54 protein-coding genes (2 of these 54 running past the window's edge) are annotated in these 54,845 nt (G+C 74.7%); 19 read left to right on the forward strand and 35 right to left on the reverse strand.

Translation table 11 applies throughout. The features are described 5' to 3' along the window. Positions 1-356, reverse strand: the beginning of a protein-coding gene (locus ACY34I_RS01870) for a glycosyltransferase family 4 protein (RefSeq protein ID WP_462751809.1). The gene continues 871 nt to the left of window position 1, outside the view; the window shows 356 of its 1,227 coding nt (coding positions 1-356); it begins with the start codon at positions 354-356; its stop codon lies beyond the left edge, outside the window. 144 nt (positions 357-500) lie between these two features. On the opposite strand from ACY34I_RS01870, the gene ACY34I_RS01875 reads away from it, so the two are divergent. Further along, positions 501-1,055, forward strand: a complete 555-nt coding sequence (locus ACY34I_RS01875; protein WP_462751811.1) for an arsenate reductase/protein-tyrosine-phosphatase family protein — start codon at positions 501-503, stop codon at positions 1,053-1,055. Here the strand turns inward: ACY34I_RS01875 and ACY34I_RS01880 are convergent. Continuing rightward, positions 1,036-2,493 carry a tyrosine-protein kinase domain-containing protein gene (locus tag ACY34I_RS01880; protein ID WP_462751813.1) on the reverse strand — a complete coding sequence of 486 codons (1,458 nt, stop codon included), beginning with the start codon at positions 2,491-2,493 and terminating at the stop codon, positions 1,036-1,038. The genes ACY34I_RS01875 and ACY34I_RS01880 overlap by 20 nt on opposite strands. 187 nt (positions 2,494-2,680) lie before the next feature. On the opposite strand from ACY34I_RS01880, the gene ACY34I_RS01885 reads away from it, so the two are divergent. Both ACY34I_RS01885 and nhaA read left to right on the forward strand, forming a co-directional pair. After that, positions 2,681-4,543 (forward strand): polysaccharide biosynthesis protein, encoded by a 1,863-nt coding sequence (locus ACY34I_RS01885; protein ID WP_462751815.1) that lies wholly within the window; start codon positions 2,681-2,683, stop codon positions 4,541-4,543. Between the two features lie 154 nt (positions 4,544-4,697). Continuing rightward, positions 4,698-6,008, forward strand: a complete 1,311-nt coding sequence (gene nhaA / locus ACY34I_RS01890; protein ID WP_462751817.1) for a Na+/H+ antiporter NhaA — start codon at positions 4,698-4,700, stop codon at positions 6,006-6,008. A 26-nt stretch (positions 6,009-6,034) separates the two neighbouring features. On the opposite strand, the gene ACY34I_RS01895 is transcribed toward nhaA, so the two are convergent. The 8 genes from ACY34I_RS01895 to ACY34I_RS01930 form a co-directional block, all read right to left on the reverse strand. Further along, on the reverse strand, positions 6,035-6,250 hold the full coding sequence (locus ACY34I_RS01895; RefSeq protein ID WP_148799935.1) for a hypothetical protein: 216 nt from the start codon (positions 6,248-6,250) through the stop codon (positions 6,035-6,037). Between the two features lie 167 nt (positions 6,251-6,417). Continuing rightward, on the reverse strand, positions 6,418-7,005 hold the full coding sequence (locus ACY34I_RS01900; protein ID WP_462751819.1) for a TMEM165/GDT1 family protein: 588 nt from the start codon (positions 7,003-7,005) through the stop codon (positions 6,418-6,420). A gap of 238 nt (positions 7,006-7,243) precedes the next feature. Then, the gene (gene egtD / locus ACY34I_RS01905; RefSeq protein ID WP_462751821.1) at positions 7,244-8,209 is read right to left on the reverse strand and encodes an L-histidine N(alpha)-methyltransferase; all 966 of its coding nucleotides are present in this window, start codon (positions 8,207-8,209) and stop codon (positions 7,244-7,246) included. Positions 8,210-8,265: 56 nt separating this feature from the next. Then, on the reverse strand, positions 8,266-9,012 hold the full coding sequence (gene egtC, locus ACY34I_RS01910) for an ergothioneine biosynthesis protein EgtC (RefSeq protein WP_462751931.1): 747 nt from the start codon (positions 9,010-9,012) through the stop codon (positions 8,266-8,268). Between the two features lie 57 nt (positions 9,013-9,069). Next, complete coding sequence (egtB, locus tag ACY34I_RS01915; RefSeq protein ID WP_462751823.1) at positions 9,070-10,407, reverse strand: ergothioneine biosynthesis protein EgtB; 1,338 nt, start codon at positions 10,405-10,407, stop codon at positions 9,070-9,072. Further along, complete coding sequence (gene egtA / locus ACY34I_RS01920) at positions 10,404-11,639, reverse strand: ergothioneine biosynthesis glutamate--cysteine ligase EgtA (protein WP_462751825.1); 1,236 nt, start codon at positions 11,637-11,639, stop codon at positions 10,404-10,406. Before egtA ends, egtB begins: the two co-directional genes overlap by 4 nt. Before the next feature lie 199 nt (positions 11,640-11,838). Continuing rightward, a complete protein-coding gene (locus ACY34I_RS01925; protein WP_462751827.1) occupies positions 11,839-12,705 on the reverse strand; it encodes a hypothetical protein in 867 nt (288 codons plus the stop codon). 16 nt (positions 12,706-12,721) lie between these two features. Beyond that, positions 12,722-13,363 carry an RNA polymerase sigma factor gene (locus ACY34I_RS01930; RefSeq protein WP_462751829.1) on the reverse strand — a complete coding sequence of 214 codons (642 nt, stop codon included), beginning with the start codon at positions 13,361-13,363 and terminating at the stop codon, positions 12,722-12,724. Between the two features lie 546 nt (positions 13,364-13,909). On the opposite strand from ACY34I_RS01930, the gene ACY34I_RS01935 reads away from it, so the two are divergent. Further along, the gene (locus ACY34I_RS01935) at positions 13,910-15,277 is read left to right on the forward strand and encodes a serine/threonine-protein kinase (RefSeq protein WP_462751831.1); all 1,368 of its coding nucleotides are present in this window, start codon (positions 13,910-13,912) and stop codon (positions 15,275-15,277) included. A gap of 81 nt (positions 15,278-15,358) precedes the next feature. Here ACY34I_RS01935 and ACY34I_RS01940 read toward each other — a convergent pair whose 3' ends face one another. The 5 genes from ACY34I_RS01940 to ACY34I_RS01960 all read right to left on the reverse strand — a co-directional run bounded on the left by ACY34I_RS01940 (position 15,359) and on the right by ACY34I_RS01960 (position 21,781). Further along, positions 15,359-17,842 (reverse strand): ABC transporter permease, encoded by a 2,484-nt coding sequence (locus tag ACY34I_RS01940; protein WP_462751833.1) that lies wholly within the window; start codon positions 17,840-17,842, stop codon positions 15,359-15,361. Between the two features lie 5 nt (positions 17,843-17,847). Then, on the reverse strand, positions 17,848-18,621 hold the full coding sequence (locus tag ACY34I_RS01945) for an ABC transporter ATP-binding protein (protein WP_462751835.1): 774 nt from the start codon (positions 18,619-18,621) through the stop codon (positions 17,848-17,850). Between the two features lie 149 nt (positions 18,622-18,770). Beyond that, the gene (locus ACY34I_RS01950) at positions 18,771-19,436 is read right to left on the reverse strand and encodes a response regulator (RefSeq protein ID WP_148799956.1); all 666 of its coding nucleotides are present in this window, start codon (positions 19,434-19,436) and stop codon (positions 18,771-18,773) included. A 55-nt stretch (positions 19,437-19,491) separates the two neighbouring features. Next, positions 19,492-20,733 carry a sensor histidine kinase gene (locus tag ACY34I_RS01955; RefSeq protein ID WP_462751837.1) on the reverse strand — a complete coding sequence of 414 codons (1,242 nt, stop codon included), beginning with the start codon at positions 20,731-20,733 and terminating at the stop codon, positions 19,492-19,494. Between the two features lie 364 nt (positions 20,734-21,097). After that, positions 21,098-21,781, reverse strand: coding sequence for a DUF305 domain-containing protein (locus ACY34I_RS01960; protein ID WP_462751839.1), 684 nt, complete (start codon positions 21,779-21,781; stop codon positions 21,098-21,100). Between the two features lie 138 nt (positions 21,782-21,919). Between ACY34I_RS01960 and ACY34I_RS01965 the strand changes: the two genes are divergently transcribed. Beyond that, positions 21,920-23,377 carry an LVIVD repeat-containing protein gene (locus tag ACY34I_RS01965; RefSeq protein WP_462751841.1) on the forward strand — a complete coding sequence of 486 codons (1,458 nt, stop codon included), beginning with the start codon at positions 21,920-21,922 and terminating at the stop codon, positions 23,375-23,377. Positions 23,378-23,423: 46 nt separating this feature from the next. On the opposite strand, the gene ACY34I_RS01970 is transcribed toward ACY34I_RS01965, so the two are convergent. The 8 genes from ACY34I_RS01970 to ACY34I_RS02005 form a co-directional block, all read right to left on the reverse strand. Then, complete coding sequence (locus ACY34I_RS01970; protein WP_462751843.1) at positions 23,424-24,419, reverse strand: carcinine hydrolase/isopenicillin-N N-acyltransferase family protein; 996 nt, start codon at positions 24,417-24,419, stop codon at positions 23,424-23,426. A gap of 41 nt (positions 24,420-24,460) precedes the next feature. Then, positions 24,461-25,393: a PfkB family carbohydrate kinase gene (locus tag ACY34I_RS01975; protein WP_462751845.1), complete on the reverse strand. Its 933-nt coding sequence runs from the start codon at positions 25,391-25,393 to the stop codon at positions 24,461-24,463. 68 nt (positions 25,394-25,461) lie between these two features. Then, positions 25,462-25,932 (reverse strand): DUF1203 domain-containing protein, encoded by a 471-nt coding sequence (locus ACY34I_RS01980; protein WP_462751847.1) that lies wholly within the window; start codon positions 25,930-25,932, stop codon positions 25,462-25,464. Positions 25,933-26,035: 103 nt separating this feature from the next. Then, positions 26,036-27,043 carry a hypothetical protein gene (locus ACY34I_RS01985; protein WP_462751849.1) on the reverse strand — a complete coding sequence of 336 codons (1,008 nt, stop codon included), beginning with the start codon at positions 27,041-27,043 and terminating at the stop codon, positions 26,036-26,038. Between the two features lie 99 nt (positions 27,044-27,142). Next, positions 27,143-27,955, reverse strand: a complete 813-nt coding sequence (locus ACY34I_RS01990; RefSeq protein WP_462751851.1) for an isocitrate lyase/PEP mutase family protein — start codon at positions 27,953-27,955, stop codon at positions 27,143-27,145. Then, positions 27,952-29,013, reverse strand: coding sequence for a cytochrome P450 (locus ACY34I_RS01995; protein WP_462751853.1), 1,062 nt, complete (start codon positions 29,011-29,013; stop codon positions 27,952-27,954). The genes ACY34I_RS01990 and ACY34I_RS01995 overlap by 4 nt, the downstream gene beginning before the upstream one ends. Before the next feature lie 153 nt (positions 29,014-29,166). Beyond that, complete coding sequence (locus ACY34I_RS02000) at positions 29,167-29,913, reverse strand: ArsR/SmtB family transcription factor (protein WP_462751855.1); 747 nt, start codon at positions 29,911-29,913, stop codon at positions 29,167-29,169. Between the two features lie 77 nt (positions 29,914-29,990). Continuing rightward, entirely contained in the window at positions 29,991-30,524 is a 534-nt protein-coding gene (locus ACY34I_RS02005; RefSeq protein ID WP_462751857.1) for a 2'-5' RNA ligase family protein, read from the reverse strand. A 57-nt stretch (positions 30,525-30,581) separates the two neighbouring features. Here ACY34I_RS02005 and ACY34I_RS02010 point away from each other — a divergent pair, with 57 nt between their 5' ends. Next, on the forward strand, positions 30,582-31,010 hold the full coding sequence (locus ACY34I_RS02010; protein WP_462751859.1) for a nucleoside deaminase: 429 nt from the start codon (positions 30,582-30,584) through the stop codon (positions 31,008-31,010). Between the two features lie 5 nt (positions 31,011-31,015). On the opposite strand, the gene ACY34I_RS02015 is transcribed toward ACY34I_RS02010, so the two are convergent. Continuing rightward, complete coding sequence (locus ACY34I_RS02015) at positions 31,016-31,621, reverse strand: response regulator transcription factor (protein WP_462751861.1); 606 nt, start codon at positions 31,619-31,621, stop codon at positions 31,016-31,018. Then, positions 31,618-32,760 carry a sensor histidine kinase gene (locus ACY34I_RS02020; RefSeq protein WP_462751863.1) on the reverse strand — a complete coding sequence of 381 codons (1,143 nt, stop codon included), beginning with the start codon at positions 32,758-32,760 and terminating at the stop codon, positions 31,618-31,620. The genes ACY34I_RS02015 and ACY34I_RS02020 overlap by 4 nt, the downstream gene beginning before the upstream one ends. Before the next feature lie 134 nt (positions 32,761-32,894). Between ACY34I_RS02020 and ACY34I_RS02025 the strand changes: the two genes are divergently transcribed. Both ACY34I_RS02025 and ACY34I_RS02030 read left to right on the forward strand, forming a co-directional pair. Continuing rightward, a complete protein-coding gene (locus ACY34I_RS02025; RefSeq protein ID WP_462751865.1) occupies positions 32,895-33,728 on the forward strand; it encodes a hypothetical protein in 834 nt (277 codons plus the stop codon). A gap of 61 nt (positions 33,729-33,789) precedes the next feature. Further along, positions 33,790-35,532 (forward strand): DEAD/DEAH box helicase, encoded by a 1,743-nt coding sequence (locus ACY34I_RS02030; RefSeq protein WP_462751867.1) that lies wholly within the window; start codon positions 33,790-33,792, stop codon positions 35,530-35,532. A gap of 40 nt (positions 35,533-35,572) precedes the next feature. On the opposite strand, the gene ACY34I_RS02035 is transcribed toward ACY34I_RS02030, so the two are convergent. Continuing rightward, positions 35,573-36,037 (reverse strand): MarR family winged helix-turn-helix transcriptional regulator, encoded by a 465-nt coding sequence (locus ACY34I_RS02035; RefSeq protein WP_462751869.1) that lies wholly within the window; start codon positions 36,035-36,037, stop codon positions 35,573-35,575. Between the two features lie 57 nt (positions 36,038-36,094). Here ACY34I_RS02035 and ACY34I_RS02040 point away from each other — a divergent pair, with 57 nt between their 5' ends. Then, on the forward strand, positions 36,095-36,580 hold the full coding sequence (locus ACY34I_RS02040) for an SgcJ/EcaC family oxidoreductase (RefSeq protein WP_462751872.1): 486 nt from the start codon (positions 36,095-36,097) through the stop codon (positions 36,578-36,580). A gap of 119 nt (positions 36,581-36,699) precedes the next feature. Here the strand turns inward: ACY34I_RS02040 and lon are convergent, their stop codons facing one another. Beyond that, complete coding sequence (gene lon / locus ACY34I_RS02045; RefSeq protein WP_462751875.1) at positions 36,700-39,036, reverse strand: endopeptidase La; 2,337 nt, start codon at positions 39,034-39,036, stop codon at positions 36,700-36,702. Positions 39,037-39,280: 244 nt separating this feature from the next. On the opposite strand from lon, the gene ACY34I_RS02050 reads away from it, so the two are divergent. Further along, a complete protein-coding gene (locus ACY34I_RS02050; protein WP_264998431.1) occupies positions 39,281-39,628 on the forward strand; it encodes a histone-like nucleoid-structuring protein Lsr2 in 348 nt (115 codons plus the stop codon). Between the two features lie 315 nt (positions 39,629-39,943). Here the strand turns inward: ACY34I_RS02050 and ACY34I_RS02055 are convergent, their stop codons facing one another. Then, positions 39,944-40,819 (reverse strand): hypothetical protein, encoded by an 876-nt coding sequence (locus ACY34I_RS02055; protein WP_462751877.1) that lies wholly within the window; start codon positions 40,817-40,819, stop codon positions 39,944-39,946. Positions 40,820-41,040: 221 nt separating this feature from the next. Here ACY34I_RS02055 and ACY34I_RS02060 point away from each other — a divergent pair, with 221 nt between their 5' ends. From ACY34I_RS02060 to ACY34I_RS02090, 7 genes are all read left to right on the forward strand, one after another. Next, on the forward strand, positions 41,041-41,229 hold the full coding sequence (locus ACY34I_RS02060) for a hypothetical protein (protein WP_462751879.1): 189 nt from the start codon (positions 41,041-41,043) through the stop codon (positions 41,227-41,229). A gap of 13 nt (positions 41,230-41,242) precedes the next feature. After that, positions 41,243-41,626, forward strand: a complete 384-nt coding sequence (locus ACY34I_RS02065; RefSeq protein ID WP_462751881.1) for an Asp23/Gls24 family envelope stress response protein — start codon at positions 41,243-41,245, stop codon at positions 41,624-41,626. Position 41,627: 1 nt separating this feature from the next. After that, positions 41,628-42,146, forward strand: a complete 519-nt coding sequence (locus tag ACY34I_RS02070; protein WP_462751883.1) for a hypothetical protein — start codon at positions 41,628-41,630, stop codon at positions 42,144-42,146. Continuing rightward, on the forward strand, positions 42,143-42,694 hold the full coding sequence (locus tag ACY34I_RS02075) for an Asp23/Gls24 family envelope stress response protein (protein ID WP_462751885.1): 552 nt from the start codon (positions 42,143-42,145) through the stop codon (positions 42,692-42,694). The genes ACY34I_RS02070 and ACY34I_RS02075 overlap by 4 nt, the downstream gene beginning before the upstream one ends. Positions 42,695-42,760: 66 nt before the next feature. Continuing rightward, positions 42,761-43,477 (forward strand): helical backbone metal receptor, encoded by a 717-nt coding sequence (locus ACY34I_RS02080; RefSeq protein ID WP_462751887.1) that lies wholly within the window; start codon positions 42,761-42,763, stop codon positions 43,475-43,477. A gap of 355 nt (positions 43,478-43,832) precedes the next feature. Further along, a complete protein-coding gene (locus tag ACY34I_RS02085; RefSeq protein WP_462751889.1) occupies positions 43,833-44,426 on the forward strand; it encodes a DoxX family protein in 594 nt (197 codons plus the stop codon). Between the two features lie 146 nt (positions 44,427-44,572). Further along, positions 44,573-44,941, forward strand: coding sequence for an FKBP-type peptidyl-prolyl cis-trans isomerase (locus ACY34I_RS02090; RefSeq protein ID WP_462751891.1), 369 nt, complete (start codon positions 44,573-44,575; stop codon positions 44,939-44,941). 68 nt (positions 44,942-45,009) lie between these two features. Here ACY34I_RS02090 and ACY34I_RS02095 read toward each other — a convergent pair whose 3' ends face one another. After that, entirely contained in the window at positions 45,010-45,360 is a 351-nt protein-coding gene (locus ACY34I_RS02095; protein WP_148799401.1) for an STAS domain-containing protein, read from the reverse strand. Between the two features lie 185 nt (positions 45,361-45,545). Here ACY34I_RS02095 and ACY34I_RS02100 point away from each other — a divergent pair, with 185 nt between their 5' ends. Further along, the gene (locus ACY34I_RS02100) at positions 45,546-46,562 is read left to right on the forward strand and encodes an SMP-30/gluconolactonase/LRE family protein (RefSeq protein ID WP_462751893.1); all 1,017 of its coding nucleotides are present in this window, start codon (positions 45,546-45,548) and stop codon (positions 46,560-46,562) included. A 107-nt stretch (positions 46,563-46,669) separates the two neighbouring features. On the opposite strand, the gene ACY34I_RS02105 is transcribed toward ACY34I_RS02100, so the two are convergent. From ACY34I_RS02105 to pdhA, 5 genes are all read right to left on the reverse strand, one after another. After that, entirely contained in the window at positions 46,670-47,935 is a 1,266-nt protein-coding gene (locus ACY34I_RS02105; RefSeq protein ID WP_462751895.1) for a L,D-transpeptidase, read from the reverse strand. Positions 47,936-48,075: 140 nt separating this feature from the next. Beyond that, entirely contained in the window at positions 48,076-49,755 is a 1,680-nt protein-coding gene (locus ACY34I_RS02110) for a right-handed parallel beta-helix repeat-containing protein (RefSeq protein WP_462751897.1), read from the reverse strand. A gap of 108 nt (positions 49,756-49,863) precedes the next feature. Continuing rightward, the gene (locus ACY34I_RS02115; RefSeq protein WP_462751899.1) at positions 49,864-51,276 is read right to left on the reverse strand and encodes a dihydrolipoamide acetyltransferase family protein; all 1,413 of its coding nucleotides are present in this window, start codon (positions 51,274-51,276) and stop codon (positions 49,864-49,866) included. Next, positions 51,273-52,277, reverse strand: coding sequence for an alpha-ketoacid dehydrogenase subunit beta (locus ACY34I_RS02120; RefSeq protein ID WP_462751901.1), 1,005 nt, complete (start codon positions 52,275-52,277; stop codon positions 51,273-51,275). The genes ACY34I_RS02115 and ACY34I_RS02120 overlap by 4 nt, the downstream gene beginning before the upstream one ends. Further along, positions 52,277-53,482 carry a pyruvate dehydrogenase (acetyl-transferring) E1 component subunit alpha gene (pdhA, locus tag ACY34I_RS02125; protein WP_462751934.1) on the reverse strand — a complete coding sequence of 402 codons (1,206 nt, stop codon included), beginning with the start codon at positions 53,480-53,482 and terminating at the stop codon, positions 52,277-52,279. The genes ACY34I_RS02120 and pdhA overlap by 1 nt, the downstream gene beginning before the upstream one ends. Before the next feature lie 72 nt (positions 53,483-53,554). Between pdhA and ACY34I_RS02130 the strand changes: the two genes are divergently transcribed. Continuing rightward, positions 53,555-54,064 (forward strand): Lrp/AsnC family transcriptional regulator, encoded by a 510-nt coding sequence (locus tag ACY34I_RS02130; RefSeq protein ID WP_462751903.1) that lies wholly within the window; start codon positions 53,555-53,557, stop codon positions 54,062-54,064. A 3-nt stretch (positions 54,065-54,067) separates the two neighbouring features. Here ACY34I_RS02130 and ACY34I_RS02135 read toward each other — a convergent pair whose 3' ends face one another. Further along, positions 54,068-54,845, reverse strand: partial view of a DNA polymerase domain-containing protein gene (locus ACY34I_RS02135; RefSeq protein ID WP_462751905.1) — the 3' portion only. 197 nt of this gene lie beyond the right edge of the window; 778 of the gene's 975 nt are visible here — the last part of the coding sequence; its start codon lies off the right edge, out of view; the stop codon is at positions 54,068-54,070.

Here is a 54,845-nt window from a genome sequence, read left to right on the forward strand (position 1 = left end):
GCGGCGGCGAAGGTGACCGCCGGCAGCTGGAAGACGTACAGGGCGTCGACGTCACCGAGGTAGCGGCGGCCGGTCAGCGCCACGCTGCCGGCGAACGAGAGCCAGCTGGCCATCCGCGCCCTGGCCGATCCGTCGCCGCCGGTGTACCGGGGCACCCGGCGGACGGTCAGCCGCTCGCTGTGCGTCTGGTGCCGCCACCGCTGCCGCCAGCCGGGATAGACGTGGCCACCCGGGTAGTCCGGGAAACCGGTGAGCACCCGCACCTCGTGACCCCGGGCGGCCAGCTCCTCGGCGAGGCTGCCCGGGATGAACGCCGGCTCCGGCGGGAAGTGGTACGACAGGATGCCGATCTTCATGGCCGTGCTCCCCGTGCGTTATCGCCCCACCCGACCCGGCGCACCCCATACCATGCACGCATCCCCTCTGCGTCCGGCCGCGACCGCCCGAACCCTGCCGTCGCGGCGATCCGCCGCGCGACCGTGCCGACGAGAGGGGTGCCGATGGTCGACCGGGTGCTGTTCGTGTGCCACGCCAACATGTGCCGGTCCCCGATGGCCGAGTTCCTCGCCCGGCGGCTGCTCCGCGATGTCCCGGTCACCGTGGCCAGCGCGGGCATCGACGCGGTCGACGGGGCGCCCATGCACCCGTACGCCGTCGCGGTCGCGGCCGGGACCGGCGCGGATCCGGCGACGTTCCGTGCCCGGCGGTTGCGCCCGGAGCATCTGACCGGGGCCACCCTGGTGCTGGCCGCCACCCGCCGCCAGCGTTCCGTCTGCACGGCGCTGGCCCCGGCCGCGCTGCACCGGACCTTCACGCTGCGCCAGTTCGCCCGGCTGGCCGCCGCGGCCGAGGTCCCTGCCACGCGCAGCGGATCCACGCTCCGCGCGGCGGTGGCGGCGGCCGCCCGCGCCCGGGGGCGGCTGCAGCCCGCCACCCCCGACGCGGACGACCTGCGCGACCCGATCGGCGGCTCGCCCGTCGACTTCCGGCGCTGCGCTGAGGAGATCGAGCGGTCGATCCGACCCGTGTTGGCACTCATCCGGACAGCCGGGTGAGTTCCTGGGTACGGTCCGCCGGCGGCGCCCCGTGCTCGCCGCGCCGGGTGACACCCGCCCGGTCGGTGGGCACGGACGGCCCGGCCGGCGGTACGACGACCTTGTACGCCTCGTACTGGTAGGCGTCCGCCCGGGCCACCTTGGCCATGTTCAGCACACAGCCGAGCAGGCGGACCGACACCGAGTGCAGCGCCCGGGCCGCGGCGGCCACCTGGCTGCGCGAGGTCCGCCCCTGTTGGGTGACCAGCAACGCACCGTCCGATTGCACGGCCACCACCACGCCGTCGGTGACGGCGAGCAGCGGCGCCGTGTCGATGACCACGATGTCGGCCGACTCCCGCAGCGCGACCAGCAGGTCCGCCATCGCCTTCGAGCCGAGCAGCTCGCTCGGGTTGGGCGGGGTGGCACCGCTGGGGAGCACGAGCAGCGACTTGTCGCCCCACCGCTGCACCACGTCGCCCACCTGGACGTCGCCCACCAGCACGTCGGTGAGGCCCACCCCGCCGTCGACCCCGAGGTAGTCGGCGACCTTGGGCCGGCGCAGGTCGGCGTCGATGAGCAGTACGCGCCAGCCCGCCTCGGCCAACGCGATGGCGGTGTTGCACGCCATGGTGGTCTTCCCCTCGCCCTGCAGGGCGCTGGTGACCGCGATGACCCGGGCCGGCTCGTGCACGTCCACGAAGCGCAGGTTGGTGCGGAGCTTGCGGACCGCCTCGGCGCGGGGAGAGTTGGCCGCCTCGCCCACGATCAGCGGGGCCGCCTTGGCGCCGGACTCGAACGGGATCTCGCCGAGCAGTGGGCTGCCGGTCACCCGCTGGAGCGCGGCCGCGTCCCGCATCCGCACGTCGGCCACGCCCCGCAGCACGGCCAGCCCCGCGCCGAGCAGCAGGCCCAGCAGCCCGCCGATGACCAGGTTGCGCACCGGCTGCGGCGCGATCGGAGTGGAGGTCACCCGGGGGCCGCTCACCACCTCCAGCTTGACCGGCGGCGACTTGCCGTCCGGCGGCGTCTCCACCTTCTGCACCAGGTCGACGAACCTGGCGGAGAGCGCCTCGGTGGTCTTCAGCGCCCGGGTCTGGTCGGTGTCGGTGAAGGTGGCCTTCAGCAACACCGTGCCGGCCTCGGTGGAGGTGCTGATCCGGCGCTGCACCTGGTCGGCGGTGAGCCCGAGCGGGCTCTCCGCCACCACGCTCTGCGCCAGTCGGTCACTGGTCAGCAGGTCGGCGTAGGACTTCACCCGTTGCTGGAGGAAGAGGCCGCCCTGATAGGCGTCGGTGACCCCCTGGCTGGGTGTGGTGACGAAGAAGGTCACCGAGCCCTGATAGCTGGGCGGCGTCCGGACCGTGATCACGGCGGCCGCCGCCAGGGCGACCATCACGGTGATCAGGACGATCCACCAGTGGCGTCGGACCAGGCGCAGGTAGCTGAGAACGTCCATCACCCTCCCCCTCGCGACACGCCGATCAGCCGATGAAACTGCACGAAAGCCCCCTAAAACGCCCAGTAGCCGTGCCAGGATCGAAAGCGCCTATACATCACAGTAAGCGACTGGACGAATGTAAACGATTAGAAGCGCACATACGGTCTAAATCCTTCCATTCCCGGTTCGGACGCAGAGGACAACGATGGATCGCGAAGCAACCGCCGCCGAAGACGCCGCCCGGCCCCGCGACAGGGTGACCCGCCGTGCGGCCACCCTGTCTCTGTTAACGCTGGACACCGCCGCGTGGTGCGGCGGATTTCTCGGCGCGGCCTGGACCCGTTACGAGTTCGAGCTGACCGCCGTCGGCGGCGTACGGGTGCTGACCGTCGCGCTCGGCTGCGCCGCGCTGTACGTGGTGCTCACCCTGCTGCGCTTCCGGATGTACGGGCGGCACCCGATCGGCAGCGCCGGCGACGCCCGCGGGCTGGCCGGCCGGGCCGGGATCGCCGTCCTGGCCACGCTGGCCTGCCTGCTGCTGCCGCCGTGGACGGAGCGGCCGGCCCCGGCCACCACCCCGCTGCTCGGCGGCGCGGTCGCCCTGGTGCTGATGGCCGCCGGTCGCGCCGCCTGGCGGGCCCGGCAGGAACGGCACCGCCAGCCGGTCCGCACCGCCGAGCGGTGCCTCGTCTACGGCGTGGACGCGGCCAGTGAGCGCCTGGTCCGGGTGCTCCTGAGCGACTCCCAGGGCCGGTACCGGCCGGTCGGCCTGCTCGACGACGACCCCGCCAACCGGGGGCTGCGCCTGGACGGGCTGCGGGTGCTGGGCGGCCGGGAGCAGATCGCCACGGCGGTGACGACGACCCGGGCCGGCACGGTGATCTTCTCGATGAGCGGCTCGGACGCGGCGCTGCTGCGGGACGTACGCGCCCGCACGCTCCAGGCCGGCGCCGCGTTCAAGGTCCTCCCCCCGGTCCGCGAACTGCTCGACCGCCCGGTCGCCGTCACCGACGTCCGGGACATGCAGCTCACCGACCTGCTCGGGCGGGCCCAGCGGGTGGCCGAGCTGACCGTGGAACGCAGCGGCCTGGCCGGGCGCCGGGTCCTGGTCACCGGCGCCGGCGGCTCCATCGGCTCCGAGCTGTGCCGGCAGATCGCCCGCTCCGAGCCGGGCGAGCTGATGATGCTCGACCGGGACGAGTCGGCCCTGCACGCCCTGCAGATGTCCCTGCACGGGCGGGCGCTGCTGGACGGCCCGGAGCTGATCCTGGCCGACATCCGCGACGCGGAGGGCATCGCCCGGATCATCGCCGACCGGCAGCCGGACGTGGTCTTCCACGCGGCGGCCCTGAAGCACCTCACCATGCTCCAGCGGCACCCCGGGGAGGCGATCAAGACCAACGTCTGGGGCACCCTCAACGTCCTCGAGGCGTGCCGGGACGTCGCCGAGTTCGTCAACATCTCCACCGACAAGGCGGCCAACCCGACCAGCGTGCTCGGCTACTCGAAACGGATCACCGAGCGGCTCACCGCTCACTTCGCCGACCAGCTCGGCGGGGCATACCTGAGCGTCCGCTTCGGCAACGTGCTCAGCAGCCGGGGCTCGGTGCTGACCGCGTTCCAGGCGCAGATCAGGGCCGGGGTGCCGATCACCGTCACGCACCCGGACGTGACCCGCTACTTCATGACCGTGCAGGAGGCCGTGCACCTGGTGCTCCAGGCGGCCACCATCGGCCGCGGCGGGGAGGCGCTGGTGCTCGACATGGGCGAGCCGGTACGCATCGCCGACGTGGCCCGCCGGCTCGCCGCCGAGGCGGACCACCCGGTCGACATCGTCTACACCGGCCTGCGGCCGGGCGAGAAGCTGCACGAGCACCTGTTCGGCGCCGACGAGGCGGACAGCCGCCCGCTGCACCCGCTCATCTCGCACGTACGGGTGCCGGCGCTCGCCCCCGAGGAGGTGCGCGGGCTGGACCCGTACGCCGACCCGGACGAGTTGATCAAGCGGCTGGCGGCGCGCTGCGACCACGTCGGCGTGTCGCTGCCGGTGCTGCCCGGACAGCGCTGAGCCGCCGGCGGTGGGACGCTTTCCGGCCAACAGGTGAGAGAAGCGTCCCACCAGCCCGGATCGGCGGCGCGGCCCGGATAGGGTCGACACCGGTGTGCCGGGAAGTCTGGTCGGCGAGTTCCCTGCCGATCGACACACCGGAGTCGGACATCGCATGACCAATCGCACCCCGCACGCCCGCCTGCCCGAGCGCCTTCTCTCCCGCCGGTCCTGGCCGGAGGCGCGCTTCCTGGCCGACGTGCTGCGCACCGAGACGGTGGGTGGCGGTCTGCTGCTGCTCGGTGCGGTGATCGCGCTGATCTGGGCCAACTCGCCCTGGCGGTCCGCGTACGCGGAACTCGGCCGCTGGGTGCCCTGGCGCGGCGGCGCGGCGCTGCACCTGGATCTCACGGTCGCCGCGTGGGCCGCGGACGGCCTGCTGGCGATCTTCTTCTTCGTCGTGGGTCTGGAGCTCAAGCGCGAGTTCGTGGCCGGGGACCTGCGCGATCCACGGCGGGCGACCGTGCCGGTGATCGCCGCCATGGGGGGCATGCTGCTGCCCGCCCTCTGCTACGTCGGAGTGGTCCTCGCCACCGGCGGGGCGGGGCTGCGCGGCTGGGCCATCCCCACCGCCACCGACATCGCCTTCGCCCTCGCCGTGCTGGCGGTGGTCAGCTCGCACCTGCCGCAGGGGCTGCGCGCCTTCCTGCTCACCCTCGCGGTGGTCGACGACCTCTTCGCGATCATCATCATCGCCGTCTTCTACACCGCCGAATTCCACCCCGTGCCGCTGCTCGCGGCGCTGGCGCCGATCGCCGTCTTCGCGCTGCTGGTGCAGCGACGGCGGACCTGGTGGTGGGCGCTCATCCCGCTGGCCGTGCTCGCCTGGGCCCTGGTGCACTCCTCCGGGGTGCACGCCACGGTGGCCGGGGTGCTGCTCGGCTTCACCGTGCCCGTGCTGCCCTCCCGGGCCGGCGGGCCGGGGCTGGCCGAACGGCTGGAGCACAAATGGCGGCCGGTCTCGGCGGGCCTGGCGGTGCCGGTCTTCGCGTTCTTCGCGGCCGGCGTGTCACTGGTCGACGTCGACCTGGCCGCGGTGCTCACCGACCCGATCGTGCTCGGGGTGGCCGCCGGTCTGGTGCTCGGCAAGGCCATCGGCGTGTTCGGCTCGACGTTCCTGCTCGCCCGGTTCACCCGCGCCGAACTCGACGAGGAGATCACCTGGGCGGACCTGCTCGGGCTGGCGCTGCTGGCCGGCATCGGCTTCACCGTCTCGCTGCTCATCGGCGAGCTGGCCTTCGGCGCCGGCAGCCCGGAGGACGACCGGGTGAAGGTGGCCGTGCTACTCGGCTCGCTGGTCGCGGCCGTGCTGGCCTCGACCGTGCTGCTGCGCCGCAACCGGGCGTACCGGCGGATCTCGGAGCGGGAGAGTCGGGACGCCGACGGCGACGGCATCCCGGACGTCTACCAGGAGGGGGCCGCCTAGCGCCGGGAGCGCCGGAGGTCGCGCGGTCAGCGCCGCCGATCGGCCGTGCGCTCCTCCTCGGGCTCCTCCCGCTCCTCGGTCTCCTCCTCGACCGCCTCGGCGTACGGCTCCATGAGGTCGTCCGCCGGCACCGCCACCGCCTCGGCCAGGTCCTGCTCGTCGGGGCGCGCGCCGGGCGGCGGCTCGGGAGCGGTGGGGTCCCCGGCGAAGCCGTACTCGTTTGGCTCGTCGTGCCTGGCCATGCGCTGACCTCCAAGGTCGTCGAAGGTTCGCCTCTCGTCGCTCACGCTATGCGGTGGCGGCCCCCACCGCAGCGCGGCGCAGATCTTCATACCCAGGGCGGGGCTCGACGATCGCCGGCACCGCCGCCGCGACCGGTCGGTCGCGGCAGCGGTGCCGGTCGCCGGGCTCAGGTCAGCTTGTTGACCGCCTCCAGGATCAGCCACAGGCCGGAGATGGCGAACAGGACCGCGGCGCCGTACCGGATGATCTTCTCCGGCAGGTGCCGGCCGAGCAGCCGGCCGACCAGGATCGCCAGGGCGTCGGCGGCCACCATGCCGAGCGTGGAGCCGAGCCAGGTGCCGAACCAGCCGTACTTGGTGGCCAGGGTGATGGTGGCCAGCATGGTCTTGTCACCCAGCTCGGCCAGGAAGAACGCGACACCGACCGCGATCACCGCGGACTTGCTGCTCTTCTCGGCCTTCTGCTTCTCCTCTTCGGTGAGCTTGTCGCCGCGCAGCGTCCACGCGCCGAAACCGAGGAACGCCACCCCGGCGATGAGCGAGATCCAGGTGGTGGGCAGCGCCGCGTGCAGGCCGTATCCGATCCCCACCGAGGCCAGATGCACGACCGCGGTGGCGATGGTGATGCCGATGAGCACCGGCACGGGCTTGAACCGCGTGGCGAACGTCAGGGCCATGAGTTGGGACTTGTCGCCCAGCTCGGCGACGAAGATGACGCCGAAGCTGATCACCAGGGCGACGAGGAAACCGTCCATGTGAACCTTCCCGATCAAGCCGGGAGGAGGTACGGGGGCGCCCTCGACCCGGCTGCGACAGCCTGAGTCGAAGGTCTCGCCCGCCCCGGGAACCGGGGCCGCGTGGCCGGATGCGGGACGCATCAGTATGTCGACCACGACATTGGGGGCTACTCCCCTTCGCGCCGCCCAGCCTAGCCCACCCCAGTGGGCAGGGTCGCCGCGGGTGCACGGCGTGACCCGCGGCGGCCCGGCACGCTCAGTCGGCTCGGGCGAGGGTGACGCCGAACAGCCCGTCCGGGTCGGTCCAGAACGCGTGCGAAGCGAAGCCGGCGTCGGTCAGCTCCGCCGCGATCCCCTCGGGGTGGAACTTCGCCGAGACCTCCGTGCGCAGTTCCTCACCGGCGGCGAACTCGACGTCCAGGTCCAGCACGTGCACCCGGGTCGGATGTTCGGCGCGCAGCCGCATCTCGATCCACTCGTGCTCCGGGTTCCAGACCGCCACGTGGGTGAACGCCTCCGGGTCGAAGTCCGCCCCCAACTCCCGGTTGATCACGCGGAGCACGTTGCGGTTGAAGTCCGCGGTCACCCCGGCCGCGTCGTCGTACGCGGGCACGATCACCTTCGGGTCCTTGACGAGGTCGGTGCCGATCAGCAGCCAGTCCCCCGCCTCCAGGGCGGCGCGCATGGCGGTGAAGAACTCCGCCCGCTCCACCGGCAGCAGGTTGCCGATGGTGCCGCCGAGGAACACCACCAGCCGCCGGCCGCCGGTGGGCAGCCGGTCGAGCTGCCGGGTGAAGTCGCCGACGATGCCGCGTACCCGCAGTCCGGGGTACTCGGCGGCGATCTCCTCGGTGGACTCCCGCAGCGCGCTGACCGACACGTCCAGCGGCACGAACGTGCCCAGGTCGCCGTGACGGGTGAACGCGTCCAGCAGCAGCCGGGTCTTCTCCGACGAGCCGGAGCCCAGCTCGATCAGGGTCTTCGCCCCGGTCAGCTCGGCGATCTCATCGGCGTGCTCGGTCAGCACCGCCCGCTCGGCCCGGGTCGGGTAGTACTCCGGCAGCCGGGTGATCTCGCCGAAGAGTTCGCTGCCCCGGGCGTCGTAGAACCATTTCGGTGGCAGCCACTTCGGCTGCGCGGTCAGCCCGACCCGTACGTCCTCCCGCAGGCTCCGGTCCAGGTCCTGCTCCGCCAGGTAGATCTCCAGTGGCTCCGCGCCCATGAGGTGTCCCTTCCGTTGCCCGAACGAACGTCCTGCCCTACCCGTGGAAACGTTGGCTAGGCGACCACCAGGTCCCGGGTGCGCACCCCGGTAGCGGTCGCCACCACCAGCTGCCCGTCCGGCAGCGCCTGCCAGTCCGGGTCGTCGTCGAGAGGTTCCGAGGCCAACAGCACCGACTCCGCGCCGCGGCGCACCGACAAGGCGTGCCCGGCCACGCTGGCCACCGCCGTCGTACCGTCGGTGAGCAGCAGGTTCACCCGCGACCCGGGCGCGGCCGCGGTGACCGCCGCGACGGTGTCAGCCACCGCCCGCGCCGGATCGTGCCCGGCCCGCAGCCGGTGCCGGACCAGCGCCCACAGCAGCGCGGAGTCGGTCGGCGCGTCCAACGTCAGCAGGTCGCGGACCGGCAGCTCGGCGGCGAGCGGCACCACCGTGTCCGGCCAGCCCCGGATCACCCCGTTGTGGCTGAACAGCCAGCGCCCCTCGGCGAACGGCGCGGCGGCCGCCTCCTGCACCGGCATACCGACCGTGGCGGACCGGACCGCGGCCAACACCGCACCGGCGACCGTGACCGCCGCCAGCTCGGGCAGCGTGATGTCGCTCCAGAGGGGCTGCGCCCGCCGGTAGCGGACCGGGTCGCCGGCGCCCGGGTACCACCCGACGCCGAAGCCGTCCGCGTTGATCGTGCCGCCGCCGCGCATGTCACGGGGCGCCCAGGACTGCCGCAGCAGCCCGTACGGGGGGTCGTACAGCAGGCTGCGCAGGCTGACCGGCGGACCGAGGTACGCCAGGTGGCGGCACATCAGCCGGGACCGCCGCTCACGCCGGCGCCCCACTGCTGAGCAGGATGTTTCGCTCGCTCACCCACACGCCTCCTCCGGGCGGGCGTCCCGGGCACAGCGGAACCCGCTGAAGATCTGCCGCCGGATCGGGTAGTCCCAGTTGCGGAAGGTGCCCCGGCAGGCCGCCCGGTCGGTGCCGAAGGAGCCGCCGCGCAGCACCCGGTACTCGTCGCCGAAGAAGACCTCGGAGTATTCGCGGTACGGAAACGCCACGAAGCCGGGATGCCCCCGGAAGGTGGACGAGGTCCACTCCCAGACGTCCCCGATGAGCTGGTGCACGCCGAGCGGCGAGGCGCCCGCCGGGTACGCGCCCACCGGCGCCGGCCAGAGGTGCCGCTGCCCCAGGTTCGCGTGCGCGGCGGTCGGGTCGTCGTCGCCCCACGGGTAGCGGCGGGACCGGCCGGTCGCCGGGTCCCAGCGGGCCGCCTTCTCCCACTCCGCCTCGGTGGGCAGCCGCTTGCCGGCCCAGGCCGCATACGCCTCCGCCTCGTACCAGCAGACGTGCACCACCGGCTCGTCGTCGCGCACCGGCGACCAGCGGCCGAACCGGCGGTACGCCCAGCCGTCGCCGTCCCGCCGCCAGTGCATCGGCGCGCTCAGCTCCGCCTCGACGCGGTGCCGCCAGCCCGCCGCGCTCCACCAGCGCGGCTCGGCGTACCCCCCGTCGGCGATGAAGGCGCGGTACTGACCGTTGGTGACCGGTGCGGCGTCGATGACGTACGCGGGCAGGTCCACCGGGTGGGCGGGGCGCTCGTTGTCCAGCGCCCACGGGTCGGTCGACGTGCCCATGGTGAACGGACCGGCCGGCACCAGCACCTCGCCGCCGACCCGGCCGCGCGGCTCGGGCGGCGGTGGCGCGTCCAGCACCTGCGCCCCGGCGCGCAGCTGGTGGGTGGCGAGCATGGTCTCGTCGTGCTGCTGCTCGTGCTGCACGATCATCCCGAACGCGAAGCCGTCCTCGATCAGCTTCCGATCGGTGAACCGGATCCCGTCGAGCAGGTCGTACACCTTGTCCCGGACGGTGCGCACATAGGCGCGGGCCTCGGCCGGGGGCAGCAGGGGCAGCGCGGGCCGGTCCTTGCGGGGCTGCTTGAACGCGTCGTACAGGTCGTCGATGTCGCAGCGCACCGGCTCGCGGCCGCCGACGTCCCGCACCAGCCAGAGCTCCTCCTGGTTGCCGACGTGGGCCAGGTCCCAGACCAGCGGGGACATCAGGGTGGAGTGCTGCCGCATCAGGTCGTCGTCGTCCACCGCGTCGGTCAGCAGCGCGGTGCGGGTCCGGGTGCGGTCCAGCTCCGCCGCGATCCGGCTGCGTAGCTGCTCGCTGTCCGTACCCGGCCGCTCGGTCGTGGTCACCGGTGTCCCCTCTCCGCGGCGGCGCGGCGCCGCACGATTCCTCGGCTCGTCTCCTCGTGGATCCCGGCCGGCAGATCCAGCCGGGGCAGGGCCGCCAGGGCCAGGTCGAACAGGGCCACCGCGGCGGCGGCCAGCGGGCGGTCGGCGAGCCCGTGCCGGGCCGCGGCCTGCCAGCGGTCGGCGACCGGGGCCGCCACGACCAGCGCGTCCCGGGTGGTCGTCGGCTCGGCGAACAGCGCGGCCAGCACCGCCAGCGGCACCGTCCACTCCCGCCGGGGCTGGGCGTCCAGGTAGCGGACCTCCAGGTAGCCGCGCGGGCGCACCGGCGGGAAGAGCGTGCTGATGTGGTACGCCAGGTCGTCGGTGGTCGGCGGGCGGGGCAACGCCCCGGCCAGCCAGTCGGCGAAGGTGACGTCAGTCGGCGGCGTCCAGTCTGGACCGTCGCCGCGTACGCACAGCAGCGGCGCGGCGAGCGCGTACTCGGTCCAGGCGGTGACCGGATCGCGGTCGGGCTGGGCGGGTGACCAGACCGGCCGGGTCCGCGCCGCGTCGATGGCCAGCCAGGCGGCCATCCGAGCCGACGCCCATCCGGTACGCCGGCCGGCGTACCGGTCGGCGGTGGCGAACGCGGCCAGCAGCGGCGGCCCGACGGCGTGGGCGGCGGCCCACCGTTCGGCCAGTTGCTCCGGCTCGCCCGCGTCCAGGCAGACCTGCAGGCCGGCGGTGCTGTACATCATGACCTGACCGGCCGGACCGTGCCGGTCGAAGACGCAGCGCATGGCCTGGTAGCGGGGGGTCTCCACGACGGAGCACGGGGCCCGCCAGGGATCCAGGCCGGCGCGGCCCAGGGCAAGGCCAGCGGCGTCCAGTGCGGCGGTCAGCTCGGCGACGTCGGCCTCGGTGGCCAGGATCAGCGCGGCGATCGACGGTCGCGGCGCGGAGGAGATTTCCACCTGCCCGCCCGGCTCCACGGTCACGGTGCCGCCGTGCCGAAGCCTCTCCGCGGGGCTGGTGGGGTCGAGGGGGACGGGGCAGTGCGGCCCCAGCGCCCGGCGCAGGCGCTCGCGGTCGACCGGGCGGGCCGGGTCCGCGGCGTCGTGCACCGTCCATTCCAGTTCGACGCCGGTGAGCGTGGGTGGCCCGGTCTTGAAGCAGATCCTGGCGATGTGCCGGGCGGCGGCGGCCACGTCCGGCAGGACGGTCGTCCGGTCCAGCTCCGGTGACATCACCAAGAGAAGACTCCTCTCCCCGTGCGGGGTGGGCGACCACGGTGTCGACGGACGCCCGCACCGTCACCGGCGGGGGCGTCCGCGGTCCCACCCATCTTCTGTCTAGCAGACGGATCCCGCCTGCCGAGGGAGATGAATTTTTGTCCGAGTTCCGGTCCCAGCCGGCGTCAACGGCGATCGTTCGCCGGCGCCCGCGCCCGGTTCAGCGGTCCGCGTTTGCCGCGCCCGCCAGGCCGTTGCCCGATTTGCCGGTGTCTGCTCGGCCGGTGCTCGACTTGTCGGAAGCCGGAGCCTTGTCGGAAGCGGGAGCCTTCTCGGATGCCGGAGTCGGCGTCGTCGCGCGAGCGGCCCCGGGCGACGTGGTGGGAGCAGCAGGCGACGTGGCGGGGGCAGCAGGGGACGACTTCGGGGCCCGGTCCGGGACCAGCCGGAGGCAGTAGTCCTCCACCCGGTCCGCCCCGCCCGCCGCGGTGACCAGGTCGGCGAAGCCCGGCGCCTCCAGCGCCCTGGCCCGCTGCCTGGGCGACTTGGCCAGGTAGGCCCGGCAGTGGCCGGCGAGCTCTCCGGCGCCGGCCGGCTGGCCGGGCCCGCCGGTCGGGGTCGGGCCGGTGCCGGTGGTCGAGGCCGCGCCGGGCGTTCCGGTGGCGGTCGGGTCGTCGCCGGACCCCGTCGGCGACGCCGCGCTCTCCCCGCCGGTGCTACCCGGCGTGCTCCGGGCCGGCGGCACCGGCTCGTCGGGCCGGTCGAGGCTCACCGCGGCGAACGCGACCCCGGCGGTGGCGGTGGCGGCGAGCCCGGCCAGCCAGGCCGCCGCGCCGACGCGGAGCCGTCCCCGTCGACGCGCCACGCGGGCCGTAGCCGGTACGGGTGCCGCGCGGGCCGCCCGGAACGCGGCGAGCGCCTGCTCTTCTCCGGACAGCTCGCCCGGCTCGGCCGGCGCCGCCGCCGCGGCGAGCAGGTGGGCCAGCGGATCGGTCTCGGCCGCCGGGGGCTGACCGCCACCGGCCGCGTCGAGCAGACCTTCGGACTCCGCCCGGTGGGCGGGTCCGACGGACCGGCGAAACCTCATCCAGATTCCCCTCACGTCAGCCGTCCGCCGGCTCGGCCTTGGGTGCGTTCGGCGCCGGCCGCCCCCGACCGGTACGGGGGCGGGGCGGGGTGGCCTGCTCGGCCCGGCCCGACGACTGGCGCACGTCGGAGCGTTCCAGGAGCGCGGCGAGGCGGCGCAGCCCCCGGTGCGCGGCGGTACGGACCGCGCCCGCCCGCCGACCCAGCACCCGCCCGGCGGTCTCCGCGTCGAGCCCGATCACGGCGCGCAGCAGCACCGCCTCCGCCTCCCGCTGTGGCAGCGTGGCGATCAGCGCGAGCGCACTCTCGGTACCGATGGTCTCGCCGGCCCGCTCGGCGGTGTCGGCGTCCCCGGCCAGCTCGCTGAGCGCCTGCACCGGCACCGGCAGGGACGGCCGCCGACGCTGCCGGCGCAGGTGGTCCATGGCCCGGTTGCGGGCGATGGTGACCGTCCACGCGCGAAACTCCCCGCCGGCGAAGCCGGGCAGGTCACGCGAGATCTGCAGCCAGGCCTCGGAGGCGACGTCCTCGGCGTCCGCGCCGACCAGGGCGGTGAGGTAGCGCAGCAGGCCGGGTTGCAGGCTGCGGTAGAGGAAGCGGAAGGCCTCCTCGTCGCCCGCCTGGGCCGCGGCAACCGCCTCGCTCAGCTCACCGGTCATGGATTCGCCGTTTCCGTTCTCCGGGCCGGCGCGTGCCGGTGCCGGCGTACCCGGCGCCCGTCCCGGTCCGGTGACCGGAGCTGCACCCGAACCATCAACCCCCCGCTGACCTGTATCGGCGCCCGCGCGGAAGCGTGCGGGCGCGCGCATGGACACACGTGCCGCGAAGTACGGCCGTCGGCGGACATACCGTACCGGCGGCGTGGGCCAGCCCAGAGCCGGGCTAACGCTAGGAGCCGATGCCCGGGTGGACAAGCCGCCATCCGGGGGCGAAAGAGTGAGAATTCTCAACCGCCGGTCGCGGCGGGTCGAGGTAACGAAAAGCACGCCTGGGACGCTGCACGTGGTCGCTGGGCCGGAGCCGGGCCGGTCAACGCGGACAAACCAATCGTCGAGCGGCTTTTCCTGACCGATCGTACCCGAGCCGTCACGATCGACCGATCGGCGCAAGCGCCCGCTGGCTGTTCGGCGGAGGGCGGTCGGACCGGCCGCCGGCCGTGACGGGAGAGATCGCGGGAAATACTTCGGGGCGGCACTGGGTACGGTATGGGGGTGTTGTCTTCGGGGGTCGTACTCAGCGGCCGGTACCGCCTGGATGACCGTGTCGCCACCGGCGGCATGGGTGACGTCTGGCGCGCCATCGACCTGGTGCTGGGTCGTCAGGTCGCGGTGAAGGTCCTGCTTCCCGCGCTGGTCTCCGACCCCGATTTCATCGCCCGCTTCCGCGCCGAGGCGCGGATCATGGCGTCCCTGCGCCACCCCGGCGTCGTCCAGGTCTTCGACTGCGGCGAGGACGAGCTGCCCGACGGCGGCCAGGCCGACTACCTGGTCATGGAGTTCGTCGAGGGCGAGCCGCTCTCCCGGCGGATCCAGGAGGCCGGCCATCTCGAGGTCGCCGAGACGATGTCCATCGTGGCGCAGGTGGCGCAGGCCCTGCAGGCGGCGCACGCCCGAGGCATCGTCCACCGGGACGTGAAGCCGAGCAACCTGCTGGTGCAGCAGGACGGCACCGTGGTGCTGGTCGACTTCGGGGTAGCCCGGTCGACCAACGTCACCAGCATCACCAGCACCAACGCGGTGCCCGGCACCGCGCTCTACATGGCGCCCGAGCAGGCGGCCGGCCGACCGGTCTCCGGCGCCACCGACATCTACGCGCTGGGGGCGGTGGCCTACTGCTGCCTCACCGGCAGCCCGCCGTTCACCGGCGACAACCCGCTCCAGGTGGCCGTCCGGCACCTGGACGACGAGCCGCCGGAGCTGCCGGCAGACATCCCGCAGCCGGTCCGGGACCTGGTCGCGCGCGCTCTCGCCAAGGACCCGGCAGACCGCTACCCGGACGGCGCGGCCATGGCCGCGGCCGCCCGGGCGGCCATGGCCGGGGCGCCGACCGCGATGGTGCCGGTGGCGCTGCGCGGGGCGGTCGGCCCCGCCACCCGGGACGACCCGACGCTCGCGGCACCGCTGGCCATGGTGGCCCCCGCCGGCCGGCGGGGCCGGCGCGGCACCCTGGTCGGCGCGCTGGCCGCGGTGCTGGTCGCACTGACCGCCCTGGGCGCGGCACTCGGTGCGGCGAGGGACCCGCGCGATCCGGCGACCACGATCGAGACCACGCCGACCGCCGTCACGCACAGCGACGACGCGGAATCGACAGCGGCGACCGACACGCCCGCGGACCAGGGCGGGCGGACCCGCCGTCCGTCCCGGCCGGACACCAGGCGCTCGGTGACGGCGACCCCCACCCCGACCCCGAGCGGGTCCGTCGAGGCGTCCCCGTCGGAGGTGCCGTCGACGCCCCCGACCCCGCCGTCGACGCCACCGAGCACCACCCCACCGACGGACAACTCGACGCCACCGACCGAGCCCACGACCACCACACCGCCCGAGGGCGGCCAGCCGCCCGCGGCGGGCAACTGACCCGCCGGACGGCGACGAACGCACGGCCGAGCCGGTCCCGCAGCAGATGCGGGACCGGCTCGTGCTGTCCGGCGGGGTCGGTCACTCCGCGCCCAGCGCCTCCACCACCGGCCGGGACAGCGCGCGCCGGGCCGGGAGGACGGAGGCGGCCAGTGCGGCCAGCACCGCCACGCCGAGGATCAGGGCGATCCGCGCCGGCGGCAGCACCAGGATGAAGGTGCCGCCCACCCGGGCCACCACGGACATCGCGCCGGCGGCGACCGCGATGCCGAGGGCGACGCCGAGCACCGCGCCGACCAGCGCGATGAGCACCGCCTCGACGGCCAGCGCGGCCCGCATGCCGCCCCGGGTCAGCCCCACCGCCCGCAGCACCGCGTTCTCCCGGGTGCGTTCCACCACCGACAGGCTCAGCGTGTTGGCCACCCCGACCAGGGCGATGACCACCGCCAGGCCAAGCAACGCGGTGACGAAGCCCAGCACCATGTCCACCGTGCCGGTGAGCATCTTCTTGTACGCCGCCTGGTCCATCAGGTTGACCGTCGGGTAGTCGGCCAGCACCTGCGTGATCGCCGCCTTCGCGGTCGCCGTGGCGACCCCTGGCGCCGGGTCCACCTCGGCGAGGTAGCCGCGCTGCGCCGGGAAGAGCCGGGTGAAGTCCGCGTCCAGCACGTCGACCACGTACCCGGCGGGGACCGGGCTGCCGGCCAGCGGCGCGTCGTCGGCGCGCACCACCGCGGCGATCCGGAACTGCCGGCCGGCGAGAGTGACGGTCTGCCCGACGGTCCAGCCGCGCGCCGCGGCCAGCTCCCGGTGCACCAGCACCGCACCGGGCCCGAGCCCGCCCGCGTCCCCGGCGTCGACGCCAGTCAGCGTCCGGCGCACCAACGCCGGGTGCGCCGCGCGCAGCTGCACCCCGTCGGCCACCCGGCTGCGCTGCTCGTGCACCACGCCCAGCTCGGGGCGGGCGGCCAGCGCGCCGGCCAGCGGGGCCGGCAGGTCGCCACCGATGCCAGTCACCACGAAGTCCACCCCGACCTCGGCGTCGACCCCCTCCTCGATGCCCCGCTTGGCGCTGGCCGCGCCGACCACGAAGGCGGTGACGAGACCGATCCCGATCACCAGCGCGGTGGCGGTGGCGGCGATCCGGCGCGGATTGCGTACGGCGTTGGCGACGGCCAACCCGGCGGTCGCGCCGAGCAGCGGGCGCACCGGCCGGCCGAGCAGGCGGACCAGCGCCGGCACCAGCACCGGCCCGAACAGCACGATCCCGAAGAAGGCCAGCACCCCGCCGAGCGCGACCAGCGCCACCTGGCCGGTCGCGCCGGCGCCGAGCAGGGCGGCCACACCGGCGGCGAGCGCCAGCGCACCGGCCGCGAGCCGGATCCGGCCCGCCCGCCGGGCCGGCTGCACCGCCGCGTCGGTCAGCGCCGCCACCGGGGCGATCCGGGTGCCCTGCCAGCTCGGCACGGCGGCGGCACCGACCGTCATCAGGGTGCCGAGGAGGAGACAGAGCAGCACCGTCGCGGGGCGCATGGTGAGCGGGCCGCCCGCCGGCGCACCCTGGGCGGACGTCAGGGCCCCCAGCCCGACGGCCAGACCCGCCCCGGCCAGCACCCCGGCGGCCGACGCGACCAACCCGGTCACCGCCGCCTCCAGCAGGGTGGCCCGGAACACCTGGCCACGGGTGGCCCCGACCAGCCGGAGCAGCGCGGTACGCCGGGTGCGCTGGGCCAGCACGATGGCGAAGGTGTTGGCGATGACGAAGCCGGAGACCACCACGGCCACCGCGGCGAAGGTGAGCAGGAAGGCGCTGAACTGCCGCAGGTTCCGGACGCCGTCCTCCACGGCCTCGTCGAGGATCCGCTGCCGGTCCTTGACCACCACGCCGGGCCCGACCGCCGCCCGGACCCGCTCGACGAGCGCGGCGCGGTCCACCCCGGGCCGGGCGGCGACGACGATCCGGTCGTACCCGCGTTGGCCGCTCACCGTGAGGGCGTCGGCGCCGGCCAGCCCGATGTAGGGCCCGCCGACGTCCCGCGAGGTGCCGTCCACGTCGACGGTGCCCACCAGGGTGTACGGCCGGGCCGCCCCGGTGGCGCCGCCGACGCGGACCGGGGAGCCGAGCCGGAAGCCCTGCTCGGCGACGGTGGGCGCGTCGAGGACCAGCTCGCCCGGGCGCTGCGGCAGCCGGCCGGCCACCACGTCGTACGACTGCACGGCCGGGTCGGTGGGGACAGCGGCGAGGACGGCGTAGCCGAGCACCGGCCGGCCGTCGGCGCCGACGACCCCGCCCGAGCCGAGCAGCTCACCCCCGGCGGCGGCCACCCCGTCGACGGCCCGGACCCGGTCCACCAGGGCGGGCGGCAGGGGCTTGTCGTCCGGGCCGTACACGCCGAGGTCGGTGTGCCGGTCGAAGGTGCCGGCGCGGGCGTACGCCCCGGCGCGGATGCCGTCGGTGAAGATCAGGGTGCCGGCGACGAAGGCGACGCCGAGGACGATCGCCAGCGAGGAGAGCAGCAGGCGCAGCCAGTCGGCGCGAACCTGGCGCAGGGTGAGGCGCAGCATCCCGGTCACCGCCCCGCCCGCACGCCGGCAGCGGCCGGGTCGAGGCGGGTGAGCGCCTCGCGTACCTGGCCGACGGTGGGCCGGACCAGTTCGTCGACCACCCGGCCGTCGGCGAGGAAGACGACCCGGTCGGCGTAGCCGGCGGCCACCGGGTCGTGGGTCACCATGACCACGGTCTGGCCGAGGGTGTCGACCGCCTCGCGCAGCAGGCGCAGCACCTCCGCGCCGGAGCGGGAGTCGAGGTTGCCGGTGGGCTCGTCGGCGAAGAGCACCCACGGCCGGGTGATCAGCGCGCGGGCCACCGCCACCCGCTGCTGCTGGCCGCCGGAGAGCTCGGCCGGCCGGTGCCCGAGACGGTCGGTCAGGCCGACCGCGGCCACCACCTGCCGCAGCCAGGCCGCATCGGGCCGGCGGCCGGCGATGGCCAGCGGCAGCACGATGTTCTCCTCGGCGGTGAGGGTCTGCAGCAGGTTGAACTTCTGGAAGACGAAACCGATCCGCTCCCGGCGTAGCAGGGTCAGCCGGCGGTCGTCGAGCCGGGCCAGGTCGGCGTCACCGATCCGGACCGTCCCGGCGGAGGGCCGGTCGAGGCCGGCGAGGCAGTGCATGAGGGTGGACTTGCCGGAGCCGGAGGGGCCCATGACGGCGGTGAACTGGCCGGCGGCGAGGTCGAGGTCGACGCCGTCGAGGGCGACGACGCGGGACTGCGCGGAGCCGTACTCCTTGCGCAACGCTCGGGCGGTGACGGCGACGCCGGTGGTCGCGGGTGCGACGGACACGTGTTGCTCCCCGTGTGGAGACGTTCATCTGGCGTCTCCGACGCTATGCGCGACACCGTCTGGTTGATCTCCACCTGGGCGCTCGATCCTGGTACGCCGGTGGTCGCCCCGGACCGGGTGGACCCGTACGACCCAGGTCGTACGCCGGCTCAGCCGCCCGGCGTGACCAGCCCGCTCTCGTACGCCAGCACCACCGCCTGCACCCGGTCGCGGAGCTGGAGCTTCGCCAGGATCCGGCCGACGTGCGTCTTGACCGTCGCCTCCGCGACGTGCACCCGGGCGGCGATCTCGGCGTTGGACAGCCCCTGCGCCACCAGCAGCAGGATCTCCCGCTCCCGCTCGGTGAGCTGGGCGAGCCGCGGGTCCTCGGTGGGGGCGGGGCCGAGTTGGCCGGCGAACCGGTCGAGCAGCCGCCGGGTGATCGACGGGGCGACCACCGAGTCGCCTTCCGCGACCACCCGGATCGCGGCCAGCAAATCCTCCGGCGGCACGTTCTTCAGCAGGAACCCGCTGGCCCCCGCCTGGAGCGCGGCGAACGCGTCGGCCTCGGTGTCGAAGGTGGTGAGCACCAGCACCCGCGGCCGCCCGGCGGGCGGCCGGGCACAGATCCGCCGGGTCGCCTCCACCCCGTCCATGGTCGGCATCCGCAGGTCCATGACGACCACGTCGGCCTCGACCCGGTCCAGCACGCGCAGCGCGTCCGCGCCGTCGATCGCCTCGCCGACCACCGCCAGGTCGGGCTGGGAGTCCAGCACCATCCGGAACCCGGCGCGCACCAGCGCCTGGTCGTCGACGATCACCACCCGGACAGTCATGCCGCCACCTCGGTTCGCGACTGCGGGGCTCGCAAGATCGGCTCGCTCCTCGCGCTCACACCGCCACCTCTCTTTCGGTAACCGGCGCCGACGGTAGCGGCAGCCGCGCCTCGACCCGCCAGCCCCCGGCCAGCGCGGGACCGGCGGCGAGGCTGCCGTCGTACACCCCGACCCGCTCGCGCATGCCGACCAGGCCGTGCCCGCCGGACGGCGCCGGCCGGACCACCGGCCGGCCGTGCCCGTCGTCGACGGCCCGGACCACGACGGCGTCCGCGGACCAGTCCAGGCTCAGCGCCACGGACGCGCCCACCCCGGCGTGCTTGAGCGCGTTGGTCAGCGATTCCTGCACCACCCGGTAGACGGTCAGTTCCAGGCCCGGCGCCAGGGGCACCGCCGCGCCTGTGGTGGTGCAGGTCACCCGCAGGCCGGCGGCGCGGAAGCGGTCCAGCAGGTGGGGCAGTTCGACCAGCGCCGGCCGGCGGTGGACCGGCTCGGCGGACAGCTCGCCGCCGGGCTCGGCCGCCGTGTCCGGCGCGGCCGCCGGCTCCGGCCGGCTCGGCTCCCGCAGTACGCCCACCAGCCGGCGCATCTCCTCCAGCGCCTGCCGGCCGGTGTCCGCCACGACCTTGGCGGCCTCCCGGGCGGTGGCCGGGTCACGGTCGATGGTGAACCGCACCCCGTCCGCCTGCACGATCATGACCGCCATGCTGTGTGCCACCACGTCGTGCAGCTCCCGGGCGATCCGGGTGCGCTCCTCAGCCACCGCCGCCCGGGCCTCGGCCTCCCGCTCCCGTTCCAGGGTGGTGGCCCGTTCCTCCAGGCTCAGCACGTAGAGCCGGCGGGTCCGCACGTTCAGCCCCATCAGCCACACCGCGCCGGTGATCAGCCCGAAGTAGATCGCGCTGGCCCACCACGCGGCCGGCCCGCGCACCTGCAGCGCGGCCAGCACCACGCCGACCGCGGCGACCGCCCCGGCGAGCACCCCGTCGCGGAGCCGGTCGGCGTACTTGACCACGCTGTAGAGGGCGATCAGCACGGCGACGTCGTACCCCAACGGCCCCCAGCCCACGATCACCTGGGTGAGCGCGAGCGCGGCCACCACCGCGGCCACCGCCGTCGGATGGGTACGCCGGAACAGCAGGACCAGGGCCATCACGATCCCGACGCAGGTGGCCTTCCAGCCGCCCGGCTGGGCGACCACCCCGGCGACGGCGAAGAGCGCCACCAGCCCGGCCACGGCGACGTCGAAGGCGACGCTGCGTAGCGGGCGCCCGAAGATGATGCGGTCCACGGTCACCCAGCGTACGTGGCGGGTCGACGGTCGACGCCCAGCGCTACCGCCGGGGTTTCCGCGCCCGCCGCCCGCCATGATCCGGAGCTGCCGCGGCCGCGGCGTGCTCGGAGGTAACACTGATGACTGCCTACAGACCTGATGACGAAGACGAATCAGCGGCCCGCGAGGCGCGATCCGTTCACGTCATCAAGTTCGTAGCCACGTCATGAGGACTTGTCTGCCACAAGACGCCGTGCCCGGGTGACCCGCCGGTGCCGGGCGGCGGCTGACATCACCAACGACTCAGCTCGAGAGGACGTGCGAGGCAGACCGGTGCTGCGCCGGACACCGGGCCGCAGCCGGCTGCGAAGCCCGGCGCGGGGTCCCGTCAGGGGGCGACGAGGTCGTGCAGGCGGGCGATCTCGGCGGACTGTTCGGTGGCGACGGCGTTGGCGAACTCCTGCATGGTCTGGTCCGCGCCGACCCTGAGCAGGTCGGTGGCCATCGCCACGGCGCCCTGGTGATGCTCGGTCATCATGCGGACGAAGCGGCGGTCGAACTCGGCGCCCCGGGCGGCGGCGAGCTGCCGCATGGCCTCGGGGGGCTGCATGCCGCGCATCGTGCCGTGGTCGTGCCCGGAGACCTCGGCCGGCAGGCCGCGCGCGCCGAGCCAGCCGCGCAGCACGCCGATCTCCGGCCCCTGCGCGGCGCGGATCCGCTCGGCGACGGCGCGTACCCGGGGATCGGCGGCCCGGTCCGGCGCGAGGGCGGCCATCTCCACCGCCTGCTGGTGGTGCGGGATCATCATCCGGACGAACCAGACATCGAGGCTGTTGTAGCGGGCCGATTCGGCGTTGCGCACCTCCTGCCCCGGGCGGGTGGTCGCCGACTCCCCCGGCCGGCCGGGCACGATGACCGGCGGTGCGTCCACGGTGGACGACGCGTTCGGGGCGGGCGCCCGCGCGACCGCCGCTCCACCGTCGCCCGCCCGAGACAGGGCCAGCCCGAGCGCGACCAGGAGTACGGCGCCGCCTGTGACGGCGGCCCAGATGCGTGCCTGCCGGCCGGTCATACGCCGCTCCCTCCGTTCGAGGTGGCAGCGATCCTATCCATAGACGAACGGCGTTTGATGTGACCCACATCACATAGATCTACGTCACCGCCCGGTAAGGTGTCGACATCATCATCCCCCTTTCGAAGGGTGTTGCCGATGATCAGGTCCCGCACGTCCCCCACCCGCCGACTCCGGATCGTCAGCCTGGCCGCCGCCGGACTGCTCGTCGCCGGGGTGGCCACCGCCCCCGCCAGCAGCGCCCAGGAGACCCCCCGGCTCAGCGTCGAGCCGGCCACGGTCAACGGGGCCGGTCTCGGGGTGGACGAAATCTCCAGCAGCCCCAACCTCCGTCAGATCGCCAACCTGCCGAAGCAGGCGCCGTTCGACACGAGCGCGGCCTTCGGCTCCGACCTGGCATTCCAGGGCCGGTACGCCTTCGTCGGCAACTACGACGGCGTCGTCATCTATGACATCGGCCAGCCCAGCGCACCGAAGATCGTGTCGCAGGTGCTCTGCCCCGGCTCGCAGAACGACGTCTCCGTCTACGGCAACCTGCTCTTCCTCTCCACCGACTCGCCGCGCAGCGACGACTCCTGCGCCAGCACCGGCGTCGACCGGTCCGAGACCAAGTGGGAGGGCATCAAGGTCTTCGACATCACCGACAAGGCCAACCCGCGCTACATCAAGTCGGTGCAGACGGCCTGCGGCTCGCACACCCACACCCTGGTGCCGGCCAAGGACAGCAAGTCGGTCTACCTGTACGTCTCCTCGTACGGGCCGTCGGACACGTACGTGGGCTGCCCGCCGCCGCACGACTCCATCTCTATTGTGAAGGTGCCGCTGCGGTCGCCGACCGACGCGGCCGTGGTGGCCACCCCGAACCTCTTCCCCGACGGCGGATACCCGGGCATCCCGCAGCAGAAGACGGCGACCAGCGGCTGCCACGACATCACCGTGTACCCGGCGAAGGACCTGGCCGCCGGCGCCTGCATGGGCGACGGCATCCTGATGGACATCGCCAACCGGGAGGCGCCCCGGGTGATCAACCGGGTGCGGGACACGGAGAATTTCGCCTTCTGGCACTCGGCGACCTTCAACAACGCCGGGACCAAGGTGGTCTTCACCGACGAGCTGGGCGGAGGCGGCGCGGCGACCTGCAACCCGGCCACCGGGCCGAACCGCGGCGCGGACGCCATCTACGACGTCACCGGCCGCGGCGACGCCCGCAAGCTGGTCTTCCGCAGCTACTTCAAGATCCCGCGGACCAACGCCGACACTGAGAACTGTGTCGCGCACAACGGTTCGCTGATCCCGGTGCCCGGCCGCGACATCATGGTCCAGGCCTGGTACCAGGGCGGTGTCTCGGTCTGGGAGTTCACCGACTCCCGCCACCCGAAGGAGATCGGCTTCTGGGAGCGCGGGCCGTTCTCCGACACCCAGCTCCGCACGGGCGGCTCCTGGTCCGCGTACTGGTACAACGGCCACATCTACTCCAGTGACATCCAGAAGGGACTGGACGTGCTGGAGGTGAACGACCCGCGGGTCTGGAGCGCCAAACTGGTCCGGGTGGACGAGCTGAACGTGCAGACCCAGGCGGGCTACCTGGGTAACTGACGCACCGGCCGGGCCCGGCCCCACGGCGTGGGGTCGGGCCCGGCCATCAGCTCATCGGCAGCCGGTAGCTACGCTCGCCGCCGCCCGCGGCGGTGACCAGCCGTACCTCGCCCGTCTTCAGGCCGTACACCACGGACCAGCGGGTGTGTGCCTGCCGTACCGAGTCGAGCAGCCGCAGGGCGGTCGGGGCGTCCACGGTGCCGCCCGCCTTGTCCAGCGCCTCGGCCAGCACCCCGTACCGGTGGTCCCGGCGCAGGTCGCGGTCGGCCACCCCGACGGCCGGCACGTTGGTCAGCGCCTGCCACGCGCCCCGGCCCTTCTCGGCCCGCATCGTGCCGTCGACGAACTCGACCACGGCGGACGCGCCGGTCGCGTCGGCGAGCAGGTAGTGCAGCGGCGGGCCGCCGTCGAAGTCCAAGTTGTAGCGGCCGAACACGGCGATCGCCTCGTCCACGGTGGCGGCCTCGTCCAACACCAGCCGCAGGATGCGTACGGAGCCCACCGTCGGCCGCCCCGGCACCGGGCGCGCGGTCGCGCCGTCGTCGGCGGCCAGCCCCACAGCCAGGCCGCGCTCGTTCATCCCGTCGAAGGGCAGCAGCGGCGCGTTGAGCAGCCGGCGGTCCCCGGCCGGGTCGGCACCGACCCCGAGATACGAGATGTCCACCATGGAGATCGAGGCGTACCCGTCCGGCGGGTCGGTCCGCAGCACCAGCCCCGGGTTCGGGTCCCAGTCGAAGTTGCGGGCGAACAGCGGCCGGGTCCGGTCGCCGAGCGCGGCGAACAGCGAGCAGCCGAACGGGCTCGCCTCCGGGGTGCCGGAGACGCCGACCGTCGGGTCGTAGTCCCCGACGTAGGTCATCTCGTACAGCGGCAGGTCGTCGACCCGGCGCAGGCTGGCCAGGGTCCGCTCGACCTGGCCGGCGTCCTGTCGGGACGCGGTCGGGGTGCCGGCCGGGGACGAGCTCGGGGTCCGTTGGCCGGCGGCGCAGCCGGTGCCGGCGAGCAGCAGGGCGAGACCGGTGGCGAGCAGCGTCCTCCGCATGCCCGCGACGCTAGAGGCGGCAGCGACGGTTGTCCATCGGGTCAGGTGGCGGGGATGCGGGCCAGTTGCGCGTCGATCGCCTCGGGCGTGAGGGCGGGGCGGCCGCCGGGGTGGCCCACCGTCGCGCCGGCCGCGGCCACCGCGTAGCGCGCGACCTGCTCGTACGGCTCGCCACCGAGCAGGCCGACGGTGAGCGCCGCGACGAAGGCGTCTCCCGCGCCGGTGGTGTCCACCGTGGGCGTGTCGCTGATCGGCACGAAGACTTCCCCATCCGGCCAGGCGAAGGCGTTCCCCTCCCCCGCCACCTCGACCGCGACCAGCGACGGCCCCCGGGCGAGCAGCTCCCGGCCGGCCCGCAGCCCGGACTCGGCGTCCTTCGGCGGGTCGCCCACGATCAGCCCGGCCTCCCGCGCGTCGGCGCGCAGCACGTCGGCCAGGGCGAGCAGCTCCGTCCCGCCCGCCGGGTCGTCCGGCGCGCCGTCCAGCACCACCAGCCGGTCGGCGGCACGGGCGCACCGGGCCGCCGCGAGCGCCGCCGGCAACGGCTGCTGAAGCTGCACCAGCACGGCGCGGGCCGCCGCCAGCACCTCCGCCGCGCCGGTCACGTCGGCCTCGGTCAGCAGGGTCGCCTCGGGGATGTCCTCCAGGTAGCGCCAGTGGGCTCCGGCGTCCACCACGTCGACGATCAGCGCGCTGGGCGTGTCCGCCCGGCGCAGCACCGGGGCGACGTCGATACCGTCGCTGCGGGCCTGGCCCAGCAGCCGGTCGCCGACCTCGTCCTCGCCGACCACCCCGAGCAGCCCGGGGCGGGCGCCGAGTTGGGCGAGCGAGACGGCCTGGTTCGCCCCCTTGCCCCCGAGCAGCTCCCGCCGGCGGCGCACCGGGGTCGTCCCGGACGGGCCTGGGACCTCGTCCACCACCAGGACGAGGTCCCGGCACACCTGCCCCACCACCAGCGCGTCCAGTCCGGCCATGCCCGGCTGTTACCCGGGCCGCCGCCGGTCACGCCCCCGCCCGCCCGGCTCCCTGCCGCCCCGACCGGCTACGGGCGCGCGACGACGAACATGAAGCAGCCGTACACCACGTTGCGGCTGTGCAGGCGGTCCACCGCGGGGTCGGCGAGCAGTTCGGCGATGACCCGTTCCGGGTCGCCGCCGTCGTGGTGCCGGCCGCCCACGATCCGGCCCCGGCGGTCGTACGCCCGAAGGACCTGGGGCCGCCCCCGCCAGTCGGCCGGGTACCCGGTCCCGTGGTCCGGACCGGGGCAGTCCGCGTCGTGGCCGAAGATCGGCCCCACCTCGCGGTACGGGCCGGCGGGCAGCGGCGGGGCGTACCCGAACAGCAGCAGCGGCTCGCCCGTCGTGGCGTCGCGCAGGCAGCAGCGCAGCGGTTCGCCGCCCTCGGCGGTGCGTCGCTCCGGCGGCTGGCCGGACGCGTCCCGGCCGGTGCGCCGCACCTCGGCCAGCGCCTCCCCCGGCATCGGCTCAATCAGGTACCGGATACCCGTCGTCATACGCCCAGCCTGGCCCGGCCCGCCGGTGGTTGCTGGCGGCGATCGGACCTGGCGTTCCCGCCACCCGCCGCGCGACGGCGGGCCGGTTCACCGCACGTGCCGCTCACGCCCCCATCTCGGCCTCGTACGCTTGGCGGAGCCGGAGCCGGGCGGTGGGCGCGAGGCACACGTGCCAGGCCTGGCCCTCGTCGACCACGTTGATCTCGCCGGCCTCCTGCCGGGCCAGCAGCAGGTCCGCCAGCGCGTCCCGGACGCCGAATCGGGCGAACCAGGCCAGCTCCACGTCGGCCGCCCAGCCAAGGCAGTGCCCGCTGGGCACCATGGCGGCGTATCCGAGGCGGCGCAGCCGGTACTGGTGCTCGGCGCTGCGGGCGAGGCTGGTGACCCAGAGCGGCGGCGTGGCCGGCGGGCTGGCCGCGGCGAACTCCCGGGCGATGTCGTTGAGCAGGGCGATCACCTCGCGGCGGGCCCGGCGGAACCGCAGCCCCGCGGTGTGCGGGGTGGCGTCGGGCAGCAGCCGCCGCCGTGCCGCCCGCAGCCCGCGGCCGAGAAGGGTCGCCGGCTGCTCCTGGTAGCGGAAGGCGAGCAGCCCACGCCGGCGCAGCCACTCCAGGTCGACCAGGTCGGTGGTCGTGTCGACCTGGGTGTCGGTGAGAAAGGTCGGAGTGTCCCGCCACCACATCACGTCAACGCGGGAGAGCAGGTAGATCCGGACCAGCGCGGTGAGGTCGTGCGCCGAACTGCGGGCGCTGGGTTGGTAGCGGGCCATCTCCAGCAGCAGGGTCTCCCGGGCGCCGACGAACCCCTGCGGGGTGGCGTTCAGGACCGCGGCGATGGCCGGCTCCCGCAGCCGCTGGTCCAACAGCACCTGACGGGCGGTGGTCGACGGGGAGTCGGCCAGGGCGCCGACCTCGACCACCAGTTCCGCCACCGCCGCCCGGTAGGCGGCCAGGTCCGGCTGCCCCGGCACCGGACATCGGCCGACGGCGGTCGGCGCCCGGCGGGCGGGGGCGGGGGACGCGACGGCGGGGGCGGTGGGCGTGACGGCGGGGGCGGTCGGCGCGACGGCGGGCCCGGGCTGCTGGCCGGGGCTTCGGCTGGGCACTCGCATGATCGGGTCCCCTCTCCAGGCGGACACGGCGTGATTGCACCTGGACCCACCGTAAGCACCAAAATCGGGGGGCTTCCGAACAATCCTCCTATCTCCCCTCTAAAGGGCCTCAACGGTGCGGCCATGCCCTAACCGCCCGGTCAGGTCCTGCACCCACGCGTACGAGGGCGCGGCGGGCAGGCCGGCGTCCCGGCCGGCGCGGACGGCGTCGGCGAGGTGCAGCGCCGCGCCCAGCGCGGCCCGGAACAGCAGGGAGCCGGTGCTGACCCGGGCCACCCCGAGCCGGCCCAGCGCGGCCAGGTCCGGCCCGCCCGGCCGGTGCAGCACGTTCAACGGCCGGCCGGCCTCGGCCGCCAGCAGCCCGATGGTGTCGTCCGGCGCACCGGGCACGAAGAACCCGTCGGCGCCCGCCTCCCGGTACGCCCGGGCCCGCCGCAGGGCCTCGTCCAACGGCTCCGGCACCCCCAGCCACCAGGCGTCGGTCCGGGCGTTGACGAAGAGCGCCGGCGCGGCGGCCTTCACCGCGGCGACCTTGGCGGCGGTCAGCTCCGGCGGCGCGAGCGTGCCGTCCGGCCGGCCGTCCTCCAGGTTCACCCCGACCACCCCGAGGGCCGCCAGCTCGGCGACATAGTCGGCCACGGCCCCCGGGTCGTCGCTGAAGCCGCCCTCGACGTCGACGGTGAGCAGCACCGGCAGGTCGCGCAGCCGCCGCGCGAGGTCGAGGTTCTCCACCCGGGTGGCGCCGGTCCCGTCCGGCTTGCCGCCGGCCGCGGCGACCCCGAGGCTGGTGCTGCCGATCGCCGGATGCCCCGCGGCGGCGAGGGCGGCGGCGGAGGCGTGGTCCCAGGCGTTGGGCAGCAGCACCGGCCGGCCCGGCTGGTGCAGGGCGTGGAAGGCGGCGTGGTCGCTCATCGGACGGTCACCTCGATGCTCGTGGGAACGCGAAGGGTGGGGTGCGGGGCGTACCGGACGCCGGCGTCGGGGGCATGGCAGCGGCGGCGCAGCACGTCGACCACCCCGGCGGCCAGGGCCAGCGCGTGCCGCTCGCCGGGGCAGCCGCGGGGCCCGGCGCCGAAGGTGAGCGATCCGCCGGGGCGGCCGGACCGGAAGCGGTCCGGCTCGGTGTACGCGGCCGGATCACGGTTGGCCGCGTCGAAGCGGAGCAGCAGCGGGGCGTCCGGGCCGATCTCCCGGTCGCCGAGGCGCAGCGCGGCGGTGGTCACCCGCCGGGTGGCCCGCACGGGCGGATCGAGGCGCAGTACCTCGGCCAGCAGGTCGGCGGTGGGCACCGCCGACGGCACGGCGAGCAGGTGCCGGGCGGCGGCGCCGACCAGCCCGGCCGTGGCGTCACAGGCCTGGACCAGCAGCCCGATCCGGTTCGCGGTGACCTCCGGCGGCCCCGCCGGGGACATCGCGAGCAGCGTCGCCACCGCCCGGTCGGCGCGCGCCACCGCCGCCGCGTCGGCGCCGGGATGGTAGGCCGCGGCCACCGCCGCCACCGCCGGCCCGGCCGCTGTCGGATGGGTCAGCCCGAGCCGCGCCGCCAGCACCGCCACGGGTACGCGCCGCGCCAGCCGGGCCATCACGTCGACCCGGCCCGGCGCGGGCCCGCGGCGCGCCACACCCACGCTGTCCGATCCGCTCGGCGGCACGGTGACCCCGTTCAGCGTCTCCTCGGCCATCCGGGCGGCCGCCGCGCGCAGCTCATCCGGATCGAGACCGGCCAGCGCGGTGACGCCGATCGCCCGGCGGGCAGGATGCCGGTCCGGGTCGCTGAACCGGCTGACCGTGCCGCGCAGCCAGGCGAGGGTGCCCGGCGGCCCGCCGGGCGCGGCGGGCACCACGCACCGCGGGTCGGTCAGCACCGCACGAACGTCGGCGTGCCGGGTCACCACCCAGCCGCCGTCGACGGGTACGGGCGGCCCACAGGCAGGTGTGTCGGGCGGGGCGGGTATCGACGGCCAACTCATCACCCGACCGTAGGCCCGCTTCCCTTCGGCCCCCGCCGAACCATCCCACCCGCCGCACCCCGCCGATCCTCGGTTGATCATGAGGTTGGCGGCGATGTGGATCTCCATGACCGCGGCCAACTCCATGATCAACGGGAGCCGGGGTGGGGTGGGTCAGGCGCGGGCGGGGCCGACGTTGTGGGAGGGGACCGGGGCCAGGGCGGCGGGGTCGAGGCCGAGGGCGGCGGCGAGGGCGGGGCGACCGGCCGGGGTGAGGCGGATCGCGCGGCCGGTGCCGCGTACCGTCCAGCCGAGGTCGAGGAAGCGGGCACAAAGGGCCGCGCCGAGCGCTCCGGCCAGGTGCGGGCGGCGCTCGGTCCAGTCCAGGCAGTCGCGGACCAGCGGCCGCCGGCCGGCCCGCAGCGGTTCGACCGGCACGCCGATCCCGGCCAGCCACGCCACGCCGGCCGGGGTGAGCGCCAGGCCACCCGTCCGGTCCAGCACACCGCGGTCCAGCAGCGCGTCGTGCATCAGCACCCCGAGCCGGCCGGCCAGGTGGTCGTAGCAGGTCCGGGCGTACGCCAGCGCGACGCCGGCCGACGCGGCGCGCAGCGTGCGGGGCGGGGTCGGCGCCGCGGGCGCGTGCCCGGCCAGGTCCTCGATGAGCTGGGCCACCGACGGGCCGGCGAGGCGGACGTACCGGTGCCGGCCCTGCCGTTCCTCGACCAGCAGCCCGCCGTCCACCAGCCGGGTGAGGTGGTCGCTCGCCGTGGAGGGCGCCACGCCGGCGGCCCGGGCCAGTTCCCCCGCCGTCCAGGCCCGCCCGTCCAGCAGGGCCAGGCAGAAGCTGGCCCGGGTGCGGTCGGCGAGCAGCGCGGCGAGCCCGGCCAGGGGTCGGCCGTCGGTGCTGGTGCTGGTCATCCACCCATGCTGACACGGGCACGGTTCGGCGCCGACCGGACGATCCGGCGCGCCCGGCCGCGTCCGGCCCGCCCGGTTCAGCCGGCCGGGCGTGGGCAGGCGGAGGTCAGGCCGGTGGTGGTGCGGGTGTCGCTGTCGTAGCTGCGGGCCGTCACGAACTCCCCGGCGGGGCGGTCGATGCCGGCGACCGCCCGGGCCCGGCGGCGGTCGGCGTCCCGGAACCGCAGCGCCAGGCTCAGGTGCGGGATCCAGCGCCCCGGCAGGTGCCACGGGCGCGGGCCGGGCGCCCCGGCGAGCACGTCCCAGACCGCGCCGTGCAGGGCGAGCAGCTGCGGCGCGGGCCGGACCAGCCAGACCAGCGGGGCGCTCCCGTCGAGCACCGCGACCCGGTCGAGGCGGGCGGGCAGGGGCAGCGCCGCGTCACAGAGGTCGGCGAGGCGCTGCTCGGCTCCGGGCGGGAACTCGTCGACCGAGGCGAGGGTCAGGTGCGGCCGGTTGGTGGGGTGGGCGTTGCGGGCCAGGCTGGGCAGCCTGGCCTCGGCCAGCCGCCGCCAGGCCGCCCGTACCGCCTCCTCCAGCTCCGGCGAGCAGAGCAGTTCGACCGTACGCACGCCGTCAGGCTAGTCGCGGACGGTGTGTCGGGACGCCCCGTGGGGAATGCCCACCGGATGAGCGTGCTGACCGAGACCGACGAACGCCACCTCCGCCGGGCCATCGCCCTTGCCGTCGCCGCCCGGGACGCCGGGGACGGCCCGTTCGGCTCGTTGCTGGTCGACGCCGACGGGCGAGTGCTGGCCGAGGAGGTCAACACCGAGCGCACCGACGACGACATCACCGCCCATCCGGAGCTGAAGCTGGCCCGGTGGGCGGCCCGGCACCTGGCCGCCGACGCGGCGGCCGTCGCGACGATGTACACCAGCTGCCAGCCCTGCGGCATGTGCGCCACCGCCATCGAGCGCTCCGGACTGGGCCGGGTGGTGTACGCGCTCAGCACCGAGCAGTTGGCCCAGCTGCGCCCGGGGCCGCCGCCCACGCCGGTGGCGTACGCCGGCCCGGCGCTGCCGGAGGAAGCGCGGGTGCCGGTCGAGGCGGGCTGAGGCGCTCACAGCCAGCCGGCCTCGCGGGCGATCCGGACCGCCTCGGCCCGGTCGGCGGCGCCGAGCTTCTGCACGCAGGCGGCGAGATGGTTGCGTACGGTCCCGGCCGCCAGGTGGGTACGCCGGGCGATCACCGCGACCGGGGTGCCGTACTCGGCCAGGCGCAGGGTCTCCAGTTCCCGGCCGGTCAACGGGCAGTCGGGCAGGGTCAGCGCGTCGGCGGCGAGCGCCGGGTCGACGTACCGGGCCCCGGAGTGGACCCGGCGGATCACGTCGGCGAGCGCCCCACCGGGGGCGCCCTTGGGCAGGAACCCCCGGGCGCCGGCGGCCAGCGCCGGGCGCAGGTGGCCGGGGCGGCCGTGGCCGGTCAGGATCACCACGGCGCAGCCGGGCAGTACGCGGGCGAGTTCGGCGGTGGCCTGGATCCCGCCGGGCGGCGGCATCTCCAGGTCCAGCACGGCCACGTCCGGTCGGTGCGCCAGCGCGGCCGTCACGGCGGCGCGGCCGTCGGCGGCGTGCGCGACGACCTCGAGGTCCGGCTCCAGGTCCAGCAGGGCCGCGAGAGCGAGCCGGATCAGCTCCTCGTCGTCGGCGAGCAGCACCCGGATCACGAGGGCACCGGCAGGGTGGCCACGAGGCTGAACACCCCGTCCTCGGTACGGGTGCGCACGGTGCCGCCGGCCGGGGCGAGCCGGTCGGCCAGCCCGCGCAGGCCGCCGCTGCGCTCGTCCGGGCCGGCGCCGCCGGCGCCGTCGTTGCGTACGGTCATCGTCACCAGGCCGTCCTCCCGGGTGATCTCGATCCGGCACCAGTCGGCCCGGCTGTGCCGCAGCACGTTCGTCCCGGCCTCCCGCAGCACGGCGGCCAGGTCGGCGGCGACCGCCGCGGGCAGGTCACCGTCGGGCGGCACCACCGTGCAGCGCACCCCGCTGGTACGCAGCACCTCACCCACCGCGGCCACCTGCTCGGCGAGGTCGACGGTCCGGTAGCCGTGCACGGCCTCGCGTACCCGGTGCAGGGCGGACCCGGCGACCCGCTGCACCTCGGCCGCCTCCCGGCCGGCGCGGGCGGCGTCGACCGGCGCGAGCCGGGCGGCCAGTTCCGCCTTCAGCGCGATCACCGTGAGGTCGTGGCCGAGCAGGTCGTGCACGTCCCGGGCGAAGCGCAGCCGCTCCTCGGCGGCGGCCAGCCGGGCCCGGGCGGCCTGGCCCTGCCGCGCCTCGACGAGCAGGTCCCAGAACCACACCTGCACCCAGGTGACCGCGGCGACCCCGGCACCGACGCCGCCGGTGATCAGCAGGGAGTCGCGCACCGGTAGTCCCGCCCATCCGGTCACCGCGACGGAGCCGGCGAGCACCGTGGCCGCCCCGGCGGCGGCGGCCGCCGGCCGGAACAGCAGCGGGAACAGCCCGACCAGTGACGCGCCCAGCCAGGCCCAGGTCGGCCAGGTGCCGGCGGCGACCGGCCCGACGAGCGGCACGCTCAGCACGGCGGCCACGGCCAGCGCAACGAGCCGGCGCTGCCGCCGGTCACCGGCGAGCCAGGGGGTGACCGCCGCGTGGACCACACCCGCCTGGGCGGCGACGAACGCGAGGAGCCCGACCGCGCCGACGGCCAGCCGGACCGGGTCCGGCTCGCGGGCCAACCCGACGCCCGGCAGCAGCAGGGTGGCACCGAGGTTGGTGGCCAGCGACGCCAGGGTCAGGTGCCGGGCCCGGCGCAGCCGGCGGTCCGCCGCCTCGACCGTCATGCCCGCCGATCCTAGGTGCGATGCCGGTCCGGTTCACCCCTGCGGAACCGCACGGCCGTACCGTGCGTTGCGCACGACTTTCGCGTGAGTGGCGTGCCTGTCGCCCGGGCGGCCGCTCCGGGCACGGTCAGGGCATGACGGAGACGACGACACGGGTACCCCGGAGATCGGACCACGACGGCCGCCGGCTGGCGCGGCACCTCGCCGAGATGCTCGCGGCGATGCTGGTGGGGATGCTGCTGCTCGACCCGGTGTGGCGGGCGGGCGCGGCGGTGCTGGGCGGCGCGGACGCCCTCGCCCGGCCGGAAGTGGCGGCGCTGGTGATGGCGACGGACATGTCGCTCGGGATGGCCGCCTGGATGTGGCACCGGGGTCACGGACGGGCGGCCACCGTGGAGATGGTGGCCGCCATGTACGTCCCGTTCCTGCTGCTGCTCCCGCCCTGGTGGGCCGGGCTCGTCGGGGACCACGGCCTGACGCTCGGCGGCCACCTGCTGATGCTGCCGGCGATGGTGCTGGTGGCGCTGCGCCACCGCCACGCGCCCCCGGCCCGGCCGCGCCGGCACCCGGCCGTCGCGGCCCTGGCGCGCCGGTGGCCGACCGGGCTGGCCCTGCTGATGACGCTGGACCTGTGGTTCGCCCCGACCGTGCTCGCCCCGTGGACGCTGCTGGTGCTGCCGGCCGGCTATCTGCTGCTCGGCACCCTACGCCGGCAGTGGCGCGACCGGCGGATCCTCGCGCTCCAGCTCGCCGGGCTGGCCGGCTGGGGCGGGCTGGCGGCGGCCGCCCTGGCCGGGCCGGACGGCTTCGCCGGCGCGCTGGTGGCCGCCGGCTGGCTGGGGCACGCCGCCTGGGACCTGGCGCACCACCGCAACGGCCGGGTGATCCCTCGGGCGTACGCGGAGTGGTGCGGGGTGCTGGACGCGGCGGTGGGGATCACCATGGTGCTGGCCCTGCTGCACGGGTGAGCGGATCGTCGGTGTGCCGGTCGCCGCGCCGGCCCGTCGGTGGTGATGAAAGGCTTATGGCATGAGTTCCGCACCAACGCCGACCGACCCCGCCACCCCTGCCGACGCCGACCCGGGCACGTTCGCCGACCTCGGGCTGCGCCCCGAGCTGCTGCACGCGCTGGCCACCCTCGGCTACGAGGAGCCAACGCCGATCCAGCGGGAGGCGATCCCGCCGCTGCTCGCCGGTGAGGACCTGCTGGGCCAGGCGGCGACCGGTACGGGCAAGACGGCGGCCTTCGCCCTGCCGCTGTTGCAGCGAATGCCGGACGAGCGGACCGGCGGCGATCCGGTGGCGCTGGTGCTGGTGCCCACCCGGGAGCTGGCGGTGCAGGTCTCCGAGGCGTTCCACCGGTACGGCAAGGACCTGGGCGCCCGGGTTCTGCCGATCTACGGCGGCCAGCCGATCGGCCGCCAGCTGCGCGCGCTCGACCTGGGCGTGGACGTGGTGGTGGCGACGCCGGGCCGGGCGTTGGACCACATCGCCCGGGGCACCCTGCGGCTGGGTTCGCTCGCCACCGTGGTGCTCGACGAGGCGGACGAGATGCTCGACATGGGCTTCGCCGAGGACATCGAGGCGATCCTGGAGCACGCCCCGGCGGAACGGCAGACGGTGCTCTTCTCGGCGACCATGCCCGCCCGTATCGACGGGCTGGCCCGCCAGCACCTGACCGACCCGGTGCGGATCCAGATCGAGCGGGAGCGGCCGGTGGCCGGCGCGGCACCCCGGGTGCGGCAGAGCGCGTACCTGGTGGCGCGGGCGCACAAGCCGGCGGCGCTGGGCCGGGTGCTGGACGTGGAGTCGCCCACCGCGGCGATCGTGTTCTGCCGCAGTCGGGAGGAGGTGGACCGGCTCACCGAGACGATGAACGGCCGGGGTTACCGGGCCGAGGCGCTGCACGGCGGGATGAGCCAGGAGCAGCGGGACCGGGTGATGGGCCGGCTGCGGGCGGGCACCGCCGACCTGCTGGTGGCCACCGACGTGGCGGCCCGCGGCCTGGACGTCGAGCAGCTCACCCACGTGGTCAACTACGACGTCCCCTCGGCCCCCGAGTCGTACGTGCACCGGATCGGCCGGGTGGGCCGGGCCGGCCGGGAGGGCGTGGCGATCACCCTCGCCGAGCCGCGCGAGCACCGGATGCTCAAGACCATCGAGCGGGTCACCGGGCAGCGGATCTCCGTCGACAAGATCCCCACGGTGGCGGACCTGCGGACCCGGCGGCTGGAGCTGACCCAGGCGGCGCTGCGGGAGTCGCTGCTGGAGGACGACCTGGAGCCGGTCCGGGCGATCGTGGAGTCGCTGACCGACGAGTTCGACCTGATGGAGGTGGCGCTCGCCGCGGTGCGGCTGGCGCACGAGGCCACCCTGCCGGGCACGGCCGACGAGGAGGAGGAGATCCCGCAGGTCGCGGTCCGGCCGCCCCGGGAGGCCCGACCGGCGTACGAGGGCCGGGAGCGGCGCGCCGGCGCCGGCCGCTACCGCGCCGGGGGGACGACGCAGGTGTTTATCGGGCTCGGCCGGCGCGCTGGGGTCCGGCCGCAGGACCTGGTCGGGGCGATCACCGGGGAGACCCGGGTCAGCGGCCGGGACATCGGCTCGATCGAGATCGCCGACCGGTTCTCCCTGGTGGAGGTGCCGTACGCGGTCGCCGACGAGGTGATCCAGGGGCTGCGGGGCAGCACCATCAAGGGCCGCAAGGCCACCGTACGCCGGGATCGTGACATCGACGGCGGCGACCGCCGCGAGCGCCGCGACCGCCGCTGACGGCCCGCCGGGGGCGGCGGGCGGGTCCGGCCGGGTGGCTTCAGCGGCTCGTTTCCCTGGATACTCGCTCGGCGTGTTCCTGCTGCACGGTCCGGGCGGTCGAGAGGAAATCGAGGATCGTCTCCAGCTGCCCGCTGTCGTACCGGGCCAGGGCGCGCAGGCCGGCCTCCCCCACCGGGCGATAGATCGTCCGTTCGGCGGCCCGGGCCGACTCGGTCGCCTCGACGAGCACCCGGCGCCGGTTGCCGGCGTCCCGGGTACGCGCCACCAGGCCGGCCCGTTCCAGCCGGTCGATGACGGTTGTGGTGGCCGCCGGGCTAAGCCGGAGCTCGGCGGCGAGCTCGCCCGCGGTGACCGGTCCGGCCCCGAGGACGACATCCAGGGCCCGTAGGTCGGTTCGGTTGACGCCGATCCGAGCTGCGGCCGCCTCGTCGAAGGCGTCGAAGCTCTGCTGGAGGAGTCGGATCTCCCGGGCCACCCGGTACGCCAGGTCACTTTTCGACATTCGAAACTTTCTGCTAGCTTAGATTTCGACGGCCGAACTGTATCAGGAGGCGTGGCCATGACCGAGCACGACCGCAGGGCAATCCAGCAGCTCTTCGACCGGCTGCTGCAGGCCTGGACCGACAACGACGCCGCCGCATACGGCGCCTGTTTCACCGAGGATTCGGACTACGTCTCCTATGACGGCACCCGGGCGGTCGGTCGGGCACCGATGCAGGACGCGCACGACCGGCTCTTCCGCGGCGTACTCGCCGGGTCGGCGCTGGTCGGCCAGGTGGAGTCGATCCGCCTGTTGACCGCCGACGTAGCGATCGTGCACGGCACCGGCTCGGTACTGATGCCCTGGCGGTCCCGACTGCCCCGACGCCGACTGTCCCGGCAGACCCTGGTCGCCGTCCGTACGTCCGCCGGGTGGCGGTTCACCGCCCTGCACAACGGCCGGGTCCGCCCGATCCGGATCCCCGCTCCCGGCTCCGCTCCGGCCCGGCTCTCCCGGGCTATGGGGCGCTGCGCGCGGCGACTCGGGCTGGGCCGCGTCGCGTGATCGTCGGTCGGCGGATCGGACGGCGGCGGCCCCTGCCACCCGGTGGGTGTCAGGGGCCGCCGTCGGTGGGCAACTCGTCGGCGCGCAAGGCCTGTTCGGACCCCGCCCGCTGACCGCGCTCAGGCTGCGGCGAGCGGCTGGCCGCCGAGGGCCTCCGCGTCGACGTCGGCGGGGCGCAGCGCCAGGGCGAGCACGTCGGCGACGTCGGCGAGGGTGTGGATGGTCAGCGCCTCGCGCACCTCGGTGGGGAGGTCGTCGAGGTCCGGCTCGTTCCGCTTCGGGATGATCACCTCGGTCAGGCCGGCCCGGTGGGCGGCGAGCAGCTTCTGCTTCACGCCGCCGATGGGCAGCACCCGGCCGGAGAGGGTCACCTCGCCGGTCATCCCGAACTCCGGACGGACGGGCCGGCCGGTCACCAGCGACGCCAGCGCCGTGACCATGGTGATGCCGGCGCTGGGGCCGTCCTTGGGCACCGCGCCCGCCGGGAAGTGCACGTGGATCCGCCGCCCGGCGAGGGCGTTCGGGTCGATGCCGAGGCGCCGCCCGTTGGAGCGCAGGTAGGACAGCGCGATGTGCGCGGACTCCTTCATCACGTCGCCGAGCTGGCCGGTCAGGGTCAGCCCGGGCTCGCCCTCCATGCTGGTGGCCTCGATGAAGAGCACGTCGCCGCCGGCGCCGGTGACCGCCAGTCCGGTGGCCACGCCCGGCACCGCGGTCCGTTCCGCCGACTCCGGGGTGAACTTCGGCCGGCCCAGGTAGCGGGCCAGGTTGTCGGTGTCCACCCGGACCGGGGTCGGGTCCGCGGCCAGCGCGACGGCCACCTTGCGCAGGATCCTGGCCAGCGCGCGTTCGAGCTGCCGGACGCCGGCCTCCCGGGTGTACTCCCCGGCGATCCGGGCTAGGGCCTCGTCGGCGACGGTCACCTCGTCGGCGGTCAGCCCGGCCCGTTCCCGCTGCCGGGGCAGCAGGTGGTCCCGGGCGATGGCCACCTTCTCGTCCTCGGTGTAGCCGTCCAGGGTGACCAGCTCCATCCGGTCCAGCAGCGGGCCGGGGATGGTCTCCACCACGTTGGCGGTGGCCAGGAAGAGCACGTCGGACAGGTCGAGGTCGACCTCGAGGTAGTGGTCCCGGAAGGTGTGGTTCTGCGCCGGGTCGAGCACCTCCAGCAGGGCCGCCGCCGGGTCGCCGGCGTAGCCGACGGCCAGCTTGTCGACCTCGTCGAGGAGCACGACCGGGTTCATCGAACCGGCCTCGCGCAGGGCGCGGACGATCCGGCCGGGCAGCGCGCCGACGTAGGTGCGCCGGTGGCCGCGGATCTCCGCCTCGTCGCGGACGCCGCCGAGGGAGACCCGGACGAAGTTGCGCCCGAGGGCCCGGGCGATCGACTCGCCGAGGCTGGTCTTGCCGACGCCGGGCGGGCCGGCCAGGGCGAGCACCGCGCCGGAGCCGCGTCCGCCGACCACGCCGAGGTTGCGCTCCGCGCGCCGGTTGCGCACCGCCAGGTATTCCAGGATGCGGTCCTTCACGTCGGCCAGGCCGGCGTGGTCGGCGTCGAGCACCGCGCGGGCCGCGGCCAGGTCGGTGTTGTCCTCGGTACGCGTGTTCCACGGCATCTCCAGCACCGTGTCCAGCCAGGTACGGATCCAGCCGGCCTCCGGCGAGGCGTCGCTGGCCCGCTCGAGCTTGCCGACCTCGCGCAGGGCCGCGTCGCGGACCTTCTCGGGCAGGTCGGCGGACTCGACCCGGGAGCGGTAGTCGGCGGAGCCGTCCGGCTCGTCCTCGCCGAGCTCCTTGCGGATCGCGGCGAGCTGCTGGCGGAGCAGGAACTCCCGCTGGGACTTCTCCAGGCCTTCCCGGACGTCGCTGTTGATCTGCTCGGTGACCTCCTGCTCGGCCAGGTGGTCCTTCACCCAGCCGACCAGCAGTTCCAGCCGGGCGGTGACGTCCGGCGCGGCGAGCAGTTCGGTCTTCTGCGCCAGGCTGAGCCAGGGCGCGTAGCCGGCCGCGTCGGCCAGCTCGGACAGGTCGGTCATCCGCTCCATGGCGTCGATGACCTGCCAGGCGCCGCGCTGCTGGAGGACCGAGGTCATCAGCGCGCGGTACTCGCGGGCGAGTTCCCGGGCCCGGCCGGCCGGGGCGGGTTCGTCGAGTTCGGTCGCCTCGACCCAGAGGGCGGCGCCCGGTCCGGGCACACCGGAGCCGATCCGGGCCCGGGCGAGGCCACGGACCACGGCGGCCGGCTCGCCGCTGGGCAGCCGACCCACCTTCTCGGTGGTGGCGATCACGCCGACGGAGCCGTACTCGCCGTCGATGCGGGGCACGGCGAGGAGCTTCTTGTCGCCGCTGGCGCGGGCCGCGTCGACCGCGGCCTGGGTGGTCGGGTCGAGGGTCACCGGGATGACCATGCCCGGCAGCAGGACGGCGTCGGTCAGGGGAAGTACCGGAAGAGTTGCCATCGAACACCTGCTATCACGTTGGGTTGAGCGTGTAAGACTCAAGTTACAAACCGTACCCCTTGTTCCGGGTTGTGACCCACGCCACTCATCCGCGGCCGCGCCGCGCCGTACACAGGCCAGGGAGAGCCATTCCGGGGCGGATTAGCCGACCCGCCGAATGGCGAAGGTCCGGTATTGTTGCGAAATTGCCGCGCCATACGTCAAACTCTTAGCCACACCCCGCCCGACACAGGGAGCAATGGCGATGGCAAGGAAAGTAATCACCGTTCTGACCGACGACCTCGACGGCGGAAAGGCCGATCGGACCGTCGAGTTCAGCCTGGACGGCGTGGCGTACACGATCGACGTCTCCGACGAGAACGCGGGCGTCCTGCGCAAGGCCCTCGACCCGTTCATCACCGCTGGCAGGCGGATCGGCCGCGGGCCGGTCGAGGCGGGGCGCGCGGCGCGCCGGACGATCCGTCCGGCCACCTCTGGAATGGACCGCGAGCAGAACCGCGCCATCCGGGAATGGGCTGTGAAGAACGGCTACGAGATTTCCGAGCGGGGCCGCATCCCCGTCTCGGTGGTGGAGGCCTACAAGAACCGCTGAACCTCCCGGTTCACCGTCGGGCACACCGGGGTCACGCTGAGAAATCGGCGTGACCCCGGTCGGCTTTTCCCCGCGTTAACAATTTTCATCCACGGGAGGAGAGGCGGCAGCCGACTCCACCCCGTCGCCCCGCTGCCCTGATCAACCGGCTGGGCGGGGTTCGTCGCCAGCTACCTCGACGTCGACCTGGTCTCCGTCCGGCACGTCGCCCCGTCGTACGCCGGGTGGTAACCGGGCGTCGAAGGCGGGCGTCCGGTTGGCCCGCTCCATCATCGGGATGCGGTGCGAACCGCCACCGGCCCAGACCGCGCGGGGTCAGTCGGCGCAGAGGTGATCGAACGCGAAGCCGCCGTCGAGTTCGTCCCGCCGGGCGGCGAGCCGCCGGATCTGCTCCCGCAGTTCGTCCCGGTCCACCAGCGGCGGCTCGGTGACCTCGAGGTCGCGCAGCCGCTCCCCGACCGCCACGGCGGCCAGGTCCTCGGCGAGCCGGCCCGGGTCCACCCCACAGGAGAAGCGCTGCGCGAAGAGCTGGACCCGCTCGACCAGGCACCGGCCGGGCCGCACCTCGACCCAGCTCCACCCCTCGGCCGGGCCGTCCGTCCAGCACACGTGCAGCCCGCGGACGATCGGGTCGGCGAGGCGCCGCTCGACGTACGCCTCGACAGCGGCCGCCCGGGCCAGCGCCCCGAGGTCGTTGACCGGCCCGCGGCGGCCGTCGGGGAGCCGGCCGACGATGTCCCGAAACCCGACCGCGTCCCCGCCCTCCGGTTCGGTGCCGGCCGCGTAGCCGCGCGCGTCGATGACGTACTCGGCCAGGCGGCGGCCGTGCTCGCCGCCGCCCAGCGTCGGCGACTCGACCCGCAACACCGGCAGGCCGACCGCGGCGCAGACCGCACTGGTCATCCGCTCGGCGCGCTGGGCGGCGGAAGCCGCCGGCGCCGGCGGGACGAACTGCACGGCGAACACCGGCCAGCCGCTGTCCGCGGCGCACACCACCTGGTCGAAGCCCTCCCGGCTGGCGGTGTTCCACTGGTGTCCGGTGATCCCCAGCGGGCGCCCCTGCACCAGCTCGCTCAGCCGCCGCGACGCGTACCCGACCTGGCCGGCCCGGCTGAACAGCGGGGCACCCGTGATCGGACGCAGCCAGGACGCCGCCACGCTGCCGGTGCTCGTCATCTTCGCCAGATCCATCCGTCGCTCGATCGACGCTCGAGTGTAGGCGTTCGATCATGGCCGACGCCTCGCCGGTGCCGGGGGATTCATCGCCCGGGCCACCCGTTGGGCCGGCACCCTGACCGGCTCGTACCCGTTCGTCACCTTCGCCCGGCACCGGCCGCGCCCGCCATGAGTGCGCGCCGGGAAAAGGGGTACGCCCCGCCCGTCCGGTCAGTCACCGCACAGCGGAGGTGGGCATGACGCGCCAGCAGTTCGGGTTCCTCGCCGGGTTCCTCCTGATCGCGGTCTGGGCGCTCGGCGGGGCCGGCGCGGCGGCGGGCGCCACCCTGGCCGGGCTGGTGGGCTGGCTCCTGGTGCGGATCCTCGACGGGGACGTCACCGTGCCCGGGCTCGCCGACCGGGCCCCCGCCCACCGGCGCCGCTGATTGGAGGCGTCCGATGACCGGCACTCTGCCCCGGCGCGCCACCGCCGTCCCCGGCGGTGCCCTCCCGCCGGCCCGACCCTGGACCGAGGAACGGCTCGCCCGGCTTGTCGAGGACGTGGCGCGGCTGACCCCGGCCGTGTCCGGCCCGGTGGCGACCGTCCGGGTGGACGGGCCCGCCGCCCGGATCGACCTCGACCTCGTGGTCAACTACGGCGCCCACCTGCCGACGGTGGCGGCGGCGGTCCGCCGCCGGGTCACCGCCCGGATCGCGGCGCACACCGGCCTGGCCGTCGAGTCGGCCACCGTCACGGTGGTGGACGTCGTCCTGGACACGGACCCGCCGTACCCCGGAGGCTACGGCGCCCGGGGCGGCGCGGTCACGGCCGCCGGGGGTTGACGTGCGGACGGCCAACCGGATCGCCACCCTGCTGCTCGCCGTCGCCCTGCTCGCCGCCGGGGCGCTCGCCGTGGCCGAGGGGCTGCTCGCCGCGCTCGGCCGTCCCGGTCCGCTGATCCACCACTGGTACGCGACGCTCACCACCACCCGCTGGCAGGACGCCCCGGTCCGGGCGGTCGCCGCCGGCATGGCCCTGCTCGGGTTGGTCGTGCTCGCCGCCGAACTGCGCCGGTGGCGCCCGGCCCGGCTTCGGCTCGCCGCGGACGACGGCTGGCACCTGCACCGCCGGTCGGTGGAACGGCGGCTGGCCCGCGCGGTCTGCGCCGTGCCCAGCGTCCGCCGGGCCCGGGTACGCCTGCGCCGGCGAGGGGACGCCTGGCGGCCCCGGGTGATCGCCACCGCCGATCCGGCGGCCCGCGCCGACGTCGAGTTCGCCCTGCGCCGCGAACTCGACCGGCTGGCCGCCCCGCGCCGGAGCCGGATCGAGGTCCGGCTCCTACCGGCCCGGCGGCCCACGTGAGCAACGCCGCCCACCGGCTGTTGTGGACGGTGCTCGCCCTGGCGCTCGTGGCCGTCGGCGGAGCGGCGCTGGCTGTCGGGCTGGGCTGGCTGCCCGGCGGCGGCGTCCCGTTGCTCGCGGCCGGCCCGGCCACCTGGTGGCGCGCCGGTACGCCGTGGAGCCCCCTCGCGGTGGCGGTCGGCGGGGTGCTGGTGACCCTGCTCGGGCAACGGCTGCTGGTTGCCGGGCTGCGGGTGCCGGGCCAGCTGGCCGGGACCCTGGCGCATCCCGGTGACGGGCGCGGGCGTACCCGGGTGGCGAGCGAGGTGCTGACCGCCGCGCTGGAGCGGGATCTGTGCCGGGCTCCCGGAGTACGCCGCGCCCGGGTGGTGCTAACCGGCCCGATCGGCCGGCCGGACGTCTGGGTGGAGGTGTGCCTGGACCCGGACGCGGGTCTCGACGCGGCCCGCGCGCACGTGGACGCCGCGGTCCGGCGGTTCGCGGCGACGGTCGGTTGCCAGCCGGCCCACCTGGACGTGACCGCCCTGGTAGCCGAGTCCCCGCGCTGACCCGCCCGCTCGTCGGTCTGCCGACCGCCTGCGGGAGCATGGACGGGACCGAGGGGAGGGCCCGACGTGCGGGTGGTGTCGCTGGTGCCGTCGTTGACCGAGGCGGTGGCGCTGACCCGGCCCGAGGTGCTGGTGGGGGCGACCGACTGGTGCAGCCATCCGGACGGGCTGGACGTCGCCCGGGTGGGCGGGAGCAAGTACCCGGACCTGGACCGGGTGCTCGCGCTCCAGCCCGATCTGGTGCTGCTCAACGAGGAGGAGAACCGGCGGGCCGACGCGGCGGCACTGCAAGCGGCCGGCGTACCGGTGCGGGTCACCTTCCCCCGGACGGTGCCGGAAGCGCTGACCCAGCTCGGCGAGCTGGTCGCCGCGCTAGGCGTGACCGGCGAGCCGGACTGGTTGCGGGCCGCCCGCCGGGCCTGGGCCGACCTGCCCGCCCCGACCGCGCGCCGGGCGGCGGTGGTGCCGGTGTGGCGGCGGCCGTGGGTGGTGCTCGGCCGGGACACCTTCGCCGGTGACGTGCTGCACCGGCTCGGGGTCGCCAACCAGTGGGCCGACCACGCGGAACGCTATCCCCGCCCGAGCCTGGACGAGCTGCGCGGGCGACGGCCGGACCTGGTGGTGCTGCCGGACGAGCCGTACCGTTTCACGGCCGACGACGGGCCGGAGGCCTTTCCCGGCGTACCGGCCGTGCTGGTGTCGGGCCGCCACCTGACCTGGTACGGGCCTTCCCTCGCCGAGGCGCCCGCGCTGCTCGCCGCCCAGCTCGCCCGTCCGGTCTAAGCACGGCGCGGGCCCACCGGTCGGGTGGGCCCGCGGCCGCCGACGGTCAGGCAACGTTGGGGTGCGCCGGGTCGACCGCCCTGGTGTCCGCCTCCACTGTCGCCACGTCGCTGGTCATCACGTCGCCCACCTGCCACGCCCGCATCACGACCTCCTCTTTCCACTCACGACGCTAGGACCGCCACGGTGGCGCGGGTCAGAGGCGGTGGACCGGCCGGGGGCAGGCCGACCGGACCGGCCGGAAACGGGTCCAAGGTCCCGGGCAGGAGCGGCCCGGTCGGCCCTGCTCGCCGCCCATGTGCCGGGCTGGAATGGAGTTGCCACCGGAAAGCGCGGTGCGAGCCACAGAAGGGGCGTGGACACCATGACCGCGACGATCGAACGGGTCACCGCCAACAACAAGATTCCGGCGAACACCAGGGTTCCGGCGGTCGCCACCACCCGTAACGTCGAGACCACCCGCGCGAGGGCCCTCCGGTACGTCCTCGCCGGCCTGCGGATCGCGCTGGGCTGGACCTTCCTCTGGGCCTTCCTGGACAAGATGTTCGGCCTCGGGCACGAGACCGCGGCGAAGGCCGCCTGGATCAACGGCGGCAGCCCGACCAAGGGCTTCCTGGCCTTCGGCACGGCCGGCCCGTTCCAGGGCTTCTACCAGGGCATCGCCGGCGCGGCCTGGGCGGACTGGCTGTTCATGCTCGGCCTGCTCGGCATCGGTGTGGCGCTGCTGCTCGGCATCGGCACCCGGATCGCGGCGGTCGCCGGCGGGCTGCTGCTGGTCATGATGTGGACGGCCGTGCTGCCGCCCGCGAACAACCCCTTCATGGACGACCACCTGATCTACGCCGGTGTGCTGGCGGTCCTGGCCCTGGTCGGCGCCGGCGACACCCTCGGCCTCGGCCGGGTCTGGGCGCGGCTCCCCTTCGTCCAGCGGCTCCCCTGGCTCAGGTGAACTGAGCCCCGGGCGGGCGTCACCGCAGGTGGCGCCCGCCCTTTCGGGCGACGACCGGTCCCTTTGGCGGGACCGGCGCGGATCGGCCGGTCGCGATCCGGCAGGATCGACGGGGACCACACCCGGAACACCGAGGAGACCCGCTCATGCAGAAGCCCGAGGTTGGCCCGATCGAGGGCGCGCCGCCCGCCGATCTCGTCGTTGAGGACATCACGGTCGGCGAGGGCCCGGAGGCCCGCCCCGGCCAGCTCGCCACCGTGCACTACGTCGGCGTGGCCCACTCGACCGGCCGCGAGTTCGACGCCTCGTGGAACCGGGGTGAGCCGTTCGAGTTCCCGCTCGGCGGCGGCCAGGTCATCGCGGGCTGGGACCAGGGCGTGGTCGGCATGAAGGTCGGCGGCCGTCGCCGGCTGACCATCCCGCCGCACCTGGGCTACGGCGCGCGGGGCGCCGGCGGCGCCATCAAGCCGAACGAGACCCTGATCTTCGTGGTGGACCTGCTCGGCGTCCGCTGACTCGGCCCACCGGGCCGTCGGCAGCCCATGCCGGCGGCCCCGGGCCGTCCTGCTGAGACGGTCGACGGTCAGGCCGCGACGAGCTCCGCCGCGACGACCGACTCCCGGACCGGCATCACCCGGTGCAGCCCGGTGGCCCGCAGCACCCGGGCGACCACCGGACCGGGATCGACCAGCACCAGCTCGCCGCCCCGGGCCCGGACCCGCAGGTGCGCCGCGACCAGCGTGCGCACGCCGGCCGCGGAGAGCAGCCGCACGCCGGAGAGGTCCACCCGCAGCACGGGTCGCGCCGGGGCCGCCCAGAGCGCGGCCCGGAACGACGCCACGGTGGCGATGTCGATCTCGCCGACCGCCCGGAGGTCGACCTCGTGGTCGCCCACGGTGATCTCGACGTGGAACCGGTCGTTGTGCTGCCCCATGCCGAGAAATCTATCCTGGGGGACCGACACTTCCGGCCTGCCGGAACCCGGGATCCGGGTACGTCCCGGGTCCGACCCCGAGACCCTCGGGGTTGTCCCCCAGGCCCGCGGGTCGGCCCGTCAGCGGAACCACGACACGCCGTCGGGAGCTGCCCGGCAGGACATCGGCGGGGAACAATGACCCGATGGCCGTCCCCCGCCAGCGTCCGCCCCTGCTGATCCGGCCGGTCCGCGAGCCGGCCACCGTGCCGCCGCCGTTGGCCGGGCCGTGGGCCCCCACCGACGACCGGCTCGACCGGGCCGATCTGCTGCCGCTGCCCAACGGCGGGCACGGCCCGGAGGACGTGCTGATCGACCCGGACGGCCGGGTGGTCAGCGGCGACGAGCAGGGCCGGCTCTGGTGGTGGCCGGCGGACTGCCCGGCCGGCACCCGCCCCACCCTGCTGGCCGAGACCGGCGGCCGGCCGCTCGGCATCGAGCTGGACCCGGTCGACGGCGGGCTGGTGGTCTGCGACGCGTACCGGGGGCTGCTGCGGGTCACGCCGGACGGGGCGGTGCGCGAGCTGACCGGCGGCGAGGCCGTGCACCTCGCCGACAACGCCACGGTGGCCCGGGACGGCACGATCTACTTCACCGACTCCTCCGACCGGTTCCCGCTGTCGCACTGGAAGCGGGACCTGCTGGAGCACCGCCCCAACGGGCGGGTGCTCGCGTACGACCGGCGGACCGGACGCACCGAGGTGGTGACGGACGGCCTGTACTTCCCCAACGGGGTGGCGCTGACGCCGGACGAGTCCGCACTGATGCTGGTGGAGACGGCGACCCACCGGCTGCTCCGGGTGGACCTGCCGGAGGGCCGGGCCACGGTGCTGACCGACCTGCCGGCCTATCCGGACAACGTGTCCGCGGTGGGCGACGGCACCTACTGGATCGCGCTGCCCAGCCCCCGGCTGCCGATCATGGAGAAGCTGCTGCCGCATCCCCGGGTACGCCAACTCGTCGCGCTGCTGCCGGGCGCGGTGCAGCCGCAGCCGCGCCGGTACGGGCTGGTCGCGCTGGTGGACGGCACCGGGCGGGTGCTGCGGACGCTGCACGGGCCGAGCGGGACGTACCCGATGATCACCGGGGTGCGGCAGCACGGGCAGCGGCTCTGGTTGGGCAGCCTGACCGCGGCGGGCGTGGCCCGCGTCGACCTGGCCTGACCGCCTACGGTCGACCCGCCGTGGTTCCCGCAGGGACACCGCCGAGGCGACCGAGGGGTCGGCCCGCCGTTACGGCGGGCCGACCATGGTCGTTCCTCCCCCGGTGGTCAGCCGCCGCTGCTGGAGGGGGCGGGGGCGGGCGCCGAGCCGCCGGCCACCGCGCCCGGGTGCGGCGTGGCGCTGACGGTGGGCTTGAGCCCCGCCGGCACCGGCAGCGCGCTGCCCTTGGCGAACTCGTCCCAGCCGACGTTCCAGGCGGTCCAGCCGTTGCCGGCCTGCAACTGCACCTCCGTGCCCTTGACCGTGACCAGGTCACCGACGTGGGTGATGCCCATCAGCCAGTCCGCCGCCGAGGTGGAGACGTTGGCGCAGCCGTGCGAGGTGTTGGTGTAGCCCTGTTCCCCTTCCGACCAGGGCGCGGCGTGGATGAACTCGCCGCCCCAGGTGAGGCGCTGGGCGTCGTCCACGTCGACCACGTACCCGCCGTTCGCCTCACCCCGGGTGTCAAAGGTGGTCCGGTCGAACTTCTCCATGATCACCATGTTGCCGCTGGAGCTGGGCGTGTCCGGCTTGCCGAGGCTGACCGGGATCTTCTTGAGCAGCTTGCCGTCCTGGTAGACGGACATCTGCTTGGTGGCGTTGTCGATATCGAGCGAGACCTGTCGATCGATCTTCGAACTCGCCGAGCGGTCCGCGTCCCCGATCTGGTCCTTCCCGATCGGCAGCCCCTCCAAGCCGGCCCGCACGCTGATCTTCGTGCCCGGCTTCCAGAAGTCGGGCGCCCGGTAGTAGGCCTGCGTGCCGTCGGCCAGCCACGACCAGGTGCCCGGCTGCGGCGGATCGGTCTTCACGAACAACCGGCGTTGCGCATCCGCCCGGGCCTCCTTCGGAATGCCCGGCTCAAAAGCGACCACCAACGGCATGGCCGTCCCGTACGTCTGTTCCCCGGTGAAATACAAAGTACTCTTGATCGCCTGTTTGGTCGATTTCGCCATTGTGGTGAACGTCGTCTTCTGCGTGGCCGTCTTCCCCTTGTCGCCGGTGGCGGTCACCTCCGCCGTGTACGTCCGCGAATTCTGCAGCGGGCGCGACGGGACCCAACTGGACCCGTCCTCGCGGGGCTCCGCCGGCACCTGCGCGCCCTTGTCGTCGGTCAGCCGCACGCCGGTGATCTTCCCGTCCTTGACGGTGGCCCCCACCTCGGCGCTGACCGGCACGTCCTTCGTCCGGTCGGCCGGTGTCACCGTGATCGAAGGGCCGGCAGCCTGACCGTGCTTCACCACCGACTTCGGCCCGGCGGTGCACGCGCCGACCGCCAGTGGCGTGGCTGCGATGGTCACCGCGAACAGCGTCATTCGCCGCCTCAGGTCCATTTTCCGCACCCCATTTCCACTCCCCCTTCGTTCACATTCTGTCGGTCGCCGCAGAAGCTGTCGGCTGTTCCCGGCAATTGCTTGACCGGGGCGACTTCACGTCTGTCGGGCGCGTACGGGAATGGGAATTGTTCGACCCCTCAGTCCCATTCGTCGTCGCCGTGGTTGCGTTCCCACCGGCCGCCGATCGGCGGGGTGTCGAGCCGGGTGGGGCCCTCGGCGTTGCCGGCCAGGTCGTTGTCCTCCACCCGGCAGTCCACGCAACTGCCCCGTTCGGTGATCCAGAACCCGTGGGTCTGGGTGGCCGGCTGCAGGCTGTCCCAGACCCGGTTGCCCCGGATGCTGGCCGAGTCGAGCGCGGCGTGCACGGTGATGCCGGCCCGGGCCCCGGGCGCCGCCGGCAGCTCGTACGCGGTGCCGGGCGTCGGGACGTCCGCGCTCCAGGCGGTGACCGCGTCGGGGCGGACCGGCGCCAGGGTGAGCTCAGTGGCGTTGTTCGCGGCCACCAGCGCCATCCGGCCGCCGACCCGGACCACCTTGCCCCGGTGCTCGTCCTCCTGCCACTCGGCCCGCCGGTCGACCACCAGCTTCTCGCTGTAACGCACCGACTCGCCGCCGCCCCGGACGACCGGGCCACACTGCCGTCCGTTGCTCCGGATCCGGTTACCGACGATGATCGCGTCAACGATCGGCCGGTCGATCCGGATCGCGTCCAGGCTGTTGCCGTAGAAGTCGTTGCCCTCGATGACGATCTCCCGGGCGCACTCCTGCTCCTCGCCGCCCAGGCTGCGCTGGTGGTACCCGTACCGGCCGTTGCCGGTGATCCGGTTGCCCCGGATGGTGTACGGCCCGGGGGTGTTGCCGATGCTGACCCCGTCACGCACGTTGCCGTCGATCACGCAGTCGGTGAGGATGCCGCCGCGACCGGCGGTGCCCGTGGTGCCCTTGGCCGAGACGTGGAATCCCGCCTCCAGGTTCCCGGTCAGCGTGCAGGCGGAGACGATCAGGCCGTTGGCGCCCCAGTCGGTGATGCCGAAGCGGTTGCCCTGGGCGTGGCAGCCGATGATCCGGATCCCGCGTGGCCGCAACGCCCCGGCCTGCTGCAACTCCAGGAAGATCCCGCTCGTGGCGTTGCCGACCGCCGAGCAGTTGATGATGTTGACCCGCTCGATGCTCCCCCACCCGCCGACCCCGACGCCGACACCGGCCCCGCCCATCTCGATGCCGTTGTCCAGCCGCCCGCAACCGGCCACCAGCACGCCGTCGATCAGGCAGTCCTGGAGGAAGTCGCAGCCCAGGCCGGTGCCCGCGGTGTGGTGGATGTAGAGGTTGCGGAACACGCCCCGCACGACGTACTGGAGCCCCAGCCCCTTGGCCAGCGGGTTGTACTCGGCCGACGCCACCCCGGAGCCGTCGATCTCGAAGTCGGCGAAGGTGCAGTCCGCCAGGTGACGCTCCCGGTCCGCGCCGTGCAGCGCCGCCGTGTGGAAGGCCAGCGGGGTGGGATCGGCCCGGTTGCCCGAGTTGCTCAGCACGAACCGGGTCGCGCCCGGACCGGCGCCCAGCAGCGACACGCCGCTGCGCCAGACCGTGCCGGCGTCCCGGATCGAGTACACCCCGGGCGGGCAGTAGATCACCCGGGCCCGCCGGTCGGCGGCGTACGCGTCCCCCAGCCGGTCCACCAGCGCGGCGAACGCGGGCTGGTCGTTGGTCGTCCCGTCCCCGGTCAGCCCGTGCTCCCGGGCGTTGCACATCAGCGGCGCGCCGGCGACCGGGTGCGGGCGTACGCCACCGGCGGAGGGCACGTGCGAGTGCTGCATCCCGTTCCTCCCCCTCGGCGACCGGGCTCGCTTTCCCGGTCCGGCGGCGGAGAAACGAAGAACGGCCCCGGCCCCAGGCGTGGCCGGGGCCGGGGCCGGGTCGGCAGGTCAGACGTTCGCCACCAGCAGCGCGGGCTGCTCGACGCAGTCCGCCACGTGCCGCAGGAAGCCGCCGGCCACGCCGCCGTCGCAGACCCGGTGGTCGAAGGTGAGGCTGAGCTGCGTCACCTTGCGGACCGCGAGCTGCCCGTCGACCACCCAGGGCTTGTCCACGATGCGGCCGACGCCCAGCAGCGCCGCCTCCGGGTGGTTGATGATCGGGGTGGAGCCGTCCACCCCGAACACCCCGTAGTTGTTCAGGGTGAAGGTGCCGCCGGTCAGCCGCGCGGGAGGCAGGGTACCGGCGCGGGCCGCCGCGGTGGTCTCCGCGAGGGCGGCGGCCAACTCCCGGGTGGTCAGCCGCTGGGCGTCGCGCAGCACCGGGACGACCAGGCCCCGGTCGGTCTGCGCGGCGATGCCCAGGTGCACCCCGGCCGACTGGATGATCCGCTGCCCCTCGGTGTCCACGTGCGCGTTGAGCTGCGGGTACTTTCGCAGACCACTCAGGCAGATCCGGGCCAGCAGCGCCAGGATGCTGACCGGCGCGTCCGGGGTGGCCGCGTTGATCGCGGCCCGGGTCGCCAGCAGCCCGGTCGCGTCCACGTCGACCCAGATGGTCACCTCGGGGATCTCCCGCCGACTGCGGGAGAGCTTGTCGGCGATGACCTTGCGGATGCCGGTCAGCGGGATGACCACGTCACCGTCCCCGCCGGGGGCGAGCCCGACGTGCGCGTCCGGCACGGCGGCCAGCCGGGGCGCCGGGGCGGCCGAGGCGGCCTCCACGTCGGCGCGGCGGATCACCCCGCCGGGGCCGGTGCCGCGCACCGACGCCAGGTCGACCCCGCGCTCCTTCGCCAGCCGCCGCACGATCGGGGAGATGACCAGCGCCGCCGTCCGCGGGGCCGGGCCCACGGCCACCCCGGCGCCGCCGCTCGCCGCGCCACCCGGGGCCGGGTCGGCCGCCGCCGGCCCGCCGGCCCGGTCCGCCGACCGGCCGGTCGGGGCCGGCGCGGCGGCCGGGGGCTCCGGGGCCAGCGCGAGCCGGGGGCGACGCCGCCGGCCGGAGCCGCCGTGCCCGGTGCCGTACCCGATCAGCACGTTGCCGGAGCCGGCCCGCTCCTCCTCGCGGTAGGTGGCGTGCCCGGCCGGCTCCGCGCTCCCGCCGCCGTCCAGCGGCGCGATGGTGATCAGCGGCTGGCCGACCGGCCGGACCTCACCCGCCGCGCCGTGCAGGGCCACGACCCGACCGGCGTACGGGCAGGGCACGTCGACGACCGCCTTGGCGGTCTCCACCTCGACCACGGACTGGTCCACGGCGACCACGTCGCCGACGGCGACCCGCCACTCGACGATCTCCGCCTCGCTGAGCCCCTCGCCCAGGTCCGGCAGGAGGAAGTCCAGAGTGCCCAGGGCGGTGCTCATGCCGCCACCCACCGGGCGTCGGGCTGGTCGTCCCACTGCAGGCGGGCCACGGTGTCCAGCACCCGGTCCACCGAGGGCAGGTGGGTGTGTTCCAGCATCGGCGCCGGGTACGGGATGTCCAGGCCGGACACCCGCAGCACCGGGGCGTGCAGGGCGTGGAAGCAGCGCTCCTGCACCCTGGCGGCGATCTCCGCGCCGACCCCGGCGAAGCCCTGCGCCTCCTGGATCACCACGCACCGGCCGGTCTTCCGCACCGACGCGGTGACCGTGGCGTCGTCGAACGGCACGATGGTGCGTACGTCGACGACCTCGAGGTCCCAGCCCTCCTCCCGGGCCGCCTCGGCCGCCTCCAGCGCGACCGGCACCGCCGGCCCATACGCCACCAGGGTGGCGTCGGTGCCCGCCCGGCGCACCACGGCCTTGCCGAACGGCGCGGTACGCGCCGGCAGCTCCGCCTCGGCGCTGGAGAAGTAGAGCTTCTTCGGCTCCATGAACACGACCGGGTCCGGGTCGTCGATCGCCTCGCGCAGCAGCGAGTACGCGTCCCCGACGGTGGCCGGGGTGACCACCTTCAGGCCCGGGGTGTGCGCGTAGTACGCCTCGGAGGAGTCGCAGTGGTGCTCCACCCCGCCGATCCCGCCGGCGTACGGCACCCGGATGACGATCGGCACGCTGAGCGCGCCACGGGTGCGGTTGCGCAGCTTTGCCACGTGCGAGGCGATCTGCTCGAACGCCGGGTACGCGAACGCGTCGAACTGCATCTCGACCACCGGCCGCAGCCCGGACATGGCCAGGCCGACGGCGAAGCCGACGATGCCGGCCTCCGCGAGCGGAGTGTCGAAGCAGCGCTTGTCGCCGAACCGGGCCTGCAGGCCGTCGGTGATCCGGAAGACGCCGCCCAGCTGCCCGACGTCCTCGCCGAAGACGACCACCCGCTCGTCGTCGAGCAGCGCGTCGGCGAGCGCGGCGTTGAGCGCCTTCGCCATGGTCATGGTGGCCATCAGGCGTCCCTCTCCTCGTCGCGGTCGGCGGCCAGCTCGGCGCGGACCTGCTCGCGCTGCTCGACCAGCTGCGGGGTCGGCTCCGCGTACACGTGGTCGAAGAGGCTGAGCGGGTCGACCGTCGGCTGGGCGTTCATCCGGTCGCGCAGCGCGGCGGCGTAGGCCTCGGCCTCGTCGGCGATCGCGGCGACCGCGGCGTCGTCCAGCTCGCGCCGGGCCCGCAGGTACGCCTCCAGCCGGGCGATCGGGTCGCGGTCCCGCCACGCCTCGACCTCCTCGGCGTCCCGGTAGCGGGTCTGGTCGTCGGCGTTGGTGTGCGGCTCCATCCGGTAGGTGTGCGCCTCGACCAGGAACGGCCCCTGGCCCGACCGGGCGTGCTCCACGGCGCGGGTGAGCACCGCGAGCACGGCCACCGGGTCGTTGCCGTCGACCTGCTCGCTGGGCACGCCGTAGCCGACGCCCTTGTACGCCAGGCTCGGCGCGGCGGTCTGCCGGGACAGCGGGACGCTGATCGCGTACTTGTTGTTCTGCAGGAAGTAGACGACCGGGGCCTTGAACACGGCGGCGAAGTTGACCCCCTCATGGAAGTCACCCTCGCTGGTCGCGCCGTCCCCGATGAAGGCCAGCGCCACGGTGTCCCGCCCCTGGTACGACTCGCCGTAGGCCAGGCCGGCGGCGTGCACGCACTGGGTGGCGAGCGGGGTGCACTGCGGCGCGGTGTGCCGGGCGGCCGGGTCGTACCCGCAGTGCCAGTCGCCGCGCAGCAGGGTGAGCACCTCGACCGGGTCGATGCCCCGGGCGGTCAGCGCCATCGACTCGCGGTAGGTCGGGAAGACCCAGTCGGTGTCGCGCAGCGCGAGGACCCCACCGACCTGGCACGCCTCCTGGCCCCGCGAGGACGGGTAGACGGCGAGGCGGCCCTGCTTGGTCAGCGCGGTGGCCTGCACGTCGAAGCGGCGGCCGACGACCATCCGCCGGTACATCTCGCGCAGCGCGTCGAGCGGCGGCTCGGGGTAGTCGTCCCGGGCCGGCAGCGGGGTGCCGTCCGGGTTGAGCAGCCGGACCGGTTCGGTACGCGGCAGCAGGCCGGCCGACGGGTCGGGGACGGAAGGGTTGGCCTTCCGGCGGGTGCGGGGGGATGCCCTGCGGACCGCCTGGGGTGTGGTCGTCACGGCGGGGACCTCCTGGACGTGTGGTGGACCTATGCTCACGCCGTCGGATGATTGACTCAAGTTGCCGGCTGAACGCGGGACGAATGGCATGAGTGGGAGCGGTTCATGAGCCAGGAGACCAGCCCGGTACCGGGCGTGGCGGGCGGAACGGGACGTTCGGCCGGGCCGCTCGACGAGGTGGACCGGCGGATCCTGCGCGAACTGGTCGACGACGGCCGGATCTCCATGCGTACGCTGGCCGAACGGGTGCACGTCTCGCGCACCAACGCGTACGCCCGGGTGGAGCGCCTGATCCGGGACGGGGTGATCACCGGGTTCCGGGCCCGGGTGGCGCCGGAGCCCGCCGGGCTGGGCACGTCGGCGTACATCGCGCTGACGATCGAGCAGAACACCTGGCGGGAGGTGTCCGAGGAACTGGCCCGGGTGCGCTACGTCGAGCACGTCGCACTGCTCAGCGGCGAGCACGACGTGCTGGCCCTGGTGCGGGCGCCGGACAACGCCACCCTGCGGGACGTGGTGCTGGAGCGGGTGCAGAGCATCGCCGGGGTGCTGTCGACGCGTACCTGGCTGGTCTTCGAGGAGTTCGACGGGGCGCAGAGCCCGTGGCAGCAGTAGCTGTCAGCGTTCCGGCGGCGCCTCCAGGCCCTCCCGGTCGGCCAACTCCAGCAGCGGCTCCAGGGAGAACCGGCGGTCGTCCAGGCCGGCGTGCGGGTCGCCCCGCTCGGCGAACCGGGCCGGCATGCTCACCACGTCGAAGTCCTCCGGCCGCGCGTCGTCCAGCTCCGACCAGTCGAGCGGGGCGGAGACCAGCGCCTGCGGGGTGGGCCGGATCGAGTACGCCGACGTGATGGTGTGGTCGCGGGCCATCTGGTTGTAGTCCACGAAGACCGGCCGGTCCCGCTGCTCCCGCCACCAGGTGGTGGTCACCAGGTCGGGCAGCCGGCGCTGCATCTCCCGGCCCAGCGCCAGCACCGCACGCCGGCACTCGCCGAAGCTCCACCGCGGCTCGATGGACAGGTAGACGTGGATGCCCCGACCACCGGTGGTCTTCGGGTAGCCGACCATCCCCAGCTCGTCGAGGAACGCGCGCACCTCGTGGGCGACCGGGACCACCTGGGCGAAGTCCACCCCCGGCATCGGGTCCAGGTCGATGCGGAGCTGGTCGGGGCGCTCCACGTCGCCGGCGGACACCGGCCACGGGTGGAAGCGCAGGGTGCCCAGGTTGACCGCCCAGATCACCACGGCCAGTTCGCTCGGGGCCACCTCGTCGGCGGTCCGGCCGCTGGGGAAGGTGATGTGCGCGGTGCGTACCCACTCGGGCGCCCCGGCCGGCAGCCGCTTCTGATAGAACGCGTCGCCCCGGTTGTCCTGCCGGGTGGCGATCTTCGCGCCCTCG

Source organism: Micromonospora sp. RTBAU3-60 (genome assembly GCF_054963695.1).

What these genes read in the sequence shown, in the direction of transcription:
- ACY34I_RS01875 (WP_462751811.1), top strand. Translation starts at nt 501, where the DNA reads ATGGTCGACCGGGTGCTGTTCGTGTGCCACGCCAACATGTGCCGGTCC.
- ACY34I_RS01880 (WP_462751813.1), bottom strand. Translation starts at nt 2,493, where the DNA reads ATGGACGTTCTCAGCTACCTGCGCCTGGTCCGACGCCACTGGTGGATC.
- ACY34I_RS01885 (WP_462751815.1), top strand. Translation starts at nt 2,681, where the DNA reads ATGGATCGCGAAGCAACCGCCGCCGAAGACGCCGCCCGGCCCCGCGAC.
- nhaA (WP_462751817.1), top strand. Translation starts at nt 4,698, where the DNA reads ATGACCAATCGCACCCCGCACGCCCGCCTGCCCGAGCGCCTTCTCTCC.
- ACY34I_RS01895 (WP_148799935.1), bottom strand. Translation starts at nt 6,250, where the DNA reads ATGGCCAGGCACGACGAGCCAAACGAGTACGGCTTCGCCGGGGACCCC.
- ACY34I_RS01900 (WP_462751819.1), bottom strand. Translation starts at nt 7,005, where the DNA reads ATGGACGGTTTCCTCGTCGCCCTGGTGATCAGCTTCGGCGTCATCTTC.
- egtD (WP_462751821.1), bottom strand. Translation starts at nt 8,209, where the DNA reads ATGGGCGCGGAGCCACTGGAGATCTACCTGGCGGAGCAGGACCTGGAC.
- egtC (WP_462751931.1), bottom strand. Translation starts at nt 9,012, where the DNA reads ATGTGCCGCCACCTGGCGTACCTCGGTCCGCCGGTCAGCCTGCGCAGC.
- ACY34I_RS01925 (WP_462751827.1), bottom strand. Translation starts at nt 12,705, where the DNA reads ATGAGGTTTCGCCGGTCCGTCGGACCCGCCCACCGGGCGGAGTCCGAA.
- ACY34I_RS01930 (WP_462751829.1), bottom strand. Translation starts at nt 13,363, where the DNA reads ATGACCGGTGAGCTGAGCGAGGCGGTTGCCGCGGCCCAGGCGGGCGAC.
- ACY34I_RS01935 (WP_462751831.1), top strand. Translation starts at nt 13,910, where the DNA reads ATGGGGGTGTTGTCTTCGGGGGTCGTACTCAGCGGCCGGTACCGCCTG.
- ACY34I_RS01940 (WP_462751833.1), bottom strand. Translation starts at nt 17,842, where the DNA reads ATGCTGCGCCTCACCCTGCGCCAGGTTCGCGCCGACTGGCTGCGCCTG.
- ACY34I_RS01950 (WP_148799956.1), bottom strand. Translation starts at nt 19,436, where the DNA reads ATGACTGTCCGGGTGGTGATCGTCGACGACCAGGCGCTGGTGCGCGCC.
- ACY34I_RS01960 (WP_462751839.1), bottom strand. Translation starts at nt 21,781, where the DNA reads ATGACCGGCCGGCAGGCACGCATCTGGGCCGCCGTCACAGGCGGCGCC.
- ACY34I_RS01965 (WP_462751841.1), top strand. Translation starts at nt 21,920, where the DNA reads ATGATCAGGTCCCGCACGTCCCCCACCCGCCGACTCCGGATCGTCAGC.
- ACY34I_RS01970 (WP_462751843.1), bottom strand. Translation starts at nt 24,419, where the DNA reads ATGCGGAGGACGCTGCTCGCCACCGGTCTCGCCCTGCTGCTCGCCGGC.
- ACY34I_RS01975 (WP_462751845.1), bottom strand. Translation starts at nt 25,393, where the DNA reads ATGGCCGGACTGGACGCGCTGGTGGTGGGGCAGGTGTGCCGGGACCTC.
- ACY34I_RS01980 (WP_462751847.1), bottom strand. Translation starts at nt 25,932, where the DNA reads ATGACGACGGGTATCCGGTACCTGATTGAGCCGATGCCGGGGGAGGCG.
- ACY34I_RS01985 (WP_462751849.1), bottom strand. Translation starts at nt 27,043, where the DNA reads ATGCGAGTGCCCAGCCGAAGCCCCGGCCAGCAGCCCGGGCCCGCCGTC.
- ACY34I_RS01990 (WP_462751851.1), bottom strand. Translation starts at nt 27,955, where the DNA reads ATGAGCGACCACGCCGCCTTCCACGCCCTGCACCAGCCGGGCCGGCCG.
- ACY34I_RS01995 (WP_462751853.1), bottom strand. Translation starts at nt 29,013, where the DNA reads ATGAGTTGGCCGTCGATACCCGCCCCGCCCGACACACCTGCCTGTGGG.
- ACY34I_RS02000 (WP_462751855.1), bottom strand. Translation starts at nt 29,913, where the DNA reads ATGACCAGCACCAGCACCGACGGCCGACCCCTGGCCGGGCTCGCCGCG.
- ACY34I_RS02010 (WP_462751859.1), top strand. Translation starts at nt 30,582, where the DNA reads ATGAGCGTGCTGACCGAGACCGACGAACGCCACCTCCGCCGGGCCATC.
- ACY34I_RS02020 (WP_462751863.1), bottom strand. Translation starts at nt 32,760, where the DNA reads ATGACGGTCGAGGCGGCGGACCGCCGGCTGCGCCGGGCCCGGCACCTG.
- ACY34I_RS02025 (WP_462751865.1), top strand. Translation starts at nt 32,895, where the DNA reads ATGACGGAGACGACGACACGGGTACCCCGGAGATCGGACCACGACGGC.
- ACY34I_RS02030 (WP_462751867.1), top strand. Translation starts at nt 33,790, where the DNA reads ATGAGTTCCGCACCAACGCCGACCGACCCCGCCACCCCTGCCGACGCC.
- ACY34I_RS02035 (WP_462751869.1), bottom strand. Translation starts at nt 36,037, where the DNA reads ATGTCGAAAAGTGACCTGGCGTACCGGGTGGCCCGGGAGATCCGACTC.
- ACY34I_RS02040 (WP_462751872.1), top strand. Translation starts at nt 36,095, where the DNA reads ATGACCGAGCACGACCGCAGGGCAATCCAGCAGCTCTTCGACCGGCTG.
- lon (WP_462751875.1), bottom strand. Translation starts at nt 39,036, where the DNA reads ATGGCAACTCTTCCGGTACTTCCCCTGACCGACGCCGTCCTGCTGCCG.
- ACY34I_RS02050 (WP_264998431.1), top strand. Translation starts at nt 39,281, where the DNA reads ATGGCAAGGAAAGTAATCACCGTTCTGACCGACGACCTCGACGGCGGA.
- ACY34I_RS02055 (WP_462751877.1), bottom strand. Translation starts at nt 40,819, where the DNA reads ATGGATCTGGCGAAGATGACGAGCACCGGCAGCGTGGCGGCGTCCTGG.
- ACY34I_RS02060 (WP_462751879.1), top strand. Translation starts at nt 41,041, where the DNA reads ATGACGCGCCAGCAGTTCGGGTTCCTCGCCGGGTTCCTCCTGATCGCG.
- ACY34I_RS02065 (WP_462751881.1), top strand. Translation starts at nt 41,243, where the DNA reads ATGACCGGCACTCTGCCCCGGCGCGCCACCGCCGTCCCCGGCGGTGCC.
- ACY34I_RS02090 (WP_462751891.1), top strand. Translation starts at nt 44,573, where the DNA reads ATGCAGAAGCCCGAGGTTGGCCCGATCGAGGGCGCGCCGCCCGCCGAT.
- ACY34I_RS02095 (WP_148799401.1), bottom strand. Translation starts at nt 45,360, where the DNA reads ATGGGGCAGCACAACGACCGGTTCCACGTCGAGATCACCGTGGGCGAC.
- ACY34I_RS02100 (WP_462751893.1), top strand. Translation starts at nt 45,546, where the DNA reads ATGGCCGTCCCCCGCCAGCGTCCGCCCCTGCTGATCCGGCCGGTCCGC.
- ACY34I_RS02105 (WP_462751895.1), bottom strand. Translation starts at nt 47,935, where the DNA reads ATGGACCTGAGGCGGCGAATGACGCTGTTCGCGGTGACCATCGCAGCC.
- ACY34I_RS02110 (WP_462751897.1), bottom strand. Translation starts at nt 49,755, where the DNA reads ATGCAGCACTCGCACGTGCCCTCCGCCGGTGGCGTACGCCCGCACCCG.
- ACY34I_RS02115 (WP_462751899.1), bottom strand. Translation starts at nt 51,276, where the DNA reads ATGAGCACCGCCCTGGGCACTCTGGACTTCCTCCTGCCGGACCTGGGC.
- ACY34I_RS02120 (WP_462751901.1), bottom strand. Translation starts at nt 52,277, where the DNA reads ATGGCCACCATGACCATGGCGAAGGCGCTCAACGCCGCGCTCGCCGAC.
- ACY34I_RS02130 (WP_462751903.1), top strand. Translation starts at nt 53,555, where the DNA reads ATGAGCCAGGAGACCAGCCCGGTACCGGGCGTGGCGGGCGGAACGGGA.